This window comes from Rhodobacter sp. 24-YEA-8 (assembly GCF_900105075.1).
In the GTDB taxonomy this organism is placed as follows: Bacteria; Pseudomonadota; Alphaproteobacteria; order Rhodobacterales; family Rhodobacteraceae; genus Pseudogemmobacter.
The window spans coordinates 612624-667870 of the sequence record NZ_FNSK01000001.1; the positions used below are offsets into that span (position 1 = coordinate 612624).

Consider the following 55247-nt stretch of genomic DNA (forward strand, 5'->3'; position numbering starts at 1 on the left):
GGTCACCGGCACCAATGGGAAGACCAGCGTTGCCACCTTTACGCGCCAGATCTGGCAGGCGCTTGGCAAGCCTGCGATCAATATCGGCACGACCGGGGTGGAGGGCGACTGGCAGGCACCATCCGCCCATACCACCCCCGACCCGGTGACCCTGCATGCCATGCTGGCAGATGCGGCGGCAGACGGCATCACCCATGCCGTGATGGAGGCCTCCTCGCACGGGCTCGACCAGCGCCGCCTCGAAGGCGTGCGCCTGAAAGCCGCGGGCTTCACCAATCTGACCCAGGACCATCTCGACTATCACCACACGATGGAGGCCTATTTCACCGCGAAAGCCGGCCTCTTCACCCGGCTTCTTCCCGATGACGCGGTGGCGGTGATCAATCTCGATGGCGCCTATGGCCCTGAAATGGCCGAGCTCGCCGAGGCCCGCGGCCTGCCGGTGCTGCGTGTCGGACGCGGCGAGACCGGGCCGCTCCCCGATCTGCAGATAAAAGCGATCCGCCCCGATGCGACCGGCCAGGAATTGCGGCTCTTGTGGCAGGGTAAGCCCTTCCAGGCGCGGCTGGGTCTGACCGGCTCCTTCCAGGCGGAAAATGTCGCCCTGGCGGCGGGCCTTGTCATCGCCTGTGGCGAGAAACCGGACCGCGTGATGGAGGCGCTGCCCGGCCTCAAAGGCGTGCGCGGCCGGATGGAACTGGCAGCGACCCGCAGAAATGGCGCGCCGGTCTATGTCGATTACGCCCATACGCCCGATGCCATCGCCACCGCGCTGCGAGGCCTGCGCCCGCATGTGATGGGCCGCCTGATCGTGGTCTTCGGCGCCGGCGGCGACCGCGACCGCACGAAACGCCCGCTGATGGGCGAGGCTGCACAGGCCAATGCCGATATCCTCTTCGTGACCGACGACAATCCGCGCTCGGAAGAGCCCGCCGCCATTCGCGCCGAGATTATGGCCGCCTGCCCGGAGGCCAATGAGGTCGGTGACCGCGCCGAGGCGATCCTGCGCGCCGTTGACGCGCTTCTCCCTGGCGACGCCCTGCTGATTGCGGGCAAAGGCCATGAAACCGGCCAGATCATCAAAGGCGAAGTCTATCCTTTCGACGATGTCGAACAGGCCTCGGTCGCGACCGCCGCGCTGGACGGGCTGATCTGATGCGCGACATTGCCCATTTCATCTGTCTGGAAATATCCCCGGGGGGCGGCTCCGCAGGAGCCGGGGGGCAGGCAGCCCCCCTCCTCCCCGAGCCACAGGACGCGCGCGTATGACCCCGCTCTGGACCTCCTCTGATGCCGCAACCGCCACCGGCGGGCGCACCAGCCGCGACTGGGCCGCCACCGGCGTCTCGATCGATACCCGGACACTGAAGCAAGGCGATCTCTTCGTGGCGCTGGCCGCCGCGCGGGATGGCCATGATTTCGTGGCCCAGGCGCTGGAAAAAGGCGCCGCCGCCGCTCTGGTCACCCATATCCCCGAAGGCGTCAGTCCGGAGGCGCCACTCCTGATCGTGCCCGATGTCCTTAAAGGTCTCGAAGCCCTCGGGCGCGCGGCCCGCACCCGCACCAAAGCCCGGGTCATCGGTGTCACCGGTTCTGTCGGCAAGACCTCGACCAAGGAAATGCTGCGCGCCATGCTTTCGGGTCAGGGCGTCACCCATGCGGCGGAAGCCAGCTATAACAACCATTGGGGCGTGCCGCTGACCCTCGCCCGGATGCCGGTCGACAGTGATTTCGCGGTGATCGAGATCGGCATGTCGAACCCGGGCGAGATCGCGCCGCTCGCGCGCCTTGCCCGCCCGCATGTCGCGCTGATCACCACCGTTGCCCCGGCCCATATGGCCGCTTTCGGCTCCATCGAGGGGATCGCCCGCGAAAAAGGCGCGATTTTCGAAGGGCTGGAGCCGGGCGGCACCGCCGTGATCAATCTTGATCTCGACACCACGCCGGTTCTCACCGCGCTGGCAGAAGCCGCCGGCGCGCAGATCCTGGGCTTTGGCCGTGCCAGGGACGCCGCCTGGCATCTCGACGAGGTACGTCCGGGCGATGAGATCACCGTGGTCCGCGCCAGCCATGACGGGCAGATGAGCCTTTTCCGCATCGCCTCGCCCGGCGCGCATTTCGCGATGAACGCGCTTGGTGCGCTGGCCTCGGTCGCGGCGCTCGGCGCCGATCCGGTGCTGGCCGCACATGATCTCGGGCGCTGGCAGCCCCCCTCGGGGCGCGGCACCCGCGAGCGGATCGAGCTCGACGTGGTGGAAGAGACCTTCTTCGATCTGATCGATGACAGTTTCAACGCGAACCCGGCCTCGCTGGCCGCCAGTCTCGACATGCTGATCCGCGCGAAACCGGTTGACGGGATCGGCGCCCTCGGCGCTGGCCGCCGCATCGCAGTTCTCGGCGATATGCTGGAACTTGGCCCGCAGGAATTGCAGCTCCATGCCGCGGTCGCGGATCACCCCGGGCTGAAAGCGGTCACCCTGATCCACTGCGTCGGGCCGCGCATGCGGGAACTTCACCGCGCGCTTCCCCTTGCGCAGCGCGGCGAATGGGTGGAAACGGCGGCGGAACTGGCGGGACGTGCCCGCGCATTGATGGATCCGGGCGATATCCTGCTCGTCAAGGGCTCCAAAGGATCGAAAGTCAGTCTTGTGGCCGAAGCCCTGCGCCGTCTGGGCACTGCCCGCATGAAAACCGAAGGAACCGAGTGAATGCTTTTCTGGCTGACCGAACTCTCTGACGGGGGCGATTTCTTCAATCTGTTCCGGTATATCACCTTCCGGGCAGGGATGGCTTTCGGCACTGCGCTGATCTTCGGTTTCATCTTCGGGCGTCCGCTGATCAACCTCTTGCGCCGCAAGCAGGGGAAGGGGCAGCCGATCCGCGATGACGGGCCGCAGAGCCATTTCGCGAAAGCCGGCACCCCGACAATGGGGGGGCTCCTGATCCTTTCGGCCCTGACGATTTCGACGCTCCTTTGGGCGCGGCTTGATAATCCTTATGTCTGGATCGTGCTGCTGGTCACGCTGGCCTTCGGCCTGATCGGTTTCGCGGATGACTATGCCAAGGTCACCAAACAGAACACCAAGGGCGTGTCGTCACGTATCCGGTTTATCCTTGGCCTGGTGATCGCGGGCCTTGCGGCCTGGGCGGCGGCGCGGTTCCACCCCGAAGGGCTGACCAATCAGCTGGCCATGCCTTTCTTTAAGGATGCGCTGATCAATCTGGGGATCTTCTTTGTGCCTTTCGGCATGATCGTGATTGTGGGCGCCGCCAATGCGGTGAACCTGACCGACGGGCTGGATGGTCTGGCAATCATGCCGGTGATGATCGCCGCCGGCACGATCGGCGTTATCGCTTATGTGGTCGGCACCTCGACCATGGCGAATTACCTCGGTGTCCATGCCGTGCCGGGTACGGCGGAACTGGTGATCTTCGCCTCGGCGCTGATCGGCGGCGGGCTTGGCTTCCTGTGGTATAATGCGCCGCCCGCAGCGGTGTTCATGGGCGATACCGGCTCGCTCGCGCTTGGCGGCGCTTTGGGCGCGATGGCGGTCTGCACCAAACACGAGATCGTTCTGGCCATCGTCGGCGGCCTTTTCGTGGTCGAGGCGCTGAGCGTGATCATCCAGGTGCTGTACTACAAACGCACCAAAAAACGGATCTTCCTGATGGCGCCGATCCACCACCATTTCGAGAAAAAGGGCTGGGCCGAGCCGCAGATCGTGATCCGCTTCTGGATCATCTCGCTGATCCTCGCGATGATCGGGCTGGCGACGCTGAAGGTGCGCTGAAGCCGGGCCCCGAAATCCGGTAAGGACCGCCGCTTTCCCTGACGGTGAACCTTAGGTTCTTTTGTTCCCCCGGGGCCGTCAGGTCCGGACCCGGGGGGCTGCATCCCTGTCATGCGGGATCAGCTTGCGCTGAGGCAATCCGCGGTGGCAATCACGGCATCACGGGTTCCCGTGAGATCAAGCAGCGCCACCTCACCGTCGGAATTTGACAGGCTCAGCGTATTTTTCAGCGCCAGATCCGTAATGAATTCCTCATTCTCGATCAGCACGATAATGCCGCCGATCTCATTGTCACTCACGCCATGGCCATCGGCCTCCCATTTCTGGTCATCCAGATCGATGGTCATCGGATAGGCATTGCCATCGGTGATATCGGTCCAGTCGCTGTTGAACACGGCCATGAAAGCCGCATCTTCTTTGAGATCAAAGCCGACCTGAACGATTGATCCGTCCTCGAACGCGGACATCATATAACAGCCGCCGCCCATATTCGCGTCGCGGTAGATCTCCCAGCCGCCTGCCTCGCCAACCACTTCTGCGGCCTGGCCCGGAGCGAGCGACACCATCAGGGCAATGCCGGCAAGCGTAAAACTTCTGAACATTATAGTAATCTCCTCTGAGTATGAGAGGATGTCTGGCATCGGCTTTGGGTTCCCGCAAGGGGCGAACTCCCTCTCATCCGGTATCGTTCTGGTTTGCATCACCGGCTCAGAGTTCTGATCCGACCTTCCCTGATCCCCCGGCGGGGTGGGGCGGTCTCAGCGATCCAGCGCGCCTTTGCCGGCAAGGATCTTCGGGCGGAATTTCTCGATCCGTGCGATCCGCGTGGCCGATGTCTTCGCACCGCTCAGGTTGAAGGCGTAGCTTTTCTGCCGCCCCGGGGTCAGCGCGTGGAAGGCCTCGGCCAGGTCCGGATCGGCGTCCAGCGCTTCGACAAGTTCATCCGGCAATGCAATCTCGCTGACCTCGCGGGGCGGCCGGAGGCCGGCTTCCGCATAACCCATCGCCTCGCGCAGATATGCGGTGATCACCGGCTCCAGCGCGGTTACCCGGGTATTCTCGGTGAAGCGGATCATATCGGGGTGTTTCGTATTCGGCCCCTGGCGTTCAAGCACGCCATCGGGGTCTTTCATCAGCGCGGCGTTGAAGAAGCTCAGCCGGAAATCGCCCCTGAGCGCGCCGATGATCGCGATATTGCGGTCGGCATGGACATAGCAGGGATGGCCCCATTTCACGACCTCTGCCAGACCGGCGGCCCGGCAGATCCGCCGCAGCTCTGCCAGACCTGCCGCCCAGAGGCGGGTCGAACAGTCCGGTGTCGAGAATCGCGGGCAGCGCCCGCAGCCGAGAGTGAAATAATCCTCGATTTCGGAAATCATCATCGGGCTCGCCTCCTGCAGCTGGCCCGCCCAGCCTGGCAGATCCGGCCGCGCAATGCAAAAAGGGCGGCAAAACTGCCGCCCCTTCCGCTTCTGATCCCGCCGGGGGACGAAGATCAGAATTTCATCACATAGGAGACGCTGGCGACCAGCGGATCGATCTCGGCCTTGCCGATTTTCGTTCCGTTCAGCAGCACATCGCTGTCGATATCGACATAGCGGATATCGGCGCGCAGAGCGGCCTTTTCGCTGATCGCGTAATCCACGCCGAGGGTCGCGGCGAGGCCGAAGCTCTCCCTGATCTGCAGCGTGCCGAGCGAGGATTTCTCTTCGAAGAATTTGGTGTAATTCACCCCGAGCCCGACAAAGGGCGTGAATTTGCTGGTGGTCGGGATATGCCAGTTGACGCTGAGGGTCGGCGGCAGCTGTTTGGTCGAGCCGATCTCGCCCAGCCCGGCCAGGCTGATATCATGTTTGAAAGGTGCTGCGGCCAGCAGCTCGATCCCGATATTGTCGCGGACGAAATATTCCAGTGTCAGGATCGGGCGGGTGTTCTTGCCGATGCTCGAATCCATCCCGGCCAGAGCGCCGTTATTGTCCTTTGGCGCAACGGTTCCGATCCCGAAGCCGAGGGTGATGGTACCGGCTTCCTGCGCAAGGGCAGGGGTGGCGGTGACGAGAGCGGCGAGAAGCGCGGCGGAGAGATGTTTCATACCCGTTACTTTCTGTTTTCAACACCAGCAGGACTAGCCTGTCGCAGCGATGGGGCATTGACGCAGGTCAAAACGGCGGTTTTCGGGGCTGCGACAGATTGGCTCACCGGGGCGCCATCTTGCGCCTGACTGGGCACTGGCGCATTGTCGGATGCGGAAAATGGCGCCCTTCCGGCGACGGGGGCGGGGCAGAAATGGCAGGCGGCAGAGATGATTGCGGTACGTGGCTATCAGGGGCAGAAGGTTGCGGTTCTGGGGCTGGGGCGGTCTGGCCTTGCCACGGCCCGGGCCCTGATCGCGGGCGGCGCCGAGGCGCTGCTATGGGATGACAGCCCCGAATCGCGCGGGCTGGCCGAGGCCGAGGGCTTTGCCCTTACCGATCTGACGCGCAATGCGGCCCTCGAAGGTGTGGCCTGCCTTGTGACTTCGCCCGGGATCCCGCATCTCTACCCGCACCCCAATCCGATCATCGCCCGCGCGCTCGAGCTCGGGGTGCCGGTCGACAATGATATCGGCCTTTTCTTCCAGTCCTGGGGTGGGGGCGAATGGGAAGAATTCGACCAGGTCCCCAAAGTTGTCTGCGTCACCGGCTCGAACGGGAAATCGACCACCACGGCGCTGATCCATCATATTCTCGAAGTCGCGGGCCGCCCGACCCAGATGGCCGGCAATATCGGGAAGGGCGTGTTGTCGATCGACCCGCCACGTGATGGCGAGGTGCTGGTGCTGGAGCTTTCCTCCTACCAGACCGATCTGGCGCGCGCGCTGACGCCGGATGTGGCGGTTTTCACCAATCTCTCGCCCGACCATCTGGACCGCCATGGCGGCATGGGCGGCTATTTCGCGGCCAAGCGCCGGCTTTTCGCCGAGGGCGGGCCGGATCGTGCGGTGATCGGTGTCGATGAGGACGAGGGGCGGTTTCTTGCCGGGCAGATGGCGCAGGGGCCGGGCGATGACCGGGTGATCCGGGTATCGTCGGGGCAAAAGCTCGAGGGCTTTGCCTGGTCGGTTTTCGCGCGCAAAGGCTTTCTGGCGGAATGGCGGCGCGGGCGGCAGATGGCATCTGTGGATCTGCGCGGCATTTCCGGCCTGCCGGGCGCACATAACCACCAGAATGCCTGTGCGGCCTGGGCGGTGGCGCGGACCCTGGGGCTTGCGCCGAAACTCATAGAAGGGGCTTTGCACTCTTTCGCAGGCCTTCCCCATCGCAGCCAGCTGGTGGGCGAGCGGGCAGGGGTGAAATTCATCAACGATTCAAAGGCCACCAATGTCGACAGCGCCGCAATGGCGCTGCGCGCCTTCCCGAAAATTCGCTGGATCGCGGGCGGGATGGGCAAGGATGGCGGCATTGCGAGCCTCGCGCCGGATCTTGCCCCTGTGGTGAAGGCCTATCTGATTGGCCATTCCGCCCGCGATTTCGCGCTGCAGATCGGCCAGACCCCGCATGAGATCTGCGAGACGATGGAGCGCGCGGTCACCCGTGCGGCGGAAGAGGCAGAGCCGGGCGAGGTGGTGCTGCTTGCACCCGCCGCGGCGAGTTTCGACCAATATCCGAATTTCGAAAAACGCGGCGAGGATTTCACCCGGATCGTGCGGGCGCTGCCAGGGATCGCTTAGCCCTGATGGGCTTTGCCGCCCTCAGAACGCGTTTGGTCTGAGCAGCGCCAGCGTGAAGCGGTGAAAGGTTGCAAGAACCGCACCAATTGCGATCAGCGTCAGGATGCCCGTGGTCATTGCCGCGCCGCCGCCAAGGAATGCGCCCCAGATCACGGCGCTCAATGAGCCATAAGCCCCGTATTTGCATAACATCGCCGTGCCGATGCCGATGGCCACCCAGAAGGGGCCCAGGATCAGCGGTGAGAGAAAAAGCAGGTAAAACAGCATCTGGAGTGCGGATTGGTCCGGGCCGCCGCTCTGGCCGGGACTTTGACCGGCGCCTGGCCCTACAGCCAGATCCATGAGGATCCAGCCGATACCACCGACCAGGGACGGCACCAGGCACCAGGCCAGCGTGGTGAGGGTCAGCGTCTTCGCCCCGATAAGACGCATCCCGCGCGGGGCAGACACGAAAAGGCTCACGTTACGCTCTCCGAAATCACTGTCACTGTTACTGGCGCCCTGACCGATCCGCTGCACTGACAGTGCCATAACGGCCCGGCGATGTCAGGCCGGGTTTTTCGACGGGCGCAGATGGCCCGTCGCCGCATAGAGACGCCGCCGCATGATCCTGTCGCCGCTTCAGCCCGCCTTCTGGCCTCCGATTGTCAGCCCGCCGATCATCAGCGTCGGCTGACCCACGCCCACCGGCACCCATTGCCCGGCCTTGCCGCAATTGCCGATGCCGGGGTCAAGCTGCAGATCATTGCCGATGGCGCGGATGCCCTTCAGCGCGGTCGCCCCGTCACCGATCAGCGTGGCCCCCCGGATTGCCTCACCGACCTGGCCATTCCTGACCCGGTAGGCCTCGGTGCAGCTGAACACGAATTTGCCGGAGGTGATATCGACCTGGCCGCCGCCGAACCCCACCGCCCAGATCCCGTCTTTCAGATCGGCCAGAACCGCCGCCGGATCATCCTTGCCCGAAAGCATATAGGTATTGGTCATGCGCGGCATCGGGATATGGGCATAGCTTTCGCGCCGCCCGTTGCCGGTGGGGGCCACACCCATCAGCCGCGCGTTCTGACGGTCCTGCATATAGCCGACCAGCACCCCATCCTCGATCAGCACGTTTTTACCCGAGGGCGTGCCCTCATCATCGAAGGTCAGCGAGCCACGCCGGTCCGGGAGCGTGCCGTCATCGAGCACGGTCACCCCTTTGGACGCGATTTGCCTGCCCATCAGCCCGGCAAATGCCGAGGTCTGTTTGCGGTTGAAATCGCCCTCAAGCCCATGGCCGATCGCTTCATGGAGGAGGATCCCCGGCCAGCCCGGGCCCAGCACCACATCCATCATCCCAGCCGGTGCCGGCACCGCCGTCAGATTCACCCGGGCGATGCGGATCGCCTCGGTGATGGCCGCCTTCCAGTTTGCGGGTGCCAGCAATTCTGCCAGACCATGCCGGCCACCCCCGCCCGAAGAACCGCTCTCGCGCCGGCCGTTTTCCTCAAGGATCACCGAGACATTGAGCCGCGCCATTGGGCGGATGTCTGACAGCCGCAGGCCTTCGGGGCGCAGGATCTCGACCTCCTGCAGGCTCGCGGACAGCGAGGCTGAAACCTGGACCACACGTGCATCCTGGTCGCGGGCAAAAGCGTCGATCTCTTTCAGGATGTCGATTTTGCCGGCGAAGGATGTGTCCTCCAGCGGGTCAACCGCCCGGTAGAGATGGTGATTGGTGCCCGGGGGAGGGGGGGCGAGCACACCGCCGCCATCCCCTACCGCCAGCCGTGCCGTGCCGACCGCGCGCCTGAGCGCATGTTCCGAGATTTCCGTCGAATGGGCATAGCCCGCGACCTCGCCCCGGACGGCGCGCAGACCGAACCCCTCGCTTGCATCATAGCTGGCATTGCGGATGCGGCCATCGTCTAAAACGAGGCTCTCGCCCCGCCGGCGCTCCAGAAACAACTCGCCGTCATCGGCGCCCGCGGTTGCCTCACGCAACAGGCCAAGTGCGGCAGACTCGTCGAGTTTTTCCTCGAAAGGGCGGAAAGGGGCGGTGCTCATTGGGTATGTCCTTGATTCAGGTCAACCAGGCCGGGCTGCGACATCATGGTTTCTCTTGTCGTCCTGCGCCCAATATGGTTTGAACGACAGCGGAAACAATGGGATTCCTCACCGCTTCGTGACAGGAGGGGCAGGGTTTCCTCAAGGCAGCGGCAACAGGCCGCACCCAGAAGCGGGACGAGACATGCGTGTGATCACCACTCTGAAGGGCGCTGCCCTTGCAGGTTTTGCGGCACTGGCCTCCGGGTCGGCCATGGCACAGACCCTTGAAATCATTGGACAGCCTGTCGACCGGGGGGTGAATTTCCAGACCGCCGCGACCGAGCTGGCGCATGACAAGCACTTCCTCGACGATATGGTTTTGTGGATCATCACGGTCGTGACCATCTTCGTGATGGCGCTTTTGCTGATCGTGATCCTGCGCTTCAACAGCCGGTCGAATCCGGTGCCGCGCAAATTCACCCATAACACGCCGCTGGAAATCGCATGGACCCTGGTCCCGATCATCATTCTGATCGTGATCGGCGTCTATTCGATGCCGGCGCTGAAGAAACAGCAGACCTTCCCGGAAGGCGATGTGGTCATCAAGATCACCGGCAACCAGTGGAACTGGAGCTACGAATATCCGCAGATCCTGGATGAAAGCGGCTCGGCGCTTGCCTTTGGCAGCTTCATGATCGGTGGCAATGCCTGGGATCAGACGCTGGAAGACGGGCGCAAGCTGGTCGGCAATGGCACCCTGACCGCCGATGCGATCGAAGGGCTGGAGCGCGCAGGCTATACCAAAGACCAGTTCCTTCTGGCGACCGATACCGCGATGGTGGTGCCGGTGAACAAAAAGATCCTGCTGCAAATCACCGGCTCGGACGTGATCCACTCCTGGACCATCCCGGCTTTCGCGGTGAAACAGGATGCTGTCCCGGGCCGTATCGCGCTGGCATGGTTTGAAGCCGACCGCGAAGGCATCTTCTTTGGTCAGTGTTCGGAACTGTGCGGCAAGGACCACGCCTATATGCCGATCACGGTCAAGGTTGTCTCGCAGCAGGCCTATGACGCCTGGGCGAAAGAAGCGGCCGCGACGGGCGAAGTCGTGCTGGCCAATACGCCGGCAGCGGATGCCTCGGTTTCGCTCGCGTCGAACTGAGACATCTGCGGCAGAATGAACCCCAGGGCAGGGGCCGGGCGACAGCCACGGCCTCTTTGCGCAAGGTGAAGGTGGAATGAAATGAGCGATACCGGCTCATATGAGCGTGCAGACCGCGCGCCTGGTGAGGGCAGTTTCGGCGATTACGTGCAGCTGCTGAAGCCGCGCGTCATGTCGCTGGTGGTCTTTACCGCGCTGGTCGGGCTGCTGGTCGCGCCGGTGCATCTGCACCCGGTCGAGGCGTTTTCGGCCATTCTCTTCATCGCACTTGGCGCCGGAGCCTCGGGCGCGCTGAATATGTGGTGGGATGCCGATATCGACGCAGTGATGCGGCGCACCCAGTCGCGCCCTGTCCCCTCGGGCCGGGTCGAGCCGGGCGAGGCGCTCGGGATCGGGCTGTCGATGTCGGTGCTTTCCGTGCTGATGCTGGGGCTTGCGACCAACTGGCTGGCGGCGGGGCTGCTGGCCTTCACGATCTTCTTCTATGCCGTCATCTATACGATGTGGCTGAAACGCTGGACGCCGCAGAATATCGTGATCGGCGGCGCGGCTGGCGCATTCCCTCCGATGATCGGCTGGGTGGCGGCGACGGGCTCGGTCGGGCTTGAGGCCGTGCTGATGTTCGCGCTGATCTTCATGTGGACGCCGCCGCATTTCTGGGCGCTGGCGCTGTTCATCAACAGCGACTATTCCAAGGCCAAAGTGCCGATGCTGACAGTGACCCACGGCAAGAAATCGACCCGTGCCCATATCATCGTCTATACGCTTCTTCTGACCCCGGTGCCGCTCTGGGCCGCGATGACGTCGATCGGGGGACCGCTGACGCTGGCGGTGGCGCTGATCCTGAACGCGATCTTCCTCATCGGCGCGGTGATGATCTGGCGTCGTGACGAGGACACGGCCGAGGCCGATGGCTACCGCGTCGAGAAGCGCTTCTTCGCCTTCTCGATTCTTTATCTTTTCCTGCATTTCGGTGCATTCCTGGCCGAGGCGGCTTTGCGCCCCTATGGTCTCGGAGGCTGGTGAGACATGGCGCTGCAACCCACACATGAACTTCACAAACGGCGCTTTGGCCGCAATGTCGGCGTGGCGGGGCTGCTGCTTGCCTTCGTCGTGCTGGTCTTCGTTCTGACCATGGTGAAAATCCAGCGCGGCGAGCCGGTGCAGGGCTTTGACCATGTGCCGGTCGCGGAGCGCGCGGTGGCTGCCCCCTCAGCCCCGGCAGGGGAGGCAGCACAATGAGCGGTCCTCAGCCCGGACGTCAGCATAAGAAAACCGGTCTGATCCTTGCGGGGGTGGTGCCGGTGATGCTGGGTCTGTCATTCGCCGCAGTACCGTTTTACGACTGGTTCTGCCGGGTAACGGGCTTTGGCGGCACGGTGCTTGTGGCGCCTGAGCCGTCTTCCGCAATGATCGACCGCGAGATCACCATCCGCTTTGACGCCTCGCGCGCTTCGGGCATGCCCTGGGAGTTTCGCCCCGAGCTGACCGAGATGAAGGTGAAGATCGGCGAGAATGCGCTGGCCTTTTACGAGGCCTATAACCCGCTCGACACCGTCACCGCCGGGACTGCGAGCTATAATGTCGCCCCCTATGCGGCGGGTGGCTATTTCGTCAAAGTGCATTGCTTCTGCTTTGAACAGCAGGTGCTGAAACCCGGCGAGCGGGTGATGATGCCGGTGAGCTTCTATGTCGATCCGTCGATCATGGATGATCCCGAAGGCAAGGTGCTGAAAGAAATTACGCTGAGCTATACGTTCCACACGACGCCCGTGCCTGATGGCTATGCGGCGTCAGAGGTCAGCCCGGCAGCGGCAGAGACGGCACCCGCCGTCGCAGCCAATTGAGACAGACGTGAGAGACGGCGCGCCCGGGCGGCGTGCTGAATTTACGAAACTGAAATAAGACGCCTGTTAAAGGATACGAGGGAACGGATACCGGCCATGGCCCACGCAAAGAACCACGATTACCATATTCTGCCACCGTCGATCTGGCCTTTCGCGCTTGCGGTCGGCGCCTTCATCATGCTGTTCGGCGGTGTGCTCTGGCAGGGCGCCCGGGTCGAGGTGCTTGAGACCAGCAGCGCGCTTCTCAAAGCCACCGCCCATAATCCCTGGGTCTTCCTGATCGGCCTTGCGATGGTGCTTTACTGCATGTTCGGCTGGTTCTCGGCGATGACCAATGAAGGCCAGACCGGTGACCATACCCCGGTCGTCCGCATCGGCCTGCGCTATGGCATGATCCTGTTCATCATGTCCGAAGTGATGTTCTTCTCGGCCTGGTTCTGGGCCTTCTTCAAGATCAAGCTCTTCCCGCTGACCGAAGGCTACCCCTGGGTCGATGGCACCTGGCCGCCCGCCGGCATCGAGACCTTTGATCCCTGGCATCTGCCCTTCATCAACACGCTGATCCTGCTTCTGTCGGGCTGTGCCGTTACCTGGGCCCACCATGCCCTGACGCATGAAAACAACCGCAAGGACATGATCAACGGGCTGATCATCGGGGTTGCGCTCGGGGTGATCTTCACCTTCCTGCAGGCCTATGAATACAGCCATGCCGCCTTTGGCTTCGCCAATAACGCCGAAGGCGCGCCTTCGGTCTATGGTGGCGCTTTCTACATGGCGACCGGCTTCCACGGCTTCCACGTAATCATGGGGACGATCTTCCTCTTCGTCTGCCTGATGCGCGCGGTGAACGGCCATTTCACCCAGGCGAACCATGTCGGCTTCGAGGCTGCGGCCTGGTACTGGCACTTCGTCGATGTGGTCTGGCTCTTCCTCTTCTTCGTGATCTATGTCTGGGGCCAGTAAGCCCCGCCATTGTGACTGATCCTGGCGCGGGCTCCCGGAACGGAGCCCGCGTTTTCCGTTCCCGAAGACCAACAGGAGGCCCCGATGCGGCAGATCCTTTTCGCGCTGGTGATCGGCGTTCTCGGCACCGGGGTGCTTGTCCGGCTCGGGCTGTGGCAGCTGGAGCGGCTTGACTGGAAGGAGGCGATGATCGCCGAGGCGGCCGCGATGATGGCCGAAGCCCCGGTGGCGCTGCCGCAGCAGCCTGACCCCGCGCGTGACCGCTACCGTCCCGTCACCGTTGCCGGCAGCTTTACCCAGGATGAGGCGCATGTCCTGACCTCGACCCGCGATCAGGGGCCGGGCTACCGCATCATCACCGCTTTCGTGACCGAAGACGGCCGGCGGATCATGATCGACCGCGGCTATGTGCCGGAAACCGCGCGCAAGACCCTGCGCCCCGGTCACGCGGCCAGCATCACCGGCAATCTGAACTGGCCCGATGACATGACCTCATCGACACCCGCGCCCGATACAGCGGCCAATCTCTGGTTCGGCCGCGATGTAGAGGCGATGGCGGCGTATCTCGGGACCGAAAAGGTCATGGTGATCGCAAGCACGGATACCGGCGACGGCGTCACCGCGCAGCCGGCAACGGCGGCTTTCCGCAATGATCATCTCGGTTATGCGGTGACCTGGTTCGGTCTGGCCCTTGTCTGGGCGGGGATGACACTCTACTGGCTCTGGCGTATCAGGGCGCGCAAGGTCTGAAGGGCGGTACTCATGCGATATATCTCGACACGCGGCCAGGCGCCGGTTCTCGGTTTCGGCGAAGCGATGATGACGGGCCTCGCCCGCGATGGCGGCCTTTACGTCCCCGAGACCGTGCCACATTTCACCCATGAGGGCATCGCGTCCTTGCGCGGCCTCTCTTACGAGGATCTCGCCTTCCGGGTGATGAAGCCGTTCATCGGCGATTTCTTTGCGGATGATGAATTCCGTGCCCTGCTGGCAAAGGCCTATGCCGGTTTCGGCCATAATGCCCGCGCGCCGCTGGTGCAGCTTGGCCCCAACCATTTCCTGATGGAACTGTTCCACGGCCCGACGCTGGCGTTCAAAGATTTCGCGATGCAGATCATCGGCCAGATGATGCAGGCGGCTCTGGCCAAAACCGGCGAACGCATCACCATCGTCGGCGCGACCTCCGGCGATACCGGTTCGGCCGCGATCGAGGCCTTCCGGGGCCTGAAGAATGTAGATGTCTTCATTCTCTTCCCGCATGGCCGCGTCTCGGAAGTGCAGCGCCGCCAGATGACGACGCCGTCTGAGGCCAATGTCCATGCGCTCGCGGTGGAGGGTGATTTCGACGATTGCCAGGCCCGGCTGAAGGATATGTTCAACGATTTCGACTTCCGTGACGGCGTCCGTCTCGCGGGGGTGAATTCGATCAACTGGGCGCGGGTGCTGGCCCAGGTGGTCTATTACTTCCATGCTGCGCTCGCGCTTGGCAGCCCGGATCGCGAGATCAGCTTCACCGTGCCGACCGGCAATTTCGGCGATGTTTTCGCGGGCTTTATCGCGCGCGAAATGGGGCTGCCGATCAAACGGCTGGTGATCGCCACCAATGAAAACGACATCCTGCATCGATGCATGGAGACCGGCGCCTATACCAAACATGGCGTCGTGCCGACGATCAGCCCGTCGATGGATATCGAGGTCTCGTCGAATTTCGAGCGTGCGCTGTTCTGGGCGCATGGCAGGGATGGTGCCGCGATCCGCGAGCTGATGGCAGAGCTCTCGACCAATGGCGGTTTTTCCCTGTCGCAAAACGCTATGACGGCATTGACCAATGTCTATGACAGCGGCGCGGTGGACGAGGCGGGGACCTATGAGACCATCGCCACGATGCTGGCCGAGACGGGCGAGCTCCTCTGCCCGCATTCCGCCGTGGGCGTGAGTGTCGGAACAGTGCAGCAAAGGCACAACCCGGAGGTGCCGATGGTGACGCTTGCAACCGCGCATCCCGCGAAGTTTCCCGATGCCGTGGCAAAGGCCACTGGCATCCGCCCGGGCCTGCCGCCGCGCATGGCCGATCTCTTTGACCGGCCCGAGCGCGTGACCCGGGTGCCAAATGATCTTGAGGCGCTGAAAACCCTGATCCGCGCCAGGCTTGGCTGAATGCGGATGCCTCCGGCAGGAGTATCTGAGTCAGGAGGAGGCCGCGATCTCCTCCTGATGCAAATATTCCGGGGGAGGCTGCCGTAAGGCAGAGGGGGCAGCGCCCCCTTTTCTCATGCTTGCCCCGGGTGTAAGACGCCCCGATTGTCCCGCTTGTGAACGGAACCAGCCTTGACCGTCCAGATCCATACGCTTTCCAACGGATTTCGCATTGTGACCGAATCCATGCCTGGCCTGAAATCGGCCTCGGTGGGGATCTGGGTTGGTGCCGGGGGGCGGCACGAAAGTGTGGCTCAGAACGGGGTTGCGCATTTTCTGGAACATATGGCCTTTAAGGGCACGCCCTCGAGGTCCGCGCTGCGGATCGCCGAGGAGATCGAGGATGTCGGCGGTTATATCAACGCCTATACCTCACGCGAGATGACCGCCTATTACGCGCGCTGCCTGTCGGAAGACGTGCCGCGCGCGCTGGAGGTGATCGCGGATATCGTCCTCAATCCGCTGTTCAATCCGGATGATATCGAGACCGAACGCCATGTGATCCTGCAGGAGATCGGGCAATCCAATGACACGCCCGATGATGTCATTTTCGACTGGCTGCATGAGGTCAGTTATCCCGGTCAGGCGTTCGGCCGCACCATTCTGGGGCCGGAAGAGCGGGTCTCGGCCTTCGGGCGCGAGGATTTCCTCGGTTTTGTCGCGCGCCATTACGGGCCGGACCGGATGATCCTTTCGGCAGCGGGCGGCATCAGCCATGCTGAGATCCTGCACCGCGCCGAGGCCCTCTTTGGCGGGCTTGCCGCGGTCGGGGCCGACGCGCCCGAGCCCGCCCGGTTTACTGCCGGCGAAAGACGGGAAGAAAAAGATCTCGAACAGGCGCATTTCGCGCTCAACCTCGAAGCGCCGGGCTTTCGCGATCCCGAGGTCTGGGCCTCGCAGGTCTGGACCACGGCGATGGGCGGCGGCATGTCCTCGCGTCTGTTCCAGAAGATTCGTGAGGAGCGCGGGCTTTGCTATTCGATCCACGCACAGCCGGCCGCCTATGAGGATACCGGCCACGTCACCATTTATGCCGGGACTTCGGCGGCCGAGATCGGGGAACTGGCCGAACTGACCGTTCAGGAACTGAGGCGTTCGGCAGAGGATATGTCAGAGGCAGAGGTCGCGCGGGCAAAGGCGCAACTGACGGCGGGGCTGGTGATGGGGCTGGAAAGCCCGTCCTCGCGCGCCGAGCGCAATGCCCGGCTGCTCGCCATCTGGGACCGGGTTCCCGATCTCGACGAAGCGGTTTCGAAGATCGGAACGGTCAGCCTTGAGGCGGTGCGCGCGCAGGGCGCGCGGGTCTTGCAAGGGCAGGCGGCGGTGGCGGTCTATGGACCGATTTCCCGTGCGCCCTCGCTTGCGGATATGATGGCAGGGATGCGGGCATAATGCTTGGCCTGGCGCGCAGGGTCAGGATCGAGACCGAGAGGATGACGCTGCGCCTGCCGATCCATGATGACTGGCGGCAATGGAGCGCGCTGCGCGCCGAAAGCGAGGGGTTTTTGAAACCCTGGGAGCCGGTCTGGTCGGATCAGCATCTCTCGCGGCGCAGTTTCTCGGGCAGGGTATATTGGGCGCGGCGCGCCGAGGCGCAGGGAAGCGCGCTGCCCCTTGTCATGCTGCGGCGCGAGGATCAGCGCATCGTCGGCTCGATCACGCTCGACAATATCCGCCGGGGACCGGCGCAGACCGGGACGCTGGGATATTGGGTGGGCGAAGCTTATGCGCGCCAGGGCCTAATGCGGGAGGCGATCCTGGGCGTTGTGCATCACGCCTTCACCCGGATGGATCTGAGCCGGATCGAGGCGGCCTGCCTGCCGGAGAATCTGGCCTCACGCGGGGTGCTGGAGAAGACCGGCTTCAAATATGAGGGTGTGGCGCAGGCCTATCTGCAGATCAACGGGCGCTGGCGCAACCATGTGCTTTACTCCGCTCTGCGCGCGGACCGGCGCGGGCGGACAGATGTGGGGCCAGCCTGAGACTGGCCAATGCCGGAACGCTGCCATGACGCGCTGCCGGAGTTTTTCAAAAACTCCGGACCGATTTCTGTACAGAAATCGGGCGCGCGACGGGGGCGCCGGCGGGAAGAGGAGACGGGGTTTTGCTCAATCCGGCGGATGAGGCTTTTATCGGGCGGCTCAGGTCGCATTTGCCCGAGGGGCGCCTGCGTGCGGCAGAGCCGCGGCATCTGACCGAGCCGCGCGGCAAATGGCAGGGCCGGCCCGGGCCGCTTGCGGTCCCGAAAAGCCGCGAGGAAGTCTCGCAGATCCTTGCTGCCTGCAATGCGGCTTCGGTGTCCGTTCTGCCCTGGGGGGGCGGCACCGGGCTGGTGTCGGGTCAGGTCATGCCCGAGGGGCCTGTGCCGCTGATCCTGTCTCTTGAAGCGATGGCGGGCCTGCGCGGTATCTGGCCAGATGAGAACAGCATCACCGTTGAAGCCGGGATGACGCTCGCTGCCGTTCAGGAAGCAGCCCGCGCCGCCGGCCGGATCTTCCCGCTCTCGCTGGCCTCCGAAGGCACGGCCACGATCGGCGGCAATCTTGCGACCAATGCCGGTGGCACCCAGGTGCTGCGCTATGGCACCGCCCGCGAACTGTGCCTCGGGATCGAGGCGGTGCTGGCCAGTGGTGAAGTGATTTCCGGGCTCAGGCGGCTCCGGAAGGACAATACCGGCTATGATCTGCGCGATCTGATCGTGGGTTCGGAAGGCAGTCTTGCCGTGATCACCGCCGCCAGTCTGCGCCTGTTCCCGACCCCGAAAAAGCGTGTGGTCGCCATGCTGGCCGTGTCATCCCCCGAAGCGGCGCAGGCGCTGCTCCGGCTTTCCGAGGCAGATCTGGGCGGTCTGGTATCCGGGTTCGAACTGATGTCACGTGCAGGGTTCGATTTTCTTGCCGAAACCGGGTTTGATCTGCGCGCGCCCTTTGATCCGCTGCCTGACTGGCTGGTGCTGATCGAACTGGGCCTTCCCGGCGCAGTTGACGCAGAGGCCGCAATGGCGGGCCTGTACGAACAGGGCGCCGAACTCGGACTTGTGCTCGATGGTGTGATCGCGACGTCCGAAGCCCAGGCCGACCATCTCTGGGCCCTGCGCGAGACCATTCCCGACGCAAATCGCCGCCTTGGCTCGATTTCCAGCCATGATGTGTCGCTGCCGCCCGGAGCAATCCCGGATTTCATCCGGGAGGCCAGCGGTCGCCTGACAGGAATGGCGGATGTAAGGATCAATTGCTTTGGCCATCTCGGCGATGGAAATCTGCATTTCAACCTGTTTCCCGCCAAAGGCCGCAGCCGCAGTGACTATGCGGGGCAGGCGCCGGCGCTGTCAGATCTGGTGCATCAGATGGTTGACGCGGCCGGGGGCAGCATATCGGCCGAACATGGCATCGGGCGGCTGAAAACCGGAGACCTGCAGCGTTACGGCGATCCCGGCCGACTGGCGACGATGCGCCGGATCAAGACGGCGCTTGACCCGAAAGGCATTCTCAATCCTGGTGCGGTGCTGCCGCTCTGAGCGCGCGTCGGTGCGCGTCACAGACCCTCAAAGGCGCAAAGGCAACGGACATCCATCCCGAGCGCCTCGAGCTTTTTGCGCCCGCCCAGATCGGGCAGATCGACCACGAAAGCACAGCCGATCACCTCGGCGCCGAGCCGTTCGATCAGCGAAATCCCGGCCGCCGCTGTGCCGCCGGTGGCCAGAAGGTCATCGACCACCAGCACCCGCTCGCCGGCCAGAAGCGCATCCTCATGGATCTCGACCACCGCCTCGCCATATTCCAGCTGATAGGCCTGACTTATGGTCTGCCCGGGCAATTTGCCCTTTTTGCGCACCGGGACAAAACCGGTCGAAAGCTGATGCGCCACCGCGCCACCAAGGATGAAGCCGCGCGCCTCTAGCCCCACCACCTTGTCGATCCGCATCCCGGCCCAGGGCGCGAGCAGCTGGTCCACACACATGCGAAAGCCGCGCGGATCGGCGAAGAGCGTGGTCACATCGCGAAACAGGATCCCTTCATGCGGGAAATCGACAATGGTGCGGATATAGTCGCGGACGGTTTTTTGCATCTCTGGTCTTCCGGTTACAGCAGGCGACCAGCTTACAACAGGCGGCCGGCGACCGCGTCAAGCTTCGCCACCAGCTTTGGGTCACGTTTCGCAGGGGCCGTCATCAGCGCGGTCTGCAGCGCCTGGTCACAGCCGCAGGGGCAGGGCGCCCGGCCGGTGCCAAGCGCCGCCGGCAATGCGGCCACGACCTCGCGCGCTTTGGCGGCATTGCCGGTCAGCGTCGCGATCACCGCCGCCACATCCACCGCATCATGGTCGGGATGCCAGCAATCGTAATCGGTCACCATGGCGAGGCTCGCATAGCAAAGCTCTGCCTCGCGGGCGAGCTTTGCCTCGGGCATCGCGGTCATGCCGATCACATCGGCGCCCCATTGCCGGTAAAGCCGGCTTTCGGCCAGGGTCGAGAATTGCGGTCCTTCCATCGCGATATAGGTGGCACCGCGATGGAGCGTGATTCCCGCAGACAGCGCCGTCTCCGCCACCAGATCGCCAAGCCGCGCACAGGTCGGATGGGCAAAGCCGACATGGGCCACGAGCCCTTCGCCGAAGAAGCTTTTTTCGCGGGCGAAGGTGCGGTCGATGAACTGGTCCACCAGCACAAACTCCCCCGGTGCACGGTCCTCGCGCAGTGATCCCACCGCCGAGACGGCCAGGATATCGGTGCAGCCGATCCGCTTCAGCGCATCGATATTGGCACGATATGGCACCGAGGACGGGCTGTGGACATGGCCGCGCCCGTGCCGGGGCAGGAAGGCAATCGGCAGCCCGCCGAGCCGCCCGACCAGGATTTCATCCGACGGCGCCCCCCAGGGCGTTGTGACGGTGACCCATGAAGCCCCCTCCAGCCCGTCGATCTGATAGACACCCGAGCCGCCGATGACGCCGATCATGGTGTGACCGGTTGTGGTCTGCCCGGTAATATCCTGCATATCTTTGTCCTTCCTGATGCCGGCCAAAAGCTAGCGCCCCTGCCGCATTGCGGCAAGAGATCCTGCACAAGGGATCCGGGTATTCGGGTCAGCGGAAGATCAACTTCCTCCTGAAGAAAATAGTTCCGCCGGAGGCATCCGACGATTCCCATCGGGAAATGCCGCCAGCCCCTTGCGCCTGGCGCGCCCGGGTTATAGGAAACCGACGATTTTGGCGGGTGATTGTGACCCCGCCTTTGGGCAGAGCCCCAAAAGGGCCTCGGGGGGGTGCAGATGCCGCTTCTGGTAATGAAATTCGGGGGCACATCCGTCGCCGATATCGACCGTATCGCGAATGCCGCGAAGAAGGTGCAAAAAGAGGTCGAACGCGGCTATGACGTGATCGTCATTGTCAGCGCGATGTCCGGCAAGACCAATGAACTGGTCGGCTGGGTCGAGGGTACTTCAAAGCTTTATGACGCGCGCGAATATGATGCGGTTGTGGCTTCGGGCGAGAATGTCACCGCCGGGCTGATGGCGCTGCGCCTGCAGGAAATGGGCGTGCCCGCGCGTTCCTGGCAGGGCTGGCAGGTGCCGATCAACACCACATCGGCGCATAGCTCGGCGCGGTTCGTTTCGATCCCGCGCGAAAACCTTGATGCGAAATTCGCCGAAGGTTTCAAAGTTGCCGTGGTTGCGGGCTTCCAGGGGATCTCGCCCGAGGGGCGGATCACCACGCTGGGCCGGGGCGGCTCGGACACGACTGCTGTTGCCTTTGCCGCCGCTTTCGGGGCCGAGCGCTGCGACATCTATACCGATGTTGATGGCGTCTATACCACCGACCCGCGCGTGAGCTCGAAGGCGAAGAAGCTCGACAAGATCGCCTTTGAGGAAATGCTGGAACTGGCATCTCTCGGCGCGAAAGTCCTGCAGACCCGTTCGGTTGAGCTGGCGATGCGCTACAAGGTGCGCCTGCGTGTGCTGTCCTCCTTCGAGGATACCGACGAGAACTCTGGAACCCTGGTCTGTGACGAGGAGGAAATCATGGAATCGAAAGTCGTAAGCGGCGTCGCCTTCTCGCGTGAAGAGGCGAAAATCACCCTGTTCACCATCGAAGACCGTCCGGGCGTGGCCCAGGCGATCTTTGGCCCGCTGGCGGAGGCCGGGGTCAATGTGGACATGATCGTCCAGAATATCTCGGAAAAGGACTATGACGAGCGCCATAGCGGTGCCGTCACCGATATGACCTTCTCCTGCCCGATCAACCAGGTCGAGCGCGCCAAAAAGGCGATGGAAGAGGCGAAGGCACGCGGCGAGATCGCCTATGACGAGCTGATCATCGACACCGATGTGGCCAAGGTCTCGGTTGTGGGTATCGGGATGCGCAGCCATGCCGGAGTTGCCGCGCGCACCTTCAAGGCGCTGGCGGCGGAAGGGATCAATATCAAGGTCATCGCGACCTCTGAGATCAAGATCTCGGTGCTGATCGACCGGAAATATCTGGAGCTGGCCGTTCAGGCGCTCCATGACGCTTTCGAGCTGGAAAAGGCCTGAGGCATCAGGCAGGAATGAGTTACTGAAGCCGCACCGGTCCGGTGCGGCTTTTTCATATATGGTGAATTTATGAAGAAATTCTCAGGGATTGCAGCCGTTTTGACGCTTGCGGCCTGTATCGGCCCGGATGGAAGCTCCGGTTTGGGTGCTGATCGCAACCAGCAGGTCTTTACCTTTACCATGAATGGCGGCGGCAAAGGCAGCAGTTGCAGCGTAACCGGTGCAGGCGGTCAGGTTTCCAGCGGCACCAATTATCTGGGCGCACCCTATGTGACGATACGCGGCAATGTGCGCCAGGGCGTGATTTTCTGCCAGGACGCGGCGGGTGGGCGCTATAGTACCATGGTCAACCAGCAATCCCCCGCCGGTCTGCGCAATGTGGAGGCAAGCGCCTCTGTCATTGGTATGCGCCGGGATGCCTATCCGGTGCGGATGCTGGTCAGCGGTGGCGCGCAGAACTTTTATCGCGCCTTTGTCAGGCTGCGCTGACGCCGGTCGCCGCGCGGGTCTGCCCGGCTGCACAGCCTGTGATCTGCCCCTTATTCAGGCTCTCCCGGTCACTCGCTGCGCTGCGGCGTCGAGCAACCGTTCCGTTTCCCGCAATCATGTGGTCTAAGGGGCGCAGACGCTTCGCAATTCCTGAAACCGGAGGTCGCGCCCCGATCATGCCCGAACGGACCGAGAGTGAGAGCCGCAGGCTGCTGCGGCGGTTGCGCGATGTGCTGGCCATGCCTGGAAAAGGCCAGGACAGGCTGGATCGCATCACCCATCTGATCGCCGATTCTATGGCGACCGAGGTCTGTTCGATCTATCTTTTCCGCGATGAGGAAACGCTTGAACTGTTCGCCACCGAAGGGCTGAAGAAATCCGCCGTCCACAAGACGCGGATGCGGCTGGGCGAGGGGCTGGTGGGGCGCGTGGCGCGCACCGGTCTGCCGGTGAACACCGCCGATGCGCCCGCGGAAAAAGGCTTCCGTTTCATGCCCGAGACCGGCGAAGAGATCTTTTCGTCTTTCCTCGGCGTGCCGTTGCAGCGGGTGGGTGAGAAGCTGGGCGTGCTGGTCGTGCAGTCGAAAGAGGCGCGGGTGTTTTCCGAGGACGAGCTGGATGCGCTGGAAGTGGTGGCCATGGTGCTCGCCGAGATGACGGAACTGGGCGCCTTTGCCGGCGATGATGGCGGCGGGCGTCCGATCCACCGCCAGTCGCTGATGTTTCGCGGCACCTCGGGCCAGGAGGGCGCTTCCGAGGGCAGGGTCTGGCTGCATGAGCCGCGGGTGGTGGTGACCAACCCGGTCGCCGATGATCCTTTGCTGGAAATCGACCGGATCCGCAATGCGGTGGGGCAGCTCCGCATTTCGATCGATGATCTGCTGGAGGCCGAGCAGCTTGACAAGGACCAGAAGCAGGTCCTGGAAGCCTATCGCATGTTCGCCCATTCGCGCGGCTGGCTGAAGCGGATGGAGGAAGACATCACCCTGGGCCTTTCGGCCGAGGCGGCGGTTGAAAAGGAACAATCGGCGGCGCGGGCGCGGCTGGAACAGGTGCCGGATGCATATTTGCGCGAACGCCTGCAGGATCTTGATGATCTGTCGAACCGGCTTCTCAGGATCCTGACCGGCCAGGGCGCGGATACCGGGGCGGCGATGCCGGAAAACCCGATCCTGATTGCCCGCAATATCGGCCCGGCGGAACTGCTGGAATATGGTCGCCGGCTGAAAGGCGTGGTGCTGGAGGAGGGCTCGGTCGGCTCTCATGCCGCGATTGTCGCGCGCGCTCTGGCGATCCCGCTGGTGATCCATGCCGAAAGGATCAGTGCCGAGGCACTTAATGGTGATAACATCCTGGTGGATGGTGATCAGGGTATCGTGCATCTTCGGCCCGATGAGACCGTTTCGCGCGCCTTCCGGGACAAAATCGCCATGCAGGCCGAAGCCCAGAAACGTTACGCCTCGCTGAAAGGCCTGCCGGCCCAGGCAAAATGCGGTGCGGTGATCTCTTTGCATATGAATGCCGGGCTGATGGCGGATCTGCCGAGCCTTGAGGGATCGGGTGCCGAAGGGGTCGGGCTGTTCCGGACAGAATTGCAGTTCCTGATCCGCAACAAGATGCCGAAACGGGCCGAGCTCGCCTCGCTTTATACCCGCGTGCTGGAGGCGGCCGGCGGACGGCGGGTCGCGTTCAGGACGCTCGATATCGGGTCGGACAAGGTCCTGCCCTATATGAAGCCGAATGACGAGCCGAACCCGGCAATGGGCTGGCGCGCGATCCGGGTGGGGCTGGATAAGCCGGGCGTTTTGCGTATGCAGATGCAGGCGCTGATCCGGGCGGCGGCGGGGCGGCCTCTGACCGTGATGTTCCCCTTCGTCGCGGAATATGGCGAGTTCATGCAGGCGCGCGCCCAGGTCCTGGGCGAGATCCACCGTGAGAAATCGCTGGGTCATCCGGTGCCGGAGACGCTTGAGATCGGCGCTATGTGCGAGACGCCTTCGCTCGCCTTCGCGCCGAGGGCGTTTTTTGATCAGGTGGATTTTGTCTCGGTCGGGGGCAATGACCTGAAACAGTTCTTCTTTGCGGCAGATCGCGAGAATGAACGGGTGCGCAAACGCTATGACACGCTGAATGTCAGTTTCCTGACCTTCCTCGAGCAGATTATCGCGCGCTGCGCCGAAACTGCGACGCCCTTGTCATTTTGTGGCGAGGATGCCGGGCGGCCGGTTGAGGCACTGGTTCTGGCGGCGCTTGGTTTCCGGTCGCTGTCGATGCGGCCGGCCTCGGTTGGGCCGGTCAAGGCGCTGATCCGCAGTGTCGATCTGGGCGAGGTGCGGGCAGTGATCGAAGCGGGGCGTGCGGCGGGGGATGAAACGATCCGGCCGCGGCTGATGGCCTGGCTGGCGACGCAGCCGACCTGACCAGAAGGGTGGAGCAGGCGGCACCCGGGAAAGGGGGGGGGGGCCAGCCCCCCTCGCGGCCAGGGCCGCTCTCCCCCCGGGATATTTAAGGACAGATGAAAATGGCTGCGGGGAAGCCGGAGCCGCAATGGCGCGGGATGCAGGTTCAGGACTATTGTGGCTGATCATAAGAAGGTCCTGCCGCACCTGGGCGTGTGCCCGTCGAATTCCGTGATAAGCTGCGGCATGGTCTTGTGGCGGAGTGGTTTCGCGAAACGCTGGCCTGGACTTTCTGCTCCCCCGTGCCGGGGACAATGACGGCATCCGGACCGAGGCGGCCAGTGCCCCGCTGTAAGCGGCGCGCGATATATAGCCGGCCCGGGATAGTTCCGCCGGGAATCCTCCCCTTGGTTAAGGGGAGGTGACAGCAGGTTTCTCGCTGCCTGAGCCGAGGCGGTTCGAATGAGGAAGACCGGTTTCATCGAGCCGCAGATCCTTGCCGGGCTGCGCGAGGCCGAGGGCGGCGGAGCTGTGTCGCGGGCAAGAGATCAGCGGCGCGAGCTCTTGCATTTGGCGTGCGAGCTATGGCGCCATGAACGCTTCCATGAGGATCCGGATGATGGCATCGGAAGACGAGCACCGGCGGCTCAAACGCATGGTCTGTGGACCTCGCCATGCCGACGGACCTGCTCTGGGAGGCCCCTTGAGGAAAGGGGAAGCTGCTGGAAAAACAACACGCGGCCCGCTCAACGCCAAGATGAGGCGGCGCGGCGCCATCAGTTCGAGACCACTGGCGAAGGCTGCGGGGGGCGAGGGAAGGTTGACTGCATTGCGCTGGCCTGCCAAGGTTCGCCTTCAGTGAGACCTGCTTCCGCGCACTGCGCATTGTCTGCGGGCCTGTCAGGCCCAGAAGCGGTTGCGTAGGATCTTGTGCGAGATGGAATTGACCGCGGCCGGATCAGGCCGGGGCGAGGCATCAAACGGGACAAGCCGGACATGTGCAGCGTGCCGCAAGCACCAAACCTTATGTCACCGATGGTTTTGCTTCGCGGGCCTGCGCTACGTGGGGGATCGCCATCGGTGATGGGCGTCGATTCAGGTCGCCGGACGGTCTGGACATCGTCAACCGCGTGAGTCGGAGGATCGAAGCCGACGTTTCACGGCCCGCCGATCGGGTCATCGGCTGGCGCATCAAGCCTGCCACAAAACGTGGCGCAAAGGGTCGGGAATACATCAGTGGCAATTTGCTGATCCGGGCGTCGGCGCAGGGCCTCGCCAGCTGGCCTGTCTAACCAGGACAGCCCCGGCGGAACGCCTGCACCGAGCGCTGCAACCGCATTGCCCTCCAGAAACGGCCGGACCACTATTTTCATAGAAAGCAGCGGTGTGGCACAGAGTTTTGCCGCGCAACGGCCTTGGGCCTGCACCATATATAAACTCCCCTGGAGCTGGAGGGAGTTGCAAGTTCGGATTGGCGCGTCGTCGGGTGCAGAGACGGGCCCGGCGTCAGGATGCGACCTTGCAGATGTCGCGTCCCCGTTTGATCTTCGCGGATCAGATCCCCAGACAGCGCGGCCTGCGCGGTAGCACTTTGTTGTAATCGGGTTCTGTGATCCCGGCTCACCATCGTAGCGCCAGACCTCTCTGCCTTCTTTCGCCCCAGAGCCTTGCGGCGAATGCCCGGCTTTGCGCTGTTGCTGCCGGAGCCCGGTATGTCCCGCTTTTCACCATCATTGCCCAGACACTACGCGCCATCCGGCTGACCAGAGCGACATGCAACGGCATCGGCGGCCTTCGCGAGAGCTTCTTGTGCGACATGACCTCGCCCGCTGTCGCTCCCGGCGGTTGAAAGACCTGTTTTCCGGGGGCAACGCCGAGGGTTGAGACCTCGTTCTTATTGGTTCCTCCCGATCCCGTCCGGATCACTATGGTACAAAACTGCCGTCAGGAGGGGGGGCAACCCATGACCAATGATCGGTCGAACATTGGAACCGGCGACCATACACCTCTTCAGGACAACTGAAGATGGCGGCGTGAAGTTTACGCCGGAATCCCGCTAGAATGGGGGGAATTACCTTCCTGGGCGATGCACAGGAGTGCGGCGCAATGCGGTGCCCGGGCGGCACGGCTCTGGATCACCAGGTCGGCTTTGACCGGCACGGCAAAGCCCAGCATCAGCGAAGACGCCATCGCCAGGGCGAGAAGGCGGAGAAAGCCGCGATGGCGGCGCGCGGGGCGGGAGAGGCGGGAACGGGCGAAGCGCATCGGGAGAACCTTTCCTGTATTCTGGCCGCAGATCTCGCAGGGCGGGCGGAGACGTGTCCAATGACGAAAACCGTCATCCTGCGGTGATTTGACAAAACAGAGACGTGGGGGCAGGGTCTGGCGCCTGCGCCTGGCCCTTTCCGGCGCCCTCTCTCGCCCTGGTGTGATATGCCTGCCGACAGCCAGACTTCTGCCGCCGAACCCGCGCCCGCCCAATCCTCGCAGCCATTGCCCGGATCCGCATCGAAACATGCGGTTACCTTTGTTCTGATTACGGTCTTTCTGGACATGATCGGCTTTGGCATCATCATGCCGGTTCTGCCGCGGCTGATCGAAGAGGTGGGGCATGTCGGCCTTGACCGCGCCTCAGAGATCGGGGGCTGGATGTTTGCGGCCTTTGCGGTCTCGCAATTCATCTGCTCGCCGCTGGCGGGGAACCTGTCCGACCGTTTTGGCCGAAGGCCGCTTCTGTTGCTCGCGGTGTTCGGGCTGGGGGCGGATTTCCTGCTTTCGGCCTGGGCGCCGACCCTGTTCTGGCTCTTTGTCGGGCGGGTGCTTGCCGGGGTCTGCGGTTCGAGCTGGGTCATCGCCAATGCCTATATCGCCGATGTGACCGCGCCCGAAGACCGCGCCCGCGCCTTCGGGCTGATGGGCGCGGCCTTTGGTGTGGGCTTTGTGATCGGGCCGGCGATCGGCGGCCTGCTGGGAGAGATCGGCACCCGCATTCCCTTTATCGTGGCCGCCTGCGTCTCGTTCCTGAATTTCACCTATGGCTGGTTCGTGCTGCCAGAAAGCCTCGGCCGTGACAAACGCCGCAGGTTCGAGCTGGCGCGCGCCAATCCCTTTGGCGCCTTCCGGGTCTTTCGCACCTATCCGGGGGCTGTGCCACTTTGCGCGGTGCTGTTCGTCTTCTTCTTCGCCTCGTCGGTCTATCCCGCGATCTGGACCTTCTGGGGCATGGCGAAATTCGGCTGGACCGAGGGCATGGTCGGCCTGACGCTGGCAGTGTTCGGCCTTGTGATGGCGGGGTTCCAGGGCGGGCTGACCGGGATCTTTGTGCGCCGGTTCGGCGAGCACCGCACGGCGCTGATTGGCCTCGTCTGCGCCACCATCGCCGCGACCGGTTACGGGCTTGCAGGCGGGCTGGGCGTGGTCGTGGTGCTGATGTTTGTCCATGGCCCCGAGGGCTTTGTCCATCCGATGATCATGGCGATCATGTCCCGCCAGGTGCCCGAAAACGCGCAGGGCGAACTGCAGGGCGGGATTTCGGCCATCACCAATATCGCCATGCTCTTCGGCACGGTTTTCTTCTCGCAGATCTTCGGACATTTCATGGCCGGGGGCCGCGAATGGCAATCGCCGGATGTGGCCTATTGGGTGGCCGGCGGCTGCCTCGCGCTTGCGCTTGTGCTGTTCATATGGCTGACAGGGACAACGGTGCGGAGTGCCACAGGGAAGGCAGCGGAAAAATGAGCGAGCGGTTCAGCGGCAGTTTCACCCAGCAAGAGCCGATCCCGGAGGCGGGTATCGAAGCGGCGCTGGCGGTTTTGCGCCACGGGCGGCTGCATCGCTACAATACCCTGGGCGACGAGATCGCCGAAGCCGCGCTGCTTGAGGAAGAATTCGCGGCTTTCACCGGCGCGCGTTATTGCCTCGGGGTGGCGTCCGGCGGCTATGCGATGGGCTGCGCGCTTCGCGCCGCGGGGCTGGAGCAGGGCGCGGCGGTTCTGACCAATGCCTTCACGCTCGCGCCGGTTCCAGGCGCTGTTCAGGCGGCAGGGGGCCATCCGGTTTTTGTCGAGATCACCGAAGACCTGGTGCTGGATTTCGACGATCTGGCTGCGAAGGCCCGGGCGACCGGCGCGCGCATCCTGCTTTTGTCGCATATGCGTGGCCATAGCTGCGATATGGAGGCGCTGATGGCGCTTTGTGGCGAACTGGGCCTGATCGTGATCGAGGATTGCGCCCATACGATGGGGGCGGAATGGAACGGGGTCGCCTCGGGGCGGCATGGCCTGATCGGCTGCTATTCGACCCAGACCTATAAGCATATGAATTCCGGCGAAGGCGGGCTCCTGATCACGGATGACGCGGATATCGCGGCAAAAATGGTCCTGCTGTCAGGCAGTTATATGCTTTATGCCCGGCACCGCGCCGCGCCCGGGCCCGAAGCGTTTAAGGATATCAGGCTTGATATCCCGAATGTCTCGGGGCGGATGGACAATCTGCGCGCGGCGATCCTGCGGCCCCAGGTCGCGCTGCTGGCAGAACGCCGCGCCCGCTGGACCGCGCTTTACGAGACGATGGAGCGGGGCCTTGCCAATACGCCCGGCCTCAGACTGATCCGGCGCCCCGCGGCCGAGCGCCATGTCGGATCGTCCTTTCAGTTTGCGCTTCCCGGCTGGGAGGCCGCGCGGATCGGGATGCTGCTATCGCGTTGCGTCGCGCGGGGGGTGGAGCTGAAATGGTTTGGGGTGGAAGAGCCGGTCGCCTTCACCTCGCGCTATCCGCATTGGCGCTATGCAGGCGAACAGCATTGCCCGAATACCGACCGCATCCTTGCCGGCCTTGCGGATATGCGGCTGCCGCTGACTTTTTCGGTGGAGGACGCGGCACTGATCGCCCGCATCATCCGCGAAGAGGTGCTGATCACCGGCCAGGCCGGGCATCTCGATGCAGGCGAGGCCCCGGTCATCGAATGAGGGATCCTGACCATCTCGCCTGGCTTGCCAACTGGTACGGGTTGCAATGTGACGGGGATTGGGAACATCAGGACGGCATTCGCATTGAGACGCTCGACAATCCCGGCTGGATGGTGACGGTCAGCCTGACGGGGACAGAGCTGGAGGCGCGGGCCTTTACAGCGACCGGTTCGGGCGAGACGATGGGCGGCGATGGAGACCCGAAGACGCGCTGGCATGACTGCCAGGTCGCTTCCGGCGAGTTTCGCGGTGCCTGTGGCGTCTTCGATCTCGGCCGGGTTCTCGGGATATTCCGCGACTGGGCCGAAAGCCGCCCCGGCTGATCGGGGCGCCAGTGATCCGGTGACCCATGTCCCGTTGCCCCTGCCTTACCGCAGGTAGGGGCTCTCGCCGCCAAGTGAGGCATTGGTGTGCCCGATCAGCGCCTCGCACAGGCAGGCTTCGGTGGTGCAGGCATCGCGGGCGGCGATAAAGCTCTCATCGCGGGACGGATTGCTGTGATCGGTCTCGATGCCGGTTGCGTTTTCCAGCGCATAGACCCAGGCCGCGTCATCGAGATTGCCCATCAGCCAGAGCTCCTGCTCGTCCTCATAGAGGCTGTCGCACATCAACCGGTGCGCGGGCAGCGTAGCCTCGGTCTCGCAATCAATATCGGGGGCGATCTGATAGCTTTCGCCAAAGAGCACCAGGCTCTCCTGCAGCGCCCTGATGCTGATCCCGCAAATCCCCTGCGCGAGGGCCGGCGAGAGGCTGAGGGCAAAGCCTGTCAGCAGGGCCATGACGGGGGCGGCACGATGTAGCCGCAGGGGACGGTTCCGGAGAGGGGAAGACATTGCGATGCTCCTCTGTTGATCGGGACCAAGCCAATGCGACCGGGGCGTTCCGGTCAAGGTCAGGAATAGCGTTGGATAATTTCCTACTGTTTTTCATGGGAATACAGGGGGTAATTGCTTTTGTGATTCCTTTGCCTGCGACTTTCTGACGCCGGGGACGACAACCCTGCCGCGATGCAGCACCGGCAGAGATTCTTTTTGAGAGGCGGCCTGAAGCAACGCAGCAAAACAAGGGGGAACCCCCTTCGGAAGGGTGGGAAAACCCCTCTCCCTCGGTTGACCCCGGGCGGGGGCAGGGGTAAAGCGAACCAATGAGTGCAAGCGGGTCGAAAAAGGGTCCGCAGGCTCGCTGACGCCAGCTGAAGGAGCATCTCGTGGACACGCTTCTCCGAGAGTATCTTCCGATTGTCATTCTGCTCGTGATCGCGGTGGGGCTTGGCCTCGTCCTGATCCTCGCTGCTGCGGTGATCGCAATCCGGAATCCGGACCCTGAAAAGGTTTCGGCCTATGAATGCGGATTTAACGCATTCGATGACGCGCGGATGAAATTCGACGTCCGGTTCTATCTCGTGTCGATCCTGTTCATCATCTTTGACCTTGAGGTCGCTTTCCTCTTTCCCTGGGCGCTTGCGTTCAGCGAGATCTCGATGACAGCGTTCTGGTCTATGATGGTGTTCCTTGGCGTGCTGACCATCGGCTTCGCCTATGAGTGGAAGAAGGGAGCTCTCGAATGGGAGTGATGACCGGTTCCAATACGGTAGGGCTGGACCGCGACGGCGATGTCGCGGCCTTCTCGCGTGATCTGCAGGATAAAGGCTTCCTGCTGACCTCGACCGAGGATGTGATCAACTGGGCCCGGATCGGGTCTTTGCACTGGATGACCTTTGGTCTGGCCTGTTGCGCGGTCGAGATGATCCAGATGTCGATGCCGCATTACGATGTGGAACGCTTTGGCATGGCGCCGCGCGCTTCGCCCCGGCAGTCGGATCTGATGATCGTCGCCGGAACGCTGACGAACAAGATGGCGCCCGCGCTTCGCAAGGTCTATGACCAGATGCCCGAGCCGCGCTATGTCGTGTCGATGGGCAGCTGCGCCAATGGCGGCGGCTATTACCATTACAGCTATTCGGTGGTGCGCGGCTGTGACCGCGTGGTGCCGGTCGATGTCTATGTGCCGGGCTGCCCGCCCACGGCTGAGGCGCTGCTTTATGGCTTGTTGCAATTGCAGCGGAAGATCCGCCGCACCGGCACTCTGGTGAGGTGAACAGGATGTCTGACGCGCTGAACGAACTCGGAGCCACCATTGCCCTGCGCCAGCCCGACGCGGTGCTGTCGCATGCCGTGGCCCATGGCGAGCTGACGCTGCTGGCGACGCCGGCGCATCTTCTTGCGCTGATCGAATATCTGCGGGACGAGGCGACCTGTCGCTTTTCGACGCTGATCGACATCACGGCGGTCGATTACCCGGAACGCCCGGCGCGGTTCGATGTGGTCTACCACTTCCTGTCGATGTACCGGAACCAGCGCATCCGCGTGAAGGTTGCGCTGCGCGAAGAGGAAATGATCCCCTCGCTGGTGAGCCTGCATCCCGGTGCAAACTGGTTCGAGCGCGAAACCTTTGATATGTTCGGGATCATCTTCCAGGGTCATCCCGACCTGCGCCGCATCCTCACCGATTACGGCTTCCGTGGCCATCCGCTGCGCAAAGACTTCCCCACGACCGGCTATGTCGAAGTGCGCTATGACGAAGTGCAGAAGCGCGTCGTCTATGAGCCGGTGAAACTGGTGCAGGAATACCGCCAGTTCGACTTCATGTCGCCCTGGGAGGGCGCGGAATATATCCTTCCGGGCGATCAGAAAGCGGAGGCACCGAAATGATGGACGGCTCCAACTCACAGGATATGCGCCGGAATTTCTATGATGACGGCTCGATGGATATCGAGACGTCCGAGCAGCGGATCCGCAATTTCAACATCAACTTCGGCCCGCAGCACCCTGCGGCCCATGGCGTGCTGCGTCTGGTGCTGGAGCTGGATGGCGAGATCGTTGAACGCGCCGACCCGCATATCGGCCTTCTGCATCGCGGCACCGAAAAGCTGATGGAAAGCAGGACTTACCTGCAGAACCTGCCCTATTTCGACCGCCTCGACTATGTGGCGCCGATGAACCAGGAACATGCCTGGTGTCTGGCGATTGAAAAGCTGACCGGCACTGTGGTGCCGCGCCGTGCGAGCCTCATTCGGGTACTCTATTCGGAAATCGGCCGCATCCTGAACCATCTGATGAACGTCACCACCGGCGCGATGGATGTCGGTGCGCTGACGCCGCCGCTCTGGGGCTTTACCGCGCGCGAAGAACTGATGCAGTTCTATGAACGCGCCTGCGGTGCCCGTCTGCACGCGGCCTATTTCAGGCCGGGCGGCGTCCACCAGGATCTGCCGGCAAAGCTGATCGACGATATCGAGGCCTGGTCGCAGACCTTCCCGAAACTTGTCGATGACCTTGACGGGCTGATCACCGAAAACCGCATCTTCAAACAGCGCACCGTCGATATCGCGACCGTGTCGGAGCAAGACGCGCTGGACTGGGGTTTCTCGGGGGTGATGGTGCGCGGATCGGGCCTCGCCTGGGATCTTCGTCGTGCGCAGCCCTATGAATGCTATGACGAATTCACCTTCCAGGTGCCGGTCGGCAAGAATGGCGACTGCTATGACCGCTATCTCTGCCGGATGCTGGAGATGCGGGAATCCGTCAAGATCATCCAGCAGGCCATCGCGAAACTGCGCGAGCCGGCGGGGCAGGGCGATGTGCTGGCGCGCGGCAAGCTGACGCCGCCGAAACGCGGTGAGATGAAGACCTCGATGGAGGCGCTCATCCACCATTTCAAACTCTATACCGAAGGCTTCCACGTCCCCGCGGGCGAGGTCTATGCTGCGGTTGAAGCCCCGAAGGGCGAGTTTGGCGTCTTCCTGGTGGCGGATGGCACGAACAAGCCTTACCGCGCCAAGATCCGGGCGCCGGGCTATGCCCATCTTCAGGCGATGGATTACCTTGGCAAGGGCCACCAGCTGGCCGATGTCTCGGCGATCATCGCGACGATGGATATCGTGTTTGGTGAGGTGGACAGATGATGGCACGTTTCGCAACGGCTCTTCTGGCCCTTGCTCTGCCGGTGGCGGGCTTTGCCCAGACCAGCGAACTCGGGGAAGAGGCAAAGCAGCTTGCCGCCGCCATCGCGGCAGAGGGCTGTGTGCTGACCCAGGCCAATAACGACGCCGTTCAGAACCGCCTGACGGGGATGAATGACGAAAGCGCCATGGCCGCTTCCGTTCAGCTGATCATCGGCGGATACCTTGTGGAAGAAGGGCAGGGCGCCTTCCGCCTCAAGGGGCTTGGCTGCTGATGCTGTACCGTCTTGCCCCCCTTGCCGTGATGCTGCTGGCCGGGCCCGCGCTTCTCCCGGCGTTTGCTCAGGAGGCGCCGCCCGCCGGCACCGACTGGAAGGCGCTTCTGACCGAGACGCTCGAAGCCCATGGCTGCACGATGACCGAAGAAGAAGCGGCAACCCTCTTGCCGCCGCTTGGGTTCAGCGAAGACTGGACCGCCGTGGTCGTCGAAGAAATGCTTGCCGACGGGTCGGCGGAGCTGGACGAGAATACCTGGGCCCTGACCGTGAAAACGGAGAAATGCCCCTGATGCTGCTGGTCGGGCTCATCCCTGTTTTGGTCCTGACCCCCTTCTTTGTGCATGGTCCCTTCGGGCTCCTGTACATCAAAGCCGTTTTTTCTTTCGTCGGGATCATCTGACATGCTGCGCCGCCTTTACCACGAGCAACCTGCGAGTTTCGCCTTCACGCCCGCCAACCTGGCCTGGGCCGAGGGGCAGATCAGCAAATATCCCGAAGGGCGCCAGGCCTCGGCGGTCATCCCGCTGTTGTGGCGGGCGCAGGAACAGGAAGGCTGGCTGACCAGGCCCGCAATCGAATATATCGCGACCATGCTGGGTATGGCGAATATCCGCGTGCTTGAGGTCGCGACCTTCTACTTCATGTTCCAGCTGCAACCGGTCGGCTCTGTTGCGAATATCCAGATCTGCGGAACCACGTCCTGCATGATCTGCGGCGCAGAAGAGTTGATCGAGGTCTGCAAAGAGCTGATCGCACCGGCGCCGCATACGGTTTCTGCCGATGGCAAATTCAGCTGGGAAGAGGTCGAATGCCTCGGCGCCTGCGCCAATGCGCCGATGGCGCAGATCGGCAAGGATTACTACGAAGACCTGACGCCCACGGTGCTGCGAGGGCTGATCGCGCGCTTCCGCGATGGCGAAGTGCCGCAGCCCGGCTCGCAAAGCGGCCGCTATTCGTCCGAACCGGTCACCGGCCTGACCTCGCTTGCCGAATACAAGGGCAAGGGCGCGGGCCTCAATGGCTCGGTGCAGCGTGCGGTGGATATCGGCGAGACGGTGAAGCGGATCGACGGCACCGAAGTGGCGCTGAACCTGTCCTGGATCCGCAATCGCGAGGGCGGTGTGGCGCTGGCCGAAAAGCCCGCCGCAAAACCGGCTGCCAAAACGGAGGGGCCGGTGGCGGCAGAGGGCAAACAGCCCGAAGCGCTGCAGGGGCCGCGCGGCGGCGCGGCGGATGACCTCAAGGAAATCGAAGGTATCGGCCCGGTGCTGGAACGGCTCTGCCATGAGCTCGGCTTTTTCCATTTCGACCAGATTGCCGGCTGGAGCGAAGACGAAGTCACCTGGGTTGACCAGAATCTCAAGGGCTTCAAAGGCCGCGTGACCCGTGACAAATGGGTGGCGCAGGCGAAACTGATTATGGCTGAAGGTCTGGACGCATTCCGCATCCGGGCAAAGACCAACGATTACTGAGGGCGGGGGCATGACAGGGCCATCGGCACATGACATCAAGCGCGGGCGCCAGGTGCGCCTTGTGGCTGTTGTCATTGCGGTGACGATGATCCTGTGGATGGGCGGGCAATGGCTCGGCGGGCATTTCGGCTGGGAGACGCGGTTTGTCTTCCTTTTCGATCTCGCAGCGATTGCCGGTTTCATCTGGGCTCTGGCCGTGACGTATCAGATCTGGCGCGGGCGCCGGGCGTAAGGAGAGCGAGCGATGCTCAAGGATCAGGACCGCATCTTCACGAACCTCTACGGGATGCATGACCGCTCCCTCAAAGGGGCAATGGCGCGCGGCCATTGGGATGGCACGGCGGATATCATGTCCAAAGGCCGTGACTGGATCGTGGATGAGATGAAAAAGTCGGGCCTGCGCGGGCGCGGCGGTGCGGGCTTCCCGACGGGGATGAAATGGTCCTTCATGCCGAAGGTCTCGGATGGGCGTCCGGCCTATCTGGTGGTCAATGCCGACGAATCCGAGCCTGCGACCTGCAAAGACCGCGAAATCATGCGCCATGATCCGCATACGCTGATCGAAGGCTGTCTGATCGCCGGTTTCGCGATGAATGCGGTTGCTGCCTATATCTATATCCGCGGCGAATACGTCCGCGAGAAAGAGGCGCTGCAGGCTGCGATCGACGAGGCCTATGACGCCGGTCTGATCGGCCGCAATGCCTCGAAATCCGGTTATGATTTCGATGTTTACCTGCATCACGGGGCAGGGGCCTATATCTGTGGCGAAGAAACCGCGCTCTTGGAAAGCCTTGAAGGCCGCAAGGGTATGCCCCGGATGAAGCCGCCTTTCCCGGCGGGGGCGGGCCTTTATGGCTGCCCGACCACGGTGAACAATGTCGAATCCATCGCTGTGGCGCCGACCATCCTGCGCCGTGGCGGCGAATGGTTCGCAGGCTTTGGTCGTCCGAACAATGCGGGCGTGAAGCTTTTCGCGATGTCGGGTCATGTGAACGCGCCCTGCGTGATCGAGGAAACGATGTCGATCCCGATGCGCGAGCTGATCGAGAAACATGGCGGCGGCGTGCGTGGCGGCTGGAAGAACCTGAAAGCGGTGATCCCGGGCGGCGCATCCTGCCCGATCCTGACTGCCGATATGTGCGAAAACGCCATCATGGATTATGATGGTATGCGCGAGCTGAAATCATCTTTCGGCACCGCCTGCATGATCGTGATGGATCAGTCGACCGACGTGATCAAAGCGATCTGGCGCCTGTCGAAATTCTTCAAGCACGAAAGCTGCGGTCAGTGCACGCCGTGCCGCGAAGGCACCGGCTGGATGATGCGGGTCATGGACCGTCTGGTGACCGGCGATGCAGAGGTCGAAGAGATCGACATGCTGTTCGAGGTCACCAAACAGGTCGAAGGTCACACGATCTGCGCCCTTGGCGACGCAGCCGCCTGGCCGATCCAGGGTCTGATCCGCAATTTCCGCGAGGAAATCGAGGACCGTATCAAAGCAAAGCGCACCGGCCGCATCTCGGCCGCGCTGGCTGCGGAGTAATCATGGCCCTTCGCGCAACCCTCAGCATGACGGCACCCGCCCGCGGCCTTTCGGTCGTGGCGCTGGCGCTTGTCCTGTCGGGCTGTGCGGTGATCCATACGCCGCTGCCGGAAACGGTGACACCCGGCCTGCATCAGGTTCAGGTCGATGGCCAGGCGATCCAGGGCGAGGTTCGCCCCGGCCCGACCGGGGTGCAGCTGACCGTGGTCGGCGCGCGGCCGATTGGTGGCCAGGAGATCCGGGTCACCACCGCCGGGGGCCTTCGCAATGATCAGGGCGCGCTGGCCAAGAAAGCCGCCCGCGCGACCTGTGCCGCCGCAGGCGGCCAGTTCCGTGAAAAGGCCATCGGGAAATATGATCGGGCAGGCGCCTGGCTTTTCGCCGGAGGCTGCGCATGATCACGGGATGTTTCAGCCGGCACGGATCACGGAAACGGCACGAAGCCGTGCGTTTTGATGCGCCTGTCGCTCTGGCAGGATGGGGGACCGGTCAGATGACCGGTGCAACCTGTGGAGCATCCGTTATGACATCCGTGAAAATTCTTGCTGTATCGCTGGTGATTGCTGTGAGCGCCGGCGCCGCAGAGGCGCGCACGCCGATCAACCAGGAAGCGCATATCAACGACACATTGCGGCAGGGCTTCATCGCTGACGCGATTGCCGATAATTGCCCGACGATGCGGCCGAGAAAGCTGCGCGCGCTGAACGAGCTGACCAAGCTCAGGGATTACGCGCTGAAACAGGGCTATACCCGCAAGGAAGTCACCGCTTTCGTCGAGAGCAAGACCGAGAAGAAGCGCGGCAAGGCTGAGGCTGCGGCCTGGCTGAAAAAGGCGGGCGCTGAACCGGGCAAGACCCAGGCCTATTGCGCCGTGGGTGAGGCGGAAATCGCGAAGAAAAGCCTGATCGGCTATTTGCTGAGGTCGACCAGATGACCGCCCGAATGGCCCATGGCAAAGCATTGCACACGCGTGACGGTTGTCATCTTGCCGCGCTCAATTTCGGCCTGTTGCGTCACGATTGGGACGCGCCCGAAGTCGTGGATTTCGTGGCCGGACTGGATCTGGTGAACGGGGTCGCCGAACGCGCAGCGGGCTTTGTCTGGCGGCTCGATGACGCGGCGATGGAGACGGCGCAGGCCGATCCGGCCTCGCCGTTCCAGGGCAATCCGCGCATGGCCTCGACGCTTTCTGTCTGGACGGATGCGGACAGCCTTGGCGCTTTCGTGTGGAACACCGTCCACCGGCAGTTCTATGCCCGCAAGGGTGAATGGTATGATGCGCCCGGCGCGCTGGTCCTGTGGTGGGTGCCCGAAGGCCACCGCCCGGACATGGCCGAGGGCTATGCGCGGTGGCAGCATCGCAATGAATTTGGAGACAGCGACCAGGCCTTCGGCTGGTCGTATCTGGAAGAGGCCGCGACATGGACAGCCCATGCATGCGACCGGATCGCGGCGGAGTAGGCGCAGATGTCGAATCTGAAAAAAATCAACATCGACGGGACCGAGCTGGAGATTGACGGCTCGATGACGATCATCCAGGCGGCGGAAGTGGCCGGGATCGAGATCCCGCGCTTCTGCTATCACGAGCGGCTGTCCATTGCGGGCAATTGCCGGATGTGTCTGGTTGAAGTCGTGGGCGGCCCGCCGAAACCGGCGGCCTCCTGCGCGATGCAGGTGAAAGACCTGCGCCCGGGCCCGAATGGCGAGGCGCCGGTGGTGAAAACCAGGTCACCGATGGTCAAGAAGGCCCGCGAAGGGGTGATGGAGTTCCTCCTGATCAACCATCCGCTGGATTGCCCGATCTGCGACCAGGGCGGCGAATGCGATCTGCAGGACCAGGCCATGGCGTATGGCGTGGATTTCTCGCGCTACCGCGAGCCGAAGCGGGCCTCTGACGAGCTGGACCTTGGCCCGCTGGTCAAGACCGCGATGACGCGCTGCATCTCCTGCACCCGCTGCGTGCGGTTCACCTCGGAAGTTGCGGGCATCACCCAGATGGGCCAGACCGGCCGCGGGGAAGACAGCGAGATCACCTCGTATCTCAACCTGACGCTGGACAGTAACCTTCAGGGCAATATCATCGACCTCTGCCCGGTCGGTGCGCTGACCTCGAAACCCTATGCCTTTACCGCCCGCCCCTGGGAGCTGACCAAGACCGAGACCATCGATGTGATGGACGCGCTCGGAAGCAATATCCGGGTCGATACCAAGGGCCGTGAAGTGATGCGCATCCTGCCGCGCAACAATGACGCGGTGAATGAGGAATGGATTTCCGACAAGACCCGGTTCATCTGGGACGGCTTGCGCCGTCAGCGCCTCGACACGCCTTATGTGCGGGTGGATGGCAAGCTGCGCAAGGCGACCTGGGGCGAGGCGCTTGAGGCGGCTGCAGCGGCGATGAAGGGGAAGAAGATAGTGGGTCTGGTGGGTGATCTGGCCCCGACCGAAGCGGTTTACAGCCTGAAAAAGCTGATTGAAGGCCTTGGCGGCAAAGTGGAATCGCGCACCGATGGCGCGCGTCTGCCGATTGGCAATCGTTCCGCCTATGTCGGCACCGCGACGATTGAAGACATCGACAACGCAAAGATGATCCAGCTGATCGGCACCAATCCGCGTGTCGAAAGCCCGGTTCTCAATGCAAGGATCCGCAAGGCCTGGACCAATGGCGCGACCGTGGGTCTGGTCGGTGAGGCAGTCGATCTGACCTATGACTATGTGCATGTCGGCTCTGACCGCGCGGCGCTGGTCGAGCTGTCGGGCAAGGAAATCTCGGATGCGACCCGTGAGGCGCCGTCGATTGTGATCGTCGGTCAGGGTGCGATCAATGAGGCTGATGGCGAGGCCGTTCTGGCCCATGCCATGAAGCTCGCCGAGAATTCGAATTCGAAGCTTTTGATCCTGCATACGGCAGCAAGCCGCGTTGGTGCGCTGGATGTCGGTGCCGTGACCGATGGCGGCATGGCGGCGGCGGTTCTGGGCGCCGAGGTGATCTTTAACCTTGGTGCGGATGAAGTCGAGATCGCGCGCGAATGGACCGATGCCGGCGCGCCGCCCTTCGTGATCTATCAGGGCAGCCATGGTGACCGCGGTGCGAACCGTGCCGATGTCATCCTGCCGGCTGCTGCTTTCACCGAGGAAAACGGCCTGTTCGTCAATACCGAAGGCCGGCCGCAACTGGCGTTCCGCGCGGGCTTTGCGCCGGGCGAGGCCCGTGAGAACTGGGCGATCCTGCGCGCGCTTTCGGGTGAGCTGGGCGCGAAACTGCCCTGGGACAGCCTGGCGGGGCTTCGTGCCGCGCTGATCGCCGATCACCCGCATCTGGGTCTGGTGAATGAGGTCGTGGAAAACGAATGGCAGCCGCTGGAGCTCCGGATGCCGGCGCGTGCGGGCTTCCGCAATGCGATCCGGGATTTCTATCTGACGAACCCGATTGCCCGCGCAAGCCAGGTCATGGCCGAGCTTTCCGCTCAGGCGCTCGCGCGTGCCAACGCGCCGCTGGCGGCTGAGTAAGCCGATGCGTCACCTCGCCACCCTCACGCTGTTCCCGGCCGCCCTGGCGGCTCTGGGGGCCTGCGCGGGGGATGGAGAGGGCGCGCCCATGCCGGGCAAGAAGGAATATCACGGCATCCAGACCGTGCTTCTGGATGGCGATATGGTCAGTTTCCGCGTCGCCATGAAGGGGACGCAGAATGGCAAGGACATCGAGGATTATGCCCGTTGCGCAGCCGCGCAATATGCATTGATCCGGGGCGCCGGTTTCGCCCGCCATGTGCGGACGAATGTTGCAAAATCCGGCGATACGCTGCGGGGGGACTCGGTCTGGCTGGTTTCAGCCGCCTTGCCCCGCGGCGTGAAAACGATTGACGCCGAAGTGACGGTGCAGGATTGCGGCGCATTGAGGATCCCGACGGTCTGAGGGGCAGCCCCCGGACAAAAGGCATAAAGACAGCGGTCCGGAAAACGGACTGAGAGGACGGTAGGAAGATGGACGGATTTTTCTCGACGGGGCTTGGCACGGCGGTCATTCTGATCGCGCAGTGTCTTGCGGTGGTCGCCTTCGTCATGATCTCGCTGATCTTCATGGTCTATGGCGACCGGAAGATCTGGGCGGCGGTGCAGGTGCGGCGCGGCCCGAACGTGGTCGGCCCCTGGGGGATCCTGCAGACCTTTGCCGATGCGCTGAAATATGTGCTGAAGGAAATCGTGGTCCCGGCAGGTGTGGACCGCCCGGTCTATTTCCTTGCGCCGATCCTGTCTTTCGTACTGGCGCTTCTGGCTTTCGCGGTGATCCCGTTCGATTACGGCTGGGTACTGGCTGATATCAACGTCGCGATCCTGTTCGTCTTCGCCGTCTCCTCGCTCGAGGTTTACGGCGTGATCATGGGCGGCTGGGCGTCGAACTCGAAATACGCCTTCCTCGGGGGGCTGCGCTCTGCTGCGCAGATGATCTCTTACGAGGTTTCGCTGGGCCTGATCATCATCGGTCTGATCATTTCGTCCGGTTCTATGAACATGTCCGACATCGTGCGGGCGCAGGATACCGGCTACGGACTTCTTGGCTGGTACTGGCTGCCGCATTTCCCGATGCTGGTTCTGTTCTTCGTCTCGTCGCTGGCGGAAACCAACCGTCCGCCCTTCGACCTGCCGGAAGCTGAATCCGAACTCGTCGCGGGCTTCATGGTCGAATATTCCTCGACGCCGTATCTTCTGTTCATGGCGGGCGAATACATCGCCATCTTCCTGATGTGCGCGCTGATCAGCCTCTTCTTCTTCGGTGGCTGGCTCTCGCCGATCCCGGGCATCGCAGATGGCTGGTGGTGGATGGTCGCCAAGATGTGGATGTGGTTCTTCATGTTCGCGATGGTGAAGGCCATCGTGCCGCGCTACCGCTACGACCAGCTGATGCGGATCGGCTGGAAAGTCTTCCTGCCGCTGTCCCTTGGCTGGGTCGTTCTGGTGGCATTCCTTGCAAAATTTGAAGTGCTTGGCGGCTTCTGGGCCCGCTGGGCGATCGGGGGCTGAGGCAAATGGCCAATATCGACTGGAACCGCGCCACGCGCTATTTCCTGATGATGGATTTCATCAAGGGCTTCGCGCTTGGGATGCGCTATTTCTTCAAGCCGAAGCCCACCATCAACTACCCGCATGAAAAGGGGCCGCTTTCGCCCCGTTTCCGCGGTGAGCACGCTTTGCGCCGTTACCCGAATGGCGAAGAACGCTGCATCGCATGTAAGCTCTGCGAGGCGATCTGCCCGGCCCAGGCCATCACCATCGATGCCGAACCGCGCGAAGACGGCTCGCGCCGCACCACGCGCTACGATATCGATATGACGAAATGCATCTATTGCGGCTTCTGCCAGGAAGCCTGCCCGGTGGATGCAATCGTTGAAGGCCCGAATTTCGAATTCTCGACCGAAACCCGCGAAGAGCTGTTCTACAACAAGGATAAACTCCTTGAGAACGGCGCGCGGTGGGAAGCCGAGATTGCCCGCAATCTCGAACTCGACGCACCTTACCGTTAAGCCAGACCCACCCCAACCGGAGACCCGGCCAGGCCATGAGCAGACTTGAATCAGCAATTACCGGAGCGGCGGGCGGGGCAATTACCTTCGCCCTTGTCGCTCTGTTTGCTGGTGGGATGCTCAGAGGCGATCAGGGAGTTCCCGGCCCGGCCGGTGTCGCAGGCCCGGCAGGGGCGGAAGGTCAGCCCGGCGCCCAGGGACCCGGCGGCGTACAGGGCCCCGTTGGCCCGGCCGGCCCGCAAGGCGTTGAAGGTGTCGCCGGCCCGCAGGGGCCGCAGGGCGAGATCGGTGTTCAGGGTCCTGCCGGCCCGCAGGGCGTGGCGGGCGAAGGTGATCCCGGCCCGGATGCACTTCTTCTGGTGCGCCGCGTGGGCGGTTGCCCCACCGGCTGGAACCCGGCAGGAGAGGTTGTGCTGAACGCGTCTCCCGATTATGCGGGCAGCGCTGACCAGGAACGCTCGAACCCGGGGGTCGTGACTTCGGCAACAACGGGCTTTGCCAATGTCAATTTCTTCCTCTGCCAGCAGGGGAATGCCGGCGGGTCCGATGGGGAGGGCGCGGAATGAACGAAGCCTATACCAAAATGCTGAGCCAGATGATGGAAAGCAGCCAGGAGATGCTGAAAAGCTTCAATCCGGGCCTGGCATCGGTGACGGAAAGCATGAGCGAAGGCATGAAAGCGGGTGGCTTTGACAAGCTGTTCCCGACCATGCCGGCGGATCTGATGGAAATGTGGTTCGGCAAGACCTTTAACCGCGAGGGGCTCGACAGCCGCACGCGGCTTCTGGTGACGCTGGCCGGGCTGACGGTGCAGGGGGCGCTGCTGCCCGCAGGCATCGCTGAGCCGCAGATCAGAGTGACGGTCCGGCATGCGCTGGAAGCCGGCGCCACGGAACGCGAGATCGCCGAGGTGATCTGGCAAATGAGCATGTTCGGCGGTTTGCCCGCCATGAGACAGGCGCTGGACATTGCCCAGTCCGTCTTTGACGAGAGGAAGGAAGCTAGCAAATGACCGTCGCGGTTTTTGCCTTTTATGTCTTTGCGGTTGTGACGGTGGGGTCGGGCCTGATGGTCACGGTCTCGCGCAATCCGGTTCATGCGGTGCTCTGGCTGATCTCGGCCTTTGTCGGCGCGACCGGGCTTTTCGTGCTGCTCGGCGCCGAGTTCATCGCGATGCTCCTGCTGATCGTCTATGTCGGTGCGGTGGCGGTGCTGTTCCTCTTTGTCGTGATGATGCTTGATGTGGATTTCGCAGCGCTGAAGGGCGAGATGGCGCGGGCCATGCCGCTGGCGCTCCTGATCGGCGTTGTGCTGCTGATGCAGATCGGGATCGCCTTTGGCTCCTGGCGGGTGTCTTCGGGCGCGAGCCTCACGAACCCGACGCCCACGGATATCGACAATGCGCGCGCCATCGGCCTGCTGATCTATGACCGTTATATCTATCTCTTCCAGGCCGCAGGCCTTGTGCTGCTGGTCGCGATGATCGGTGCGATCCTTCTGACCCTGCGCCACCGTACCGGCATCAAGCGCCAGAACGTGCTGCATCAGATGTGGCGCGACCCGGCCCAGACCATCGAGATGAAAGACATCAAACCGGGGCAGGGGCTCTGATCCATGATCCGTGCGGGCATCATCTTTGCGGCTTTCGCAGCCACGCTGGCGGTTTCGCCGGCGCGGGCCTGTGAGCCTGCGGAAATGAAGCCCAAAGCGGGTGTGCTGCGTGGTGACCTTTGCGAGACCTCATGGATTGTCTCGCCTTCTGACCAGGCGCGGGTTTCTTCTGCCCGGGCGCTGGCGCCGGGCCTGGTGCTGCAAGGCCTGAGGCGCGGCAATGCCTGTATGGGGGCGACCTCTTACGTGATCCATGACTGTGCCCGGGGCGAAAGTCTTGTGATGGCGGCGCGTGGCTATGATCTCTACGCGCCTGAGCGCGCAGCGAGCGACAACCGGCTCGAAGAAAAGCTCTACCGGGCCGCAGGCCGCAAAGCAGTGGATCTTCCCGCGCTGCGTAAAGTCGCGATGCGCCACGGCGTGAGCGATTTTCAGACCGTTGCGAAGGGCGCGAGCTTTGCTTTCGGCGGGCGGAACATCAGCTTTGAATGTGGCTGCAAGACGCTGTTTCCTGAGATGGAGGGCAAGGGATGAAGCTTTGCCTTTCCGGTATGATGCTGCTGGCGGCCGGCTCCGCGCAGGCTCTGACCCCGCTGCCGCCCTGTGGTGGCGTTGAGGCCGGGATGCGGACCGGTTTTCCGGCGCAGATCGCAGGCACCGGCATCGTGGTGGAGGAATATCGCCACAATATCGTGAGCCATGGCGATCTTGCCGAGGCAGATACGCCGGCGGCAGCCGCGCTTTCGGGGTTCAATGGTCTGCGGATCACCGATTGCGCAAGCGGTCGCATGGTCGCAGTGCCGGGGCAGGGGCGCAGCTATGACGCCGCCGATGCGCTGGCCGCGACAACCTTCCTGCGCGAGGCGGCAGCCAGGAAACAGCCCGCCACGGCGGCACGGATGAAACAGGCGGTGAAAGCCGTTCTGGGCAAAGGGATCGAGCTGCGTGAAAACGCCGAGACCTGCGCCTGCAACACTTACTTTCCGGAACTGCGCGCCAAAGGGATGACCCCTTACAAAGAGCGCAACGATCTGGGGCAATAACGGGCGAGAGCGCCTGAGGGACGGATGAGATGGCAGTCGGAATTGAACATTACATCATGGTGGCGGCGACTTTGTTCGTCATCGGGATCTTCGGTCTCTTCCTCAACCGGAAGAACGTGATCGTCATCCTGATGTCGATCGAGCTGATCCTCTTGTCGGCCAATATCAGCTTTGTGTCTTTCTCGTCTTTCAACGGCGATCTGACCGGGCAGATCTTCACGCTCTTCGTGCTGACGGTGGCCGCAGCAGAGGCCGCCATCGGCCTCGCCATCCTCGTCGTCTTCTTCCGCAACCGCGGAACGATCGACGTCGAAGACGTGAATGTGATGAAGGGCTGAGAGAATGGTTCAGATTGTCTTTTTCGCTCCGCTGATCGGGGCCATTCTGTGCGGCTTCGGCTGGCGGTTCATCGGTGAGAAACCGGCACAGGTTCTGACCACGGCGGCGGTTTTCCTTGCTGCGGCTTTGAGCTGGGTCATCTTCCTCGGCTTTGACGGCGAGACCTACAAGGTCACGCTGCTCCGCTGGGTGGAATCGGGCACGCTTTCGACCGAATGGGCGATCCGTGTTGACCGGATGACCGCGATCATGCTGGTCGTCGTCAACTCGGTCTCGGCTCTCGTTCACCTCTACTCGTTCGGCTATATGGCCCATGACGAGAACTGGACGGATGACGAGCCTTACCGCGCGCGTTTCTTCGCCTATCTCTCGTTCTTCACTTTCACCATGCTGACGCTGGTGACCGCCGATAACCTGCTGCAGATGTTCTTTGGCTGGGAAGGGGTGGGGGTCGCCTCGTACCTGCTGATCGGTTTCTACTGGAAGAAACAATCCGCCGGTGCTGCGGCGATGAAGGCCTTCATCGCGAACCGGGTCGGTGATTTCGGCTTCATCCTTGGCATCGCCGGTCTTTACCTGCTGACGGATTCGATCCAGTTCGACCAGGTCTTCGCCGCGATCCCGGGCAAGTCCGAAGTGACGCTGCGCTTCCTCTGGACCGACTGGAATGCGGTGAACCTGATCGCCTTCCTGCTGTTTGTCGGCGCGATGGGGAAATCGGCGCAGCTGTTCCTGCACACCTGGCTGCCGGACGCGATGGAAGGGCCGACGCCCGTCTCCGCGCTGATCCATGCCGCAACCATGGTGACCGCGGGCGTATTCCTTGTCTGCCGCATGTCGCCTGTCTTTGAATATGCGCCCTATGCGACGGGCTTCATCACGGTGTTGGGGGCAACGACCGCCTTCTTTGCCGCGACCGTGGGTCTGGTGCAAAACGACATCAAACGCGTGATCGCCTATTCGACCTGTTCGCAGCTGGGCTATATGTTCGTCGCCGCCGGCGTCGGGGCCTATCCGGTCGCGATGTTCCACCTCTTCACCCACGCATTCTTTAAGGCGATGCTGTTCCTTGGCGCCGGTTCGGTGATCCATGCGACCCATCACGAACAGGATATGCGCTGGTATGGTGGCCTGCGCAAAAAGATCCCGTTCACCTTCTGGATGATGATGATCGGGACACTGGCGATCACCGGTGTCGGTATTCCGCTGACCTATTACGGTTTCGCAGGCTTCCTGTCGAAAGACGCCGTGATCGAGAGCGCCTATATCGGGTCGAACTATGCTTTCTGGCTGCTTGTCATCGCTGCCGGCATGACCAGCTTCTATTCCTGGCGCCTGATGTTCCTGACCTTCTACGGCACCAGCCGCGCCGATCAGAAGCCGCAGGATGACCATTCGCATGATCACGGGCATGACCATGGTCACTCCCATGGCCATGATGATCACGGCCATGGCCATCACCACGAGCCGCATGAAAGCCCGCTGGTCATGCTGATCCCGCTGGCGGTCCTGTCGCTTGGCGCGCTTTTCTCGGGGATGATCTGGTACAAGGTCTTCTTCGGAGATGAAGAAAAGATGCGGACCTGGTTTGGGATGGAACAGCTTGCGGCCCATCACATCGAAGAAGGTCACGCAGAGCCAGCCGCCGATCACGCCACAGCCGGTGAGACCGCAATGGGCGAGGCAGGTCACGCCGAACCCGCAGCTGATGCGCCGACCGCTGAGGAAGCGGCCAATGCAGCGGAGCAGGCCGGGGCGCTTGCCACTGCTGATGCCGGTGTGACTTATCCGGGTGAAGCGGTCGAAGCCGCAGATCACGGCGCAGATCACGGTGTGGCGCCCAAAGGCGCACTTCTGATGCTGCCTTACAGCGCGGAAGAGCAGGCCGTGGTCGACACCCGTGTCGATGCTGCAAAGGTCGAAGCCTCGGGCCATGCGCCGAACACCATCATCGCGGCGGCCCATATGGTACCGTCCTGGGTCAAGGTCTCGCCCTTTGTCGCGATGCTGATCGGTCTGGTTCTGTCCTGGCTCTTCTACATCAGAAACCCGTCCTGGCCGCGTCGTCTGGCAGAGCAGCAACGCCCGCTCTACCTGTTCCTCCTGAACAAATGGTATTTTGACGAGGTCTATACCTTCGTCTTCGTCAAAGGTTCGAAAGCCCTTGGCCGGCTGTTCTGGAAGAATGACGTCAAGGTCATTGACGGAACCATCAACGGGGTGGCGATGGGGATTATCCCCTTCTTCACCCGCCTCGCAAATCGTGCCCAATCGGGCTTTGTCTTCCACTATGCCTTCGCCATGGTGCTCGGGATTGTTGCCCTGGTCACCTGGATGACGCTTTTCGGTGGCGCCAGGTAAAGGGGCCCGGGATCCATGGCACAACAACTTCTCAATATCATCCTCTTCCTGCCGCTGGTGGCGGCGCTGATCATGGCGCTTTTCCTGCGCGGCGATGACGAGGCCGCACGCGGCAACGCCAAATATCTGGCGCTGTTCGCGACCATCGCGACCTTCCTTGCCAGCCTCTTCCTGCTGGCCGAGTTCGATCCGTCGAACACGGATTTCCAGTTCGTCACAGAACGTGACTGGATCCTCGGTCTGAAATGGCGGCTTGGCGTTGACGGGATCTCGATCCTCTTCGTCATGCTGACGACCTTCCTCATGCCGCTGGTGATCTGGTCGGCCTGGGATGTGACGAAGCGCGTCAAAGAATATATGATCGCGTTTCTGATCCTTGAAACGCTGATGATCGGCGTGTTCTGCGCGCTGGATCTGGTGATGTTCTACCTCTTCTTCGAGGCAGGGCTGATCCCGATGTTCCTGATCATCGGGGTCTGGGGCGGTGTGAACCGCATCTATGCCGCGTTCAAATTCTTCCTCTACACCTTCCTCGGCTCTGTGCTGATGCTGGTGGCGATGATCTTCATGTATATGGATGCGGGCACCACCTGTATCGGCGCCTGTGGCGACGGCCAGGTCTCGCTCCTGACGCATGTGTTCAGCTTCGAGAGCTTTGATCTCCTGGGGATCCATGTGGTCGGCGGCGTGCAGACCATGCTGTTCCTTGCCTTCTTTGCCTCGTTTGCGGTCAAGATGCCGATGTGGCCGGTTCATACCTGGCTGCCCGATGCGCACGTTCAGGCACCGACAGCGGGGTCTGTGATCCTGGCGGCGGTGATGCTGAAGATGGGTGGTTACGGCTTCCTGCGGTTCTCGCTGCCGATGTTCCCGGTGGCCTCGGATCTGCTGGCGCCGCTGGTCTACTGGATGTCGGCGATTGCTGTGGTTTACACCTCGCTGGTCGCGCTGGTGCAGTCGGATATGAAAAAGCTGATCGCCTATTCCTCGGTCGCCCATATGGGGTACGTGACCATGGGGATCTTCGCGATGAACCAGCAGGGCGTCGATGGCGCGATCTTCCAGATGATCAGCCACGGCTTCATCTCGGGCGCGCTCTTCCTCTGTGTCGGCGTGATCTATGACCGGATGCATACCCGCGAGATCGACGCTTACGGCGGTCTTGTGAACCGGATGCCGGCCTATGCGATGGTCTTCATGTTCTTCACCATGGCCAATGTCGGCCTTCCCGGCACCTCTGGTTTCGTGGGCGAGTTCCTGACGATCATGGGCATCTATCAGGTCAACACCTGGATCGCCTTCTTCGCGGCTTCGGGCGTCATCTTCTCGGCCTCTTACGCGCTCTGGCTGTACCGCCGGGTGGTCTTTGGCACGCTTACGAAAGACAGCCTCAAGCTGATCACCGACATGACCGCGCGTGAGAAACTGATCTTCGCGCCCCTGGTGGCGATGACCCTGTTCCTCGGCATCTATCCGAGCGCGGTCACCGATATCATCGGCCCGTCCGTGACCCATCTGATCGAGAACTACCGTGCCGCTCTGCCCGTTCTGGCTGAGCAGGCGGCAATGCACTGAGGAAGCGCGACAATGACCGCAGTTGATTTCAACACCGTTCTGCCCGAGGTGATCCTCGCGCTTTACGCGATGGCCGCGCTCATGTTCGGTGTGTACACCGGCAAGGACAAAGTGGCGGTGCCGCTGGTCTGGGCCACGGCGGGGCTTTTCGTGGCGCTTGCGCTGTGGATCGGCCTGGGTGGCGAGGGCAGCCGGACGGCTTTCCACGGCATGTTCAACGACGACCCCTTTGCGCGTTTCGCCAAGGTGGTGATCCTGGTCTCTTCGGCGGCGGTGCTGGTGATGAGCCAGGACTATATGCAGCGCTACAATATGCTGCGCTTTGAATATCCGGTGATCGTGACGCTGGCTGTGACCGGCATGATGATGATGGTCTCGGCCGGTGATCTGATGGCGCTCTATATGGGGCTGGAGCTGCAGTCGCTGGCGCTTTACGTGACCGCCGCAATGCGTCGCGATTCCGCGAAATCTTCGGAAGCCGGGCTGAAATACTTCGTCCTCGGCTCGCTGTCTTCCGGGATGCTGCTTTTCGGCGCCTCGCTGGTTTACGGCTTTACCGGCACGACGCAATTCGACGGCATCTTCGTAGCACTGCAGGCCGATGTCTCGCTGGGGCTGCTGTTTGGCCTTGTGTTCATGCTGGCGGGCCTTGCCTTCAAGATCTCGGCCGCGCCCTTCCATATGTGGACGCCCGACGTCTATGAGGGCTCGCCCACCCCGGTGACCGCCTTCTTCGCCACCGCGCCGAAAGTCGCCGCGATGGCGCTGATCGCACGCCTCGCATGGGATGCCTTTGGCTCTATCCCGGCGCAATGGGGCCAGGTGCTGGCGGCGATGTCGGTTCTGTCGATGTATCTCGGCGCGATTGCCGCCATCGGCCAGAAAGACATCAAACGCCTGATGGCCTATTCCTCGATTGCCCATATGGGCTATGCGCTGATCGGTCTTGCCGCCGCGACCACTGGCACTGCCGACCAGGCAGTGCAGGGCGTCCAGGCTATGCTGATCTATATGGTGATCTATGTCACCATGGGGGTCGGCTCCTTCGCCTTCATCCTCGGGATGGAGCGCAATGGCCGCCCGGTCACCGATATTGCCAGCCTTAAGATGCTGTCGAAATCGGAACCCCTGAAGGCATTGGCGCTTCTGATGCTGTTCTTCAGCCTTGCAGGTGTGCCGCCCTTTATCGGCTTCTACGCTAAATTCGCGGTGCTGAAGGCAGCGGTGGATGCGGGCATGGTCTGGCTCGCGGTGGCGGGCGGGATCGCCTCGGTCATCGGCGCCTTCTACTATCTGCGCGTCGTCTATTTCATCTATTTCGGCGATACCGAAGATCCGGCCGAAAGCCGTATGTCGGCGGTGCAATGGGTGCTGATGATGGCGGTTGCCGCGATCCTGGTGCTGGGGGCGATCAACCTCTTCGGCATCGAGGAGCCGGCTTTGACGGCGGCCAAAGCGCTTGTGCTCTGATCCCGTCACCCGGGTGGAGCTGGCTTCGGTCGACTCCACCAATCTCGAGGCCTTCCGCAGGGCCCCCGATCTTCGGGGGCCTCTGTGGATTCTGGCAGGCGAGCAGACGGCGGGGAAGGGCAGGCGTGCGCGGCCCTGGACCAGCCCGCCGGGCAATTTCTATGGCAGCCTTGCGCAACGCCTGGACGAACCCCCGGCGCGGCTGGGGCTGCGCAGTTTCATCGCGGCGCTGGCGCTTTATGACGCCTTTGTCGCGGTTGTGGGGAATGGCACGGGTTTCGCGCTGAAATGGCCCAATGACGTGCTCCTGAATGGCGGCAAGCTGACGGGGATCCTGCTTGAGGCCTCTGGTCAGATGCTGGTCATCGGGATGGGTGTGAACCTCCTCCATGCGCCGCCGGCATCGGCGGTGGAGCCGGGCGCGGTGGCACCGGTCTCACTGCTTGGGGAAACCGGGGTGCGGGTGACGCCCGCGCGGTTCCTCGATGCGCTGGCACCCGCTATGGCGCATTGGGAAGCCATTTTCCGCGCCGAGGGGTTTGCGCCTATCCGCACCGCCTGGCTGTCGCGCGCCGCGCGGATTGGTGAGAAGATCATCGCCCGCACCGGATCCGAGACCCGCGAGGGCATATTCGAGACCATCGACCAGGACGGCAATCTGGTCTTGTGCATGGCCTCTGGCACCGTTGCCATTCCGGCAGCGGATGTGTTTTTCTGACACGAACCCCAGGGAGCGCCCGATGCTTCTCGCCATCGATTGCGGCAATACCAATACCGTCTTTGCGATCTGGGACGGGGCCAGGTTCATTGCCACCTGGCGCATTGCGACCGATCACAAGCGCACGGCGGATGAGTATTTCGTCTGGCTGTCCTCGCTGATGCTGCTGAACCGGCTTGAGATTGAAATCGCTGAGGTGATCATCTCGTCTACCGTGCCCAGGGTCGTGTTCAATCTGCGCGTGCTGTCAAACCGCTATTTCGACTGTCGCCCGCTGGTGGTGGGCAAGCCCGAATGCCTGTTGCCGCATCAGCCGCGCGTCGATCAGGGCACGACCGTCGGCCCTGACCGGCTGGTGAACACCGCTGGCGCCTTTGACCGGCACGGCGGCAATCTGATCGTGGTCGATTTCGGGACCGCGACCACCTTTGACGTCGTCGATACCGATGGCGCCTATATCGGCGGTGTGATCGCCCCGGGGGTGAATCTGAGCCTGGAGGCGCTGCATATGGCGGCGGCCGCGCTGCCCCATGTCGACGTGACGCGGCCCGCGCAGGCGATTGGCACGAATACTGTGGCCTGTATGCAGTCAGGGGTGTATTGGGGCTATATCGGCCTTGTCGAAGGCATCGTGCGCGCCATCCGCGAGGAACGCGACCGCCCGATGAAGGTGATCGGCACCGGCGGCCTCGCGTCGCTCTTCGCCCAGGACACTGAAATTTTCGAGTCGATTGAGGATGATCTGACCATGCATGGCCTCGTCCTGATCCATGAGTACAACAAGGAAAACGCATGAAGAGTGAACGGCTGATCTACCTTCCGCTGGGTGGTGCCGGCGAAATCGGGATGAATGCCTATGTCTATGGCTATGGCGCCCCCGGGAAGGAGAGGCTGATCCTCGTGGATATGGGGGTGACTTTCCCCGATATGGACGGGGCTCCGGGGGTCGAGGTGATCATGCCCGACATCACCTGGCTGGAAGAACGCGCAAGCAGACTTGAGGCGATATTCATCACCCACGCCCATGAGGACCATATCGGCGCGCTTGGCCATCTCTGGCCGAAGCTGAAGGCAAAGGTCTATGCGCGCAAATTCACCGCCGCCATCGGCAAGCTGAAGATGGATGAACAGGGACATCCGGCCGATGCGATCGTGACCGTGGGCGCACGGCCTGATGTGGTCGAGGCGGGGCCCTTCCGCGTGCAATTCGTGCCGCTTTCGCATTCGATCCCGGAATCGGCGGCTTTGATCATCGACAGCCCGGCAGGGCGCGTGGTGCATTCGGGGGATTTCAAGCTCGACCGGTCGCCGGTTGTGGGCGAAGCCTGGGATGATGCGCTCTGGCAATCGGTGGCCGACGAGGCGCCGGTCAGGGCGCTGATGTGCGACAGTACCAATGTGTTCTCGACCCATCCGGGGCGGTCCGAGGCGACTTTGGCCGAGCCTTTGGCCGAGCTGATCAAGGCTTCGGAGGGGATGTTCGTTGCGACCACTTTCGGCTCGAACGTGGCGCGGCTGAAGACGCTCGCCGAGGCGGCTGTGGCGGCGGATCGGACGATCTGCGTCATGGGCCGGTCGATGAAGCGGATGCTTTCGGTCGCCGAGTCCACCGGGGTGCTGACTTCCTTCCCGCGGGTGGTTTCGACCGAAGACGCGCTGGAAGTGCCGCGGCGAAACCTCATGCTGCTGGTCACCGGCAGCCAGGGCGAGCGGCGGGCGGCGGCGGCGGCTTTGTCGCGCGGCAAGTATCTCGGTCATGAGCTGAAGAAGGGCGATACGTTCCTGTTTTCCTCGCGCACGATCCCGGGGAACGAAAAGGGCGTCTACAAGATCTGGAACGAGTTTTCCGAAAAGGGCGTGCGGGTCGTCGATGATGCCGGCGGGCTGTACCATGTTTCGGGCCATGCGAACCGTCCGGATCTGGAACATGTGCACCGGCTGTTGCTGCCGGATATGCTGATCCCGATGCATGGTGAACACCGGCATCTGACCGAACATGCAAGGATCGGGGCCGAAGGCGGTATCGCGACCCAGGTGGCTGTGAACGGGATGATGGTCGATCTGACCGGTGAGCATCCGAAGGTTGTCGAATATGTCGAGACCGGGCGGCTTTATCTGGACGGGACCGTGCTGATCGGGGCGCTGGACGGGGTGATCCGCAACCGGATCCGCATGGCGCTGAACGGGCATGTGCTGGCGACGGTCATTCTTGACGAGGCAGGCGAGCCGCTGGGCGAGCCCTGGGTCGAGATCATGGGGCTGACGCCGACCGGCAAGGGCGGGCGCGATCTTGCCGAGACGATGGAGGCCGAGCTTGATGAATGGATGGGCCGCGCCGGGCGCAAGGTTCTGAAAAACGATGATAAGGTAGAGGATGACATGCGCCGCATCATCCGCCAGGTCGCGGTGGAAGAAATCGGCAAGAAGCCGGAAGTGACCGTGGTGGTTTCGCGTCTTTTGCCTGAATGATGCCAGGCGGGGCAGCGTTCGACCCTGACCTTCTGCGTCCGATCTTGCTTTTCGGGATTCTCCTCACCCGGGGGCCGGACCAGAGGCCCGGCCCCCGGGTGAGGAGCGGAGGAGCCCGGCCTTTGGCCGCGCGATTTTGGCAGCATAGCAAAGCCCGCCACAGGCGGGCTTTGCTATGACTGCTGCGGCCCTGATGGCAGTCTTCGCGCAGGTTTTGACGGAAGAAGGCAGAGTTTTCGGTCTTGGAATGCGGACATCGGAGCTTTGTTCGGGGCAGTGGACATGGGGCGTTTTGTCCGCGGCGTGCCCCGGACGGGAAGCTGTAGCAAAAGCGCAATCCTCGCCACCCGGGCTGCGATTATCCTGGGGCAGTGCCTGGGGTCACGCTGATGACCAAGCGGGCGGATCGTCTGAGCGGGATCACCATCGGAGCAGGCCCCGGCGCAGATGACGCGCTGACGTGTCACACCGGATCGCAGGTTTATAGTTTTCCGCTGCGTCAGCCTGGCCAGCAATCAGATCCCGGCAAAACAGCTGATGATCTATATTTTCGGAGATGGCGGCAGGGGCGTGCGCGTGTCCGACATGCCCTTTTCCGTACCCTGCCGGCCTGGTCGCGATCACGCTCCGGACGAGCTGACCCGGAAAGATCACAGCACCTGTCTCAGCGCCGCGGCAAAGTCCGTCGCGCCTTTTGGGGCAGCGGCCCCGGGCGGAAAGATCCGGATCGCCGTCTGAGAGCGCACCCGGCTAGCCAGAATAGCTTTTGCGTTCAACGGGGTCTTGTTCGCAGCTTGGCCCCCG

At 62.8% G+C, this 55247-nt stretch carries 57 protein-coding genes (1 of these 57 only partly in view); 48 read left to right on the plus strand and 9 right to left on the minus strand.

Going from position 1 to position 55247, the window contains the following annotated elements; translation table 11 throughout:
• The 3 genes from BLW25_RS02965 to mraY all read left to right on the plus strand — a co-directional run.
• Window positions 1–1156, plus strand: partial view of a UDP-N-acetylmuramoyl-L-alanyl-D-glutamate--2,6-diaminopimelate ligase gene (locus BLW25_RS02965; protein ID WP_092896176.1) — the 3' portion only. The gene continues 332 nt to the left of window position 1, outside the view; the window shows 1156 of its 1488 coding nt (coding positions 333–1488); its start codon lies beyond the left edge, outside the window; its stop codon occupies window positions 1154–1156.
• Between the two features lie 109 nt (window positions 1157–1265).
• A complete protein-coding gene (gene murF / locus BLW25_RS02970) occupies window positions 1266–2708 on the plus strand; it encodes a UDP-N-acetylmuramoyl-tripeptide--D-alanyl-D-alanine ligase (RefSeq protein WP_092896178.1) in 1443 nt (480 codons plus the stop codon).
• Complete coding sequence (mraY, locus tag BLW25_RS02975) at window positions 2709–3791, plus strand: phospho-N-acetylmuramoyl-pentapeptide-transferase (protein ID WP_092896180.1); 1083 nt, start codon at window positions 2709–2711, stop codon at window positions 3789–3791.
• A gap of 119 nt (window positions 3792–3910) precedes the next feature.
• Here mraY and BLW25_RS02980 read toward each other — a convergent pair whose 3' ends face one another.
• The 3 genes from BLW25_RS02980 to BLW25_RS02990 form a co-directional block, all read right to left on the minus strand.
• Entirely contained in the window at window positions 3911–4393 is a 483-nt protein-coding gene (locus BLW25_RS02980) for a hypothetical protein (RefSeq protein WP_092896182.1), read from the minus strand.
• Between the two features lie 156 nt (window positions 4394–4549).
• Window positions 4550–5173 (minus strand): YdeI/OmpD-associated family protein, encoded by a 624-nt coding sequence (locus tag BLW25_RS02985; protein WP_216279323.1) that lies wholly within the window; start codon window positions 5171–5173, stop codon window positions 4550–4552.
• 113 nt (window positions 5174–5286) lie between these two features.
• On the minus strand, window positions 5287–5883 hold the full coding sequence (locus BLW25_RS02990; protein WP_092896184.1) for an OmpW/AlkL family protein: 597 nt from the start codon (window positions 5881–5883) through the stop codon (window positions 5287–5289).
• Between the two features lie 210 nt (window positions 5884–6093).
• Between BLW25_RS02990 and murD the strand changes: the two genes are divergently transcribed.
• Window positions 6094–7500 carry a UDP-N-acetylmuramoyl-L-alanine--D-glutamate ligase gene (murD, locus tag BLW25_RS02995; RefSeq protein WP_092901417.1) on the plus strand — a complete coding sequence of 469 codons (1407 nt, stop codon included), beginning with the start codon at window positions 6094–6096 and terminating at the stop codon, window positions 7498–7500.
• A 21-nt stretch (window positions 7501–7521) separates the two neighbouring features.
• Here murD and BLW25_RS03000 read toward each other — a convergent pair whose 3' ends face one another.
• On the minus strand, window positions 7522–7962 hold the full coding sequence (locus tag BLW25_RS03000) for a hypothetical protein (RefSeq protein WP_143040427.1): 441 nt from the start codon (window positions 7960–7962) through the stop codon (window positions 7522–7524).
• Window positions 7963–8121: 159 nt separating this feature from the next.
• Entirely contained in the window at window positions 8122–9546 is a 1425-nt protein-coding gene (gene tldD, locus BLW25_RS03005; RefSeq protein WP_092896215.1) for a metalloprotease TldD, read from the minus strand.
• Window positions 9547–9730: 184 nt separating this feature from the next.
• Here tldD and coxB point away from each other — a divergent pair, with 184 nt between their 5' ends.
• The 10 genes from coxB (at window position 9731) to BLW25_RS03055 (ending at window position 19213) form a co-directional block, all read left to right on the plus strand.
• The gene (coxB, locus tag BLW25_RS03010; RefSeq protein ID WP_092896217.1) at window positions 9731–10690 is read left to right on the plus strand and encodes a cytochrome c oxidase subunit II; all 960 of its coding nucleotides are present in this window, start codon (window positions 9731–9733) and stop codon (window positions 10688–10690) included.
• A gap of 81 nt (window positions 10691–10771) precedes the next feature.
• Window positions 10772–11716, plus strand: a complete 945-nt coding sequence (gene cyoE / locus BLW25_RS03015) for a heme o synthase (RefSeq protein ID WP_092896219.1) — start codon at window positions 10772–10774, stop codon at window positions 11714–11716.
• A gap of 3 nt (window positions 11717–11719) precedes the next feature.
• Complete coding sequence (locus BLW25_RS03020; protein ID WP_092896221.1) at window positions 11720–11932, plus strand: hypothetical protein; 213 nt, start codon at window positions 11720–11722, stop codon at window positions 11930–11932.
• On the plus strand, window positions 11929–12537 hold the full coding sequence (locus BLW25_RS03025; protein ID WP_092896223.1) for a cytochrome c oxidase assembly protein: 609 nt from the start codon (window positions 11929–11931) through the stop codon (window positions 12535–12537). The genes BLW25_RS03020 and BLW25_RS03025 overlap by 4 nt, the downstream gene beginning before the upstream one ends.
• A gap of 96 nt (window positions 12538–12633) precedes the next feature.
• The gene (locus BLW25_RS03030) at window positions 12634–13500 is read left to right on the plus strand and encodes a cytochrome c oxidase subunit 3 (protein ID WP_092896225.1); all 867 of its coding nucleotides are present in this window, start codon (window positions 12634–12636) and stop codon (window positions 13498–13500) included.
• A gap of 84 nt (window positions 13501–13584) precedes the next feature.
• Entirely contained in the window at window positions 13585–14250 is a 666-nt protein-coding gene (locus BLW25_RS03035) for an SURF1 family protein (protein WP_092896227.1), read from the plus strand.
• A gap of 12 nt (window positions 14251–14262) precedes the next feature.
• Window positions 14263–15657: a threonine synthase gene (gene thrC / locus BLW25_RS03040; protein ID WP_092896229.1), complete on the plus strand. Its 1395-nt coding sequence runs from the start codon at window positions 14263–14265 to the stop codon at window positions 15655–15657.
• A 171-nt stretch (window positions 15658–15828) separates the two neighbouring features.
• Window positions 15829–17088, plus strand: a complete 1260-nt coding sequence (locus BLW25_RS03045) for a M16 family metallopeptidase (protein WP_092896231.1) — start codon at window positions 15829–15831, stop codon at window positions 17086–17088.
• On the plus strand, window positions 17088–17678 hold the full coding sequence (locus BLW25_RS03050; protein ID WP_092896233.1) for a GNAT family N-acetyltransferase: 591 nt from the start codon (window positions 17088–17090) through the stop codon (window positions 17676–17678). The genes BLW25_RS03045 and BLW25_RS03050 overlap by 1 nt, the downstream gene beginning before the upstream one ends.
• A 122-nt stretch (window positions 17679–17800) precedes the next feature.
• A complete protein-coding gene (locus BLW25_RS03055) occupies window positions 17801–19213 on the plus strand; it encodes an FAD-binding oxidoreductase (RefSeq protein WP_092896235.1) in 1413 nt (470 codons plus the stop codon).
• A gap of 17 nt (window positions 19214–19230) precedes the next feature.
• Here BLW25_RS03055 and BLW25_RS03060 read toward each other — a convergent pair whose 3' ends face one another.
• Together BLW25_RS03060 and BLW25_RS03065 are read right to left on the minus strand one after the other, a co-directional pair.
• Complete coding sequence (locus BLW25_RS03060; RefSeq protein WP_092896237.1) at window positions 19231–19764, minus strand: adenine phosphoribosyltransferase; 534 nt, start codon at window positions 19762–19764, stop codon at window positions 19231–19233.
• Between the two features lie 32 nt (window positions 19765–19796).
• Window positions 19797–20693 carry an S-methyl-5'-thioadenosine phosphorylase gene (locus BLW25_RS03065; protein ID WP_092901420.1) on the minus strand — a complete coding sequence of 299 codons (897 nt, stop codon included), beginning with the start codon at window positions 20691–20693 and terminating at the stop codon, window positions 19797–19799.
• A gap of 273 nt (window positions 20694–20966) precedes the next feature.
• Here BLW25_RS03065 and BLW25_RS03070 point away from each other — a divergent pair, with 273 nt between their 5' ends.
• The 3 genes from BLW25_RS03070 to ptsP all read left to right on the plus strand — a co-directional run bounded on the left by BLW25_RS03070 (window position 20967) and on the right by ptsP (window position 25135).
• A complete protein-coding gene (locus tag BLW25_RS03070; protein ID WP_092896239.1) occupies window positions 20967–22226 on the plus strand; it encodes an aspartate kinase in 1260 nt (419 codons plus the stop codon).
• A 69-nt stretch (window positions 22227–22295) separates the two neighbouring features.
• Entirely contained in the window at window positions 22296–22715 is a 420-nt protein-coding gene (locus tag BLW25_RS03075) for a hypothetical protein (RefSeq protein ID WP_092896241.1), read from the plus strand.
• A gap of 176 nt (window positions 22716–22891) precedes the next feature.
• Complete coding sequence (gene ptsP / locus BLW25_RS03080; RefSeq protein WP_092896243.1) at window positions 22892–25135, plus strand: phosphoenolpyruvate--protein phosphotransferase; 2244 nt, start codon at window positions 22892–22894, stop codon at window positions 25133–25135.
• Between the two features lie 2019 nt (window positions 25136–27154).
• Here ptsP and BLW25_RS23860 read toward each other — a convergent pair.
• A complete protein-coding gene (locus BLW25_RS23860) occupies window positions 27155–27379 on the minus strand; it encodes a hypothetical protein (RefSeq protein ID WP_143040428.1) in 225 nt (74 codons plus the stop codon).
• Between the two features lie 168 nt (window positions 27380–27547).
• Here BLW25_RS23860 and BLW25_RS03095 point away from each other — a divergent pair, with 168 nt between their 5' ends.
• The 3 genes from BLW25_RS03095 to BLW25_RS03105 are packed head-to-tail and all read left to right on the plus strand — an operon-like array spanning window position 27548 to window position 30404.
• On the plus strand, window positions 27548–28852 hold the full coding sequence (locus tag BLW25_RS03095; RefSeq protein WP_092896249.1) for a TCR/Tet family MFS transporter: 1305 nt from the start codon (window positions 27548–27550) through the stop codon (window positions 28850–28852).
• Window positions 28849–30081, plus strand: a complete 1233-nt coding sequence (locus tag BLW25_RS03100; protein WP_092896251.1) for a DegT/DnrJ/EryC1/StrS family aminotransferase — start codon at window positions 28849–28851, stop codon at window positions 30079–30081. The genes BLW25_RS03095 and BLW25_RS03100 overlap by 4 nt, the downstream gene beginning before the upstream one ends.
• Complete coding sequence (locus BLW25_RS03105) at window positions 30078–30404, plus strand: immunity 53 family protein (protein ID WP_092896253.1); 327 nt, start codon at window positions 30078–30080, stop codon at window positions 30402–30404. The genes BLW25_RS03100 and BLW25_RS03105 overlap by 4 nt, the downstream gene beginning before the upstream one ends.
• Window positions 30405–30449: 45 nt before the next feature.
• On the opposite strand, the gene BLW25_RS03110 is transcribed toward BLW25_RS03105, so the two are convergent.
• On the minus strand, window positions 30450–30914 hold the full coding sequence (locus BLW25_RS03110) for a hypothetical protein (protein ID WP_143040429.1): 465 nt from the start codon (window positions 30912–30914) through the stop codon (window positions 30450–30452).
• Between the two features lie 374 nt (window positions 30915–31288).
• Here BLW25_RS03110 and BLW25_RS03115 point away from each other — a divergent pair, with 374 nt between their 5' ends.
• The 28 genes from BLW25_RS03115 to BLW25_RS03250 all read left to right on the plus strand — a co-directional run bounded on the left by BLW25_RS03115 (window position 31289) and on the right by BLW25_RS03250 (window position 54443).
• Window positions 31289–31654 carry an NADH-quinone oxidoreductase subunit A gene (locus BLW25_RS03115; protein ID WP_092896257.1) on the plus strand — a complete coding sequence of 122 codons (366 nt, stop codon included), beginning with the start codon at window positions 31289–31291 and terminating at the stop codon, window positions 31652–31654.
• Window positions 31645–32178 (plus strand): NuoB/complex I 20 kDa subunit family protein, encoded by a 534-nt coding sequence (locus BLW25_RS03120; RefSeq protein ID WP_092896259.1) that lies wholly within the window; start codon window positions 31645–31647, stop codon window positions 32176–32178. The genes BLW25_RS03115 and BLW25_RS03120 overlap by 10 nt, the downstream gene beginning before the upstream one ends.
• A gap of 5 nt (window positions 32179–32183) precedes the next feature.
• Window positions 32184–32792, plus strand: coding sequence for an NADH-quinone oxidoreductase subunit C (locus BLW25_RS03125; RefSeq protein ID WP_092896261.1), 609 nt, complete (start codon window positions 32184–32186; stop codon window positions 32790–32792).
• Complete coding sequence (locus BLW25_RS03130) at window positions 32789–34045, plus strand: NADH-quinone oxidoreductase subunit D (RefSeq protein ID WP_092896263.1); 1257 nt, start codon at window positions 32789–32791, stop codon at window positions 34043–34045. Before BLW25_RS03125 ends, BLW25_RS03130 begins: the two co-directional genes overlap by 4 nt.
• Window positions 34045–34317 (plus strand): hypothetical protein, encoded by a 273-nt coding sequence (locus BLW25_RS03135; RefSeq protein WP_092896265.1) that lies wholly within the window; start codon window positions 34045–34047, stop codon window positions 34315–34317. The genes BLW25_RS03130 and BLW25_RS03135 overlap by 1 nt, the downstream gene beginning before the upstream one ends.
• On the plus strand, window positions 34317–34610 hold the full coding sequence (locus BLW25_RS03140; RefSeq protein ID WP_092896267.1) for a hypothetical protein: 294 nt from the start codon (window positions 34317–34319) through the stop codon (window positions 34608–34610). The genes BLW25_RS03135 and BLW25_RS03140 overlap by 1 nt, the downstream gene beginning before the upstream one ends.
• A gap of 111 nt (window positions 34611–34721) precedes the next feature.
• Window positions 34722–35792, plus strand: coding sequence for an NADH-quinone oxidoreductase subunit NuoE (nuoE, locus tag BLW25_RS03145; protein WP_092896269.1), 1071 nt, complete (start codon window positions 34722–34724; stop codon window positions 35790–35792).
• Window positions 35793–35802: 10 nt separating this feature from the next.
• A complete protein-coding gene (locus BLW25_RS03150; protein ID WP_092896271.1) occupies window positions 35803–36024 on the plus strand; it encodes a DUF5337 domain-containing protein in 222 nt (73 codons plus the stop codon).
• A gap of 12 nt (window positions 36025–36036) precedes the next feature.
• Window positions 36037–37335, plus strand: coding sequence for an NADH-quinone oxidoreductase subunit NuoF (nuoF, locus tag BLW25_RS03155; protein WP_092896273.1), 1299 nt, complete (start codon window positions 36037–36039; stop codon window positions 37333–37335).
• A 2-nt stretch (window positions 37336–37337) separates the two neighbouring features.
• Entirely contained in the window at window positions 37338–37733 is a 396-nt protein-coding gene (locus BLW25_RS03160; protein ID WP_092896275.1) for a hypothetical protein, read from the plus strand.
• A gap of 125 nt (window positions 37734–37858) precedes the next feature.
• Window positions 37859–38269, plus strand: a complete 411-nt coding sequence (locus BLW25_RS03165; RefSeq protein WP_143040430.1) for a DUF5333 domain-containing protein — start codon at window positions 37859–37861, stop codon at window positions 38267–38269.
• The gene (locus BLW25_RS03170; protein ID WP_253188187.1) at window positions 38266–38796 is read left to right on the plus strand and encodes a DUF3291 domain-containing protein; all 531 of its coding nucleotides are present in this window, start codon (window positions 38266–38268) and stop codon (window positions 38794–38796) included. Before BLW25_RS03165 ends, BLW25_RS03170 begins: the two co-directional genes overlap by 4 nt.
• Window positions 38797–38802: 6 nt before the next feature.
• Window positions 38803–40845, plus strand: a complete 2043-nt coding sequence (gene nuoG / locus BLW25_RS03175; RefSeq protein WP_092896281.1) for an NADH-quinone oxidoreductase subunit NuoG — start codon at window positions 38803–38805, stop codon at window positions 40843–40845.
• A gap of 4 nt (window positions 40846–40849) precedes the next feature.
• Entirely contained in the window at window positions 40850–41251 is a 402-nt protein-coding gene (locus tag BLW25_RS03180; RefSeq protein WP_092896283.1) for a hypothetical protein, read from the plus strand.
• Between the two features lie 68 nt (window positions 41252–41319).
• Complete coding sequence (gene nuoH / locus BLW25_RS03185; RefSeq protein ID WP_092896285.1) at window positions 41320–42357, plus strand: NADH-quinone oxidoreductase subunit NuoH; 1038 nt, start codon at window positions 41320–41322, stop codon at window positions 42355–42357.
• 5 nt (window positions 42358–42362) lie between these two features.
• Window positions 42363–42857, plus strand: coding sequence for an NADH-quinone oxidoreductase subunit NuoI (gene nuoI / locus BLW25_RS03190; RefSeq protein WP_092896287.1), 495 nt, complete (start codon window positions 42363–42365; stop codon window positions 42855–42857).
• Between the two features lie 35 nt (window positions 42858–42892).
• On the plus strand, window positions 42893–43423 hold the full coding sequence (locus BLW25_RS03195) for a collagen-like domain-containing protein (protein ID WP_092896289.1): 531 nt from the start codon (window positions 42893–42895) through the stop codon (window positions 43421–43423).
• Window positions 43420–43869: a carboxymuconolactone decarboxylase family protein gene (locus tag BLW25_RS03200; RefSeq protein ID WP_092896291.1), complete on the plus strand. Its 450-nt coding sequence runs from the start codon at window positions 43420–43422 to the stop codon at window positions 43867–43869. The genes BLW25_RS03195 and BLW25_RS03200 overlap by 4 nt, the downstream gene beginning before the upstream one ends.
• Window positions 43866–44468 carry an NADH-quinone oxidoreductase subunit J gene (locus tag BLW25_RS03205; protein ID WP_092896293.1) on the plus strand — a complete coding sequence of 201 codons (603 nt, stop codon included), beginning with the start codon at window positions 43866–43868 and terminating at the stop codon, window positions 44466–44468. The genes BLW25_RS03200 and BLW25_RS03205 overlap by 4 nt, the downstream gene beginning before the upstream one ends.
• A 3-nt stretch (window positions 44469–44471) precedes the next feature.
• The gene (locus BLW25_RS03210; RefSeq protein WP_092896295.1) at window positions 44472–45002 is read left to right on the plus strand and encodes a hypothetical protein; all 531 of its coding nucleotides are present in this window, start codon (window positions 44472–44474) and stop codon (window positions 45000–45002) included.
• Entirely contained in the window at window positions 44999–45511 is a 513-nt protein-coding gene (locus tag BLW25_RS03215; RefSeq protein ID WP_092896297.1) for a hypothetical protein, read from the plus strand. The genes BLW25_RS03210 and BLW25_RS03215 overlap by 4 nt, the downstream gene beginning before the upstream one ends.
• Window positions 45512–45540: 29 nt before the next feature.
• A complete protein-coding gene (gene nuoK / locus BLW25_RS03220) occupies window positions 45541–45849 on the plus strand; it encodes an NADH-quinone oxidoreductase subunit NuoK (RefSeq protein ID WP_092896299.1) in 309 nt (102 codons plus the stop codon).
• Between the two features lie 4 nt (window positions 45850–45853).
• Window positions 45854–48211 carry an NADH-quinone oxidoreductase subunit L gene (gene nuoL, locus BLW25_RS03225; RefSeq protein ID WP_092896301.1) on the plus strand — a complete coding sequence of 786 codons (2358 nt, stop codon included), beginning with the start codon at window positions 45854–45856 and terminating at the stop codon, window positions 48209–48211.
• A gap of 15 nt (window positions 48212–48226) precedes the next feature.
• Window positions 48227–49786, plus strand: a complete 1560-nt coding sequence (locus BLW25_RS03230) for an NADH-quinone oxidoreductase subunit M (RefSeq protein ID WP_092896303.1) — start codon at window positions 48227–48229, stop codon at window positions 49784–49786.
• Between the two features lie 12 nt (window positions 49787–49798).
• Window positions 49799–51256 carry an NADH-quinone oxidoreductase subunit NuoN gene (gene nuoN / locus BLW25_RS03235; protein ID WP_092896305.1) on the plus strand — a complete coding sequence of 486 codons (1458 nt, stop codon included), beginning with the start codon at window positions 49799–49801 and terminating at the stop codon, window positions 51254–51256.
• Window positions 51246–51974, plus strand: coding sequence for a biotin--[acetyl-CoA-carboxylase] ligase (locus BLW25_RS03240; protein WP_092896307.1), 729 nt, complete (start codon window positions 51246–51248; stop codon window positions 51972–51974). Before nuoN ends, BLW25_RS03240 begins: the two co-directional genes overlap by 11 nt.
• A gap of 22 nt (window positions 51975–51996) precedes the next feature.
• Complete coding sequence (locus BLW25_RS03245; protein ID WP_092896309.1) at window positions 51997–52770, plus strand: type III pantothenate kinase; 774 nt, start codon at window positions 51997–51999, stop codon at window positions 52768–52770.
• The gene (locus tag BLW25_RS03250) at window positions 52767–54443 is read left to right on the plus strand and encodes a ribonuclease J (RefSeq protein WP_092896311.1); all 1677 of its coding nucleotides are present in this window, start codon (window positions 52767–52769) and stop codon (window positions 54441–54443) included. Before BLW25_RS03245 ends, BLW25_RS03250 begins: the two co-directional genes overlap by 4 nt.
• Window positions 54444–55247: the final 804 nt, after the last annotated feature.

What these genes read in the sequence shown, in the direction of transcription:
- nuoF (WP_092896273.1), top strand. Translation starts at nt 36,037, where the DNA reads ATGCTCAAGGATCAGGACCGCATCTTCACGAACCTCTACGGGATGCAT.
- BLW25_RS03030 (WP_092896225.1), top strand. Translation starts at nt 12,634, where the DNA reads ATGGCCCACGCAAAGAACCACGATTACCATATTCTGCCACCGTCGATC.
- cyoE (WP_092896219.1), top strand. Translation starts at nt 10,772, where the DNA reads ATGAGCGATACCGGCTCATATGAGCGTGCAGACCGCGCGCCTGGTGAG.
- BLW25_RS03060 (WP_092896237.1), bottom strand. Translation starts at nt 19,764, where the DNA reads ATGCAAAAAACCGTCCGCGACTATATCCGCACCATTGTCGATTTCCCG.
- BLW25_RS03250 (WP_092896311.1), top strand. Translation starts at nt 52,767, where the DNA reads ATGAAGAGTGAACGGCTGATCTACCTTCCGCTGGGTGGTGCCGGCGAA.
- murF (WP_092896178.1), top strand. Translation starts at nt 1,266, where the DNA reads ATGACCCCGCTCTGGACCTCCTCTGATGCCGCAACCGCCACCGGCGGG.
- BLW25_RS03200 (WP_092896291.1), top strand. Translation starts at nt 43,420, where the DNA reads ATGAACGAAGCCTATACCAAAATGCTGAGCCAGATGATGGAAAGCAGC.
- BLW25_RS03135 (WP_092896265.1), top strand. Translation starts at nt 34,045, where the DNA reads ATGGCACGTTTCGCAACGGCTCTTCTGGCCCTTGCTCTGCCGGTGGCG.
- BLW25_RS03160 (WP_092896275.1), top strand. Translation starts at nt 37,338, where the DNA reads ATGGCCCTTCGCGCAACCCTCAGCATGACGGCACCCGCCCGCGGCCTT.
- mraY (WP_092896180.1), top strand. Translation starts at nt 2,709, where the DNA reads ATGCTTTTCTGGCTGACCGAACTCTCTGACGGGGGCGATTTCTTCAAT.
- BLW25_RS03195 (WP_092896289.1), top strand. Translation starts at nt 42,893, where the DNA reads ATGAGCAGACTTGAATCAGCAATTACCGGAGCGGCGGGCGGGGCAATT.
- BLW25_RS03100 (WP_092896251.1), top strand. Translation starts at nt 28,849, where the DNA reads ATGAGCGAGCGGTTCAGCGGCAGTTTCACCCAGCAAGAGCCGATCCCG.
- BLW25_RS03210 (WP_092896295.1), top strand. Translation starts at nt 44,472, where the DNA reads ATGATCCGTGCGGGCATCATCTTTGCGGCTTTCGCAGCCACGCTGGCG.
- BLW25_RS03150 (WP_092896271.1), top strand. Translation starts at nt 35,803, where the DNA reads ATGACAGGGCCATCGGCACATGACATCAAGCGCGGGCGCCAGGTGCGC.
- nuoN (WP_092896305.1), top strand. Translation starts at nt 49,799, where the DNA reads ATGACCGCAGTTGATTTCAACACCGTTCTGCCCGAGGTGATCCTCGCG.
- BLW25_RS03105 (WP_092896253.1), top strand. Translation starts at nt 30,078, where the DNA reads ATGAGGGATCCTGACCATCTCGCCTGGCTTGCCAACTGGTACGGGTTG.
- nuoL (WP_092896301.1), top strand. Translation starts at nt 45,854, where the DNA reads ATGGTTCAGATTGTCTTTTTCGCTCCGCTGATCGGGGCCATTCTGTGC.
- BLW25_RS03140 (WP_092896267.1), top strand. Translation starts at nt 34,317, where the DNA reads ATGCTGTACCGTCTTGCCCCCCTTGCCGTGATGCTGCTGGCCGGGCCC.
- BLW25_RS03165 (WP_143040430.1), top strand. Translation starts at nt 37,859, where the DNA reads ATGACATCCGTGAAAATTCTTGCTGTATCGCTGGTGATTGCTGTGAGC.
- nuoK (WP_092896299.1), top strand. Translation starts at nt 45,541, where the DNA reads ATGGCAGTCGGAATTGAACATTACATCATGGTGGCGGCGACTTTGTTC.
- BLW25_RS03120 (WP_092896259.1), top strand. Translation starts at nt 31,645, where the DNA reads ATGGGAGTGATGACCGGTTCCAATACGGTAGGGCTGGACCGCGACGGC.
- BLW25_RS02990 (WP_092896184.1), bottom strand. Translation starts at nt 5,883, where the DNA reads ATGAAACATCTCTCCGCCGCGCTTCTCGCCGCTCTCGTCACCGCCACC.
- BLW25_RS03245 (WP_092896309.1), top strand. Translation starts at nt 51,997, where the DNA reads ATGCTTCTCGCCATCGATTGCGGCAATACCAATACCGTCTTTGCGATC.
- coxB (WP_092896217.1), top strand. Translation starts at nt 9,731, where the DNA reads ATGCGTGTGATCACCACTCTGAAGGGCGCTGCCCTTGCAGGTTTTGCG.
- BLW25_RS03110 (WP_143040429.1), bottom strand. Translation starts at nt 30,914, where the DNA reads ATGTCTTCCCCTCTCCGGAACCGTCCCCTGCGGCTACATCGTGCCGCC.
- BLW25_RS02985 (WP_216279323.1), bottom strand. Translation starts at nt 5,173, where the DNA reads ATGATGATTTCCGAAATCGAGGATTATTTCACTCTCGGCTGCGGGCGC.
- BLW25_RS23860 (WP_143040428.1), bottom strand. Translation starts at nt 27,379, where the DNA reads ATGCGCTTCGCCCGTTCCCGCCTCTCCCGCCCCGCGCGCCGCCATCGC.
- BLW25_RS03170 (WP_253188187.1), top strand. Translation starts at nt 38,266, where the DNA reads ATGACCGCCCGAATGGCCCATGGCAAAGCATTGCACACGCGTGACGGT.
- BLW25_RS03230 (WP_092896303.1), top strand. Translation starts at nt 48,227, where the DNA reads ATGGCACAACAACTTCTCAATATCATCCTCTTCCTGCCGCTGGTGGCG.
- BLW25_RS03130 (WP_092896263.1), top strand. Translation starts at nt 32,789, where the DNA reads ATGATGGACGGCTCCAACTCACAGGATATGCGCCGGAATTTCTATGAT.
- BLW25_RS03020 (WP_092896221.1), top strand. Translation starts at nt 11,720, where the DNA reads ATGGCGCTGCAACCCACACATGAACTTCACAAACGGCGCTTTGGCCGC.
- thrC (WP_092896229.1), top strand. Translation starts at nt 14,263, where the DNA reads ATGCGATATATCTCGACACGCGGCCAGGCGCCGGTTCTCGGTTTCGGC.
- BLW25_RS02980 (WP_092896182.1), bottom strand. Translation starts at nt 4,393, where the DNA reads ATGTTCAGAAGTTTTACGCTTGCCGGCATTGCCCTGATGGTGTCGCTC.
- BLW25_RS03205 (WP_092896293.1), top strand. Translation starts at nt 43,866, where the DNA reads ATGACCGTCGCGGTTTTTGCCTTTTATGTCTTTGCGGTTGTGACGGTG.
- BLW25_RS03035 (WP_092896227.1), top strand. Translation starts at nt 13,585, where the DNA reads ATGCGGCAGATCCTTTTCGCGCTGGTGATCGGCGTTCTCGGCACCGGG.
- BLW25_RS03180 (WP_092896283.1), top strand. Translation starts at nt 40,850, where the DNA reads ATGCGTCACCTCGCCACCCTCACGCTGTTCCCGGCCGCCCTGGCGGCT.
- BLW25_RS03070 (WP_092896239.1), top strand. Translation starts at nt 20,967, where the DNA reads ATGCCGCTTCTGGTAATGAAATTCGGGGGCACATCCGTCGCCGATATC.
- BLW25_RS03215 (WP_092896297.1), top strand. Translation starts at nt 44,999, where the DNA reads ATGAAGCTTTGCCTTTCCGGTATGATGCTGCTGGCGGCCGGCTCCGCG.
- BLW25_RS03065 (WP_092901420.1), bottom strand. Translation starts at nt 20,693, where the DNA reads ATGCAGGATATTACCGGGCAGACCACAACCGGTCACACCATGATCGGC.
- tldD (WP_092896215.1), bottom strand. Translation starts at nt 9,546, where the DNA reads ATGAGCACCGCCCCTTTCCGCCCTTTCGAGGAAAAACTCGACGAGTCT.
- BLW25_RS03025 (WP_092896223.1), top strand. Translation starts at nt 11,929, where the DNA reads ATGAGCGGTCCTCAGCCCGGACGTCAGCATAAGAAAACCGGTCTGATC.
- BLW25_RS03125 (WP_092896261.1), top strand. Translation starts at nt 32,184, where the DNA reads ATGTCTGACGCGCTGAACGAACTCGGAGCCACCATTGCCCTGCGCCAG.
- nuoI (WP_092896287.1), top strand. Translation starts at nt 42,363, where the DNA reads ATGGCCAATATCGACTGGAACCGCGCCACGCGCTATTTCCTGATGATG.
- nuoH (WP_092896285.1), top strand. Translation starts at nt 41,320, where the DNA reads ATGGACGGATTTTTCTCGACGGGGCTTGGCACGGCGGTCATTCTGATC.
- BLW25_RS03075 (WP_092896241.1), top strand. Translation starts at nt 22,296, where the DNA reads ATGAAGAAATTCTCAGGGATTGCAGCCGTTTTGACGCTTGCGGCCTGT.
- BLW25_RS03050 (WP_092896233.1), top strand. Translation starts at nt 17,088, where the DNA reads ATGCTTGGCCTGGCGCGCAGGGTCAGGATCGAGACCGAGAGGATGACG.
- BLW25_RS03095 (WP_092896249.1), top strand. Translation starts at nt 27,548, where the DNA reads ATGCCTGCCGACAGCCAGACTTCTGCCGCCGAACCCGCGCCCGCCCAA.
- nuoG (WP_092896281.1), top strand. Translation starts at nt 38,803, where the DNA reads ATGTCGAATCTGAAAAAAATCAACATCGACGGGACCGAGCTGGAGATT.
- nuoE (WP_092896269.1), top strand. Translation starts at nt 34,722, where the DNA reads ATGCTGCGCCGCCTTTACCACGAGCAACCTGCGAGTTTCGCCTTCACG.
- murD (WP_092901417.1), top strand. Translation starts at nt 6,094, where the DNA reads ATGATTGCGGTACGTGGCTATCAGGGGCAGAAGGTTGCGGTTCTGGGG.
- ptsP (WP_092896243.1), top strand. Translation starts at nt 22,892, where the DNA reads ATGCCCGAACGGACCGAGAGTGAGAGCCGCAGGCTGCTGCGGCGGTTG.